Source organism: Iodidimonas muriae (assembly GCF_014647255.1).
In the GTDB taxonomy this organism is placed as follows: Bacteria; Pseudomonadota; Alphaproteobacteria; order Sphingomonadales; family Rhodothalassiaceae; genus Iodidimonas; species Iodidimonas muriae.
Map to the genome: position 1 here is coordinate 1 of NZ_BMOV01000005.1, position 57,671 is coordinate 57,671.

The 57,671-nt window shown below is 55.6% G+C and carries 46 protein-coding genes (1 of these 46 running past the window's edge); 29 read left to right on the plus strand and 17 right to left on the minus strand.

Annotated elements, in window-relative coordinates; all coding sequences use genetic code 11:
- Nucleotides 1–219: 219 nt before the first annotated feature.
- On the plus strand, nucleotides 220–5,106 hold the full coding sequence (locus IEX96_RS07905) for a DEAD/DEAH box helicase (RefSeq protein ID WP_150005782.1): 4,887 nt from the start codon (nucleotides 220–222) through the stop codon (nucleotides 5,104–5,106).
- Nucleotides 5,107–5,186: 80 nt separating this feature from the next.
- Here the strand turns inward: IEX96_RS07905 and IEX96_RS07910 are convergent, their stop codons facing one another.
- From IEX96_RS07910 to IEX96_RS07930, 5 genes are all read right to left on the minus strand, one after another.
- On the minus strand, nucleotides 5,187–7,304 hold the full coding sequence (locus IEX96_RS07910) for a DUF3987 domain-containing protein (protein ID WP_150005781.1): 2,118 nt from the start codon (nucleotides 7,302–7,304) through the stop codon (nucleotides 5,187–5,189).
- Entirely contained in the window at nucleotides 7,294–7,596 is a 303-nt protein-coding gene (locus IEX96_RS07915) for a hypothetical protein (protein ID WP_150005780.1), read from the minus strand. Before IEX96_RS07915 ends, IEX96_RS07910 begins: the two co-directional genes overlap by 11 nt.
- On the minus strand, nucleotides 7,586–7,828 hold the full coding sequence (locus tag IEX96_RS07920) for a helix-turn-helix transcriptional regulator (RefSeq protein WP_188873747.1): 243 nt from the start codon (nucleotides 7,826–7,828) through the stop codon (nucleotides 7,586–7,588). The genes IEX96_RS07915 and IEX96_RS07920 overlap by 11 nt, the downstream gene beginning before the upstream one ends.
- A gap of 96 nt (nucleotides 7,829–7,924) precedes the next feature.
- Complete coding sequence (locus IEX96_RS07925; RefSeq protein WP_188873748.1) at nucleotides 7,925–8,716, minus strand: hypothetical protein; 792 nt, start codon at nucleotides 8,714–8,716, stop codon at nucleotides 7,925–7,927.
- A 114-nt stretch (nucleotides 8,717–8,830) separates the two neighbouring features.
- Entirely contained in the window at nucleotides 8,831–10,054 is a 1,224-nt protein-coding gene (locus tag IEX96_RS07930; RefSeq protein WP_229773613.1) for a site-specific integrase, read from the minus strand.
- A gap of 92 nt (nucleotides 10,055–10,146) precedes the next feature.
- Here IEX96_RS07930 and IEX96_RS07935 point away from each other — a divergent pair, with 92 nt between their 5' ends.
- The 11 genes from IEX96_RS07935 to IEX96_RS07985 all read left to right on the plus strand — a co-directional run bounded on the left by IEX96_RS07935 (nucleotide 10,147) and on the right by IEX96_RS07985 (nucleotide 24,614).
- Nucleotides 10,147–10,410: a hypothetical protein gene (locus IEX96_RS07935; protein ID WP_188873810.1), complete on the plus strand. Its 264-nt coding sequence runs from the start codon at nucleotides 10,147–10,149 to the stop codon at nucleotides 10,408–10,410.
- Between the two features lie 157 nt (nucleotides 10,411–10,567).
- Nucleotides 10,568–11,017 (plus strand): hypothetical protein, encoded by a 450-nt coding sequence (locus tag IEX96_RS07940; protein ID WP_150005778.1) that lies wholly within the window; start codon nucleotides 10,568–10,570, stop codon nucleotides 11,015–11,017.
- A 30-nt stretch (nucleotides 11,018–11,047) separates the two neighbouring features.
- A protein-coding gene (locus tag IEX96_RS07945; RefSeq protein WP_150005777.1) for an IS5 family transposase occupies nucleotides 11,048–11,802 on the plus strand; the annotation gives its coding sequence in 2 pieces (ribosomal slippage) (nucleotides 11,048–11,366 and nucleotides 11,366–11,802; 756 coding nt in all).
- Nucleotides 11,803–11,845: 43 nt separating this feature from the next.
- Nucleotides 11,846–12,070, plus strand: a complete 225-nt coding sequence (locus IEX96_RS07950; protein ID WP_150005776.1) for a hypothetical protein — start codon at nucleotides 11,846–11,848, stop codon at nucleotides 12,068–12,070.
- Between the two features lie 329 nt (nucleotides 12,071–12,399).
- A complete protein-coding gene (hppD, locus tag IEX96_RS07955; protein WP_150005775.1) occupies nucleotides 12,400–13,488 on the plus strand; it encodes a 4-hydroxyphenylpyruvate dioxygenase in 1,089 nt (362 codons plus the stop codon).
- Between the two features lie 642 nt (nucleotides 13,489–14,130).
- The gene (locus IEX96_RS07960) at nucleotides 14,131–17,127 is read left to right on the plus strand and encodes a TonB-dependent receptor (protein WP_188873749.1); all 2,997 of its coding nucleotides are present in this window, start codon (nucleotides 14,131–14,133) and stop codon (nucleotides 17,125–17,127) included.
- Nucleotides 17,128–17,400: 273 nt separating this feature from the next.
- Complete coding sequence (locus IEX96_RS07965) at nucleotides 17,401–18,825, plus strand: glucoamylase family protein (RefSeq protein ID WP_229773631.1); 1,425 nt, start codon at nucleotides 17,401–17,403, stop codon at nucleotides 18,823–18,825.
- The gene (locus tag IEX96_RS07970) at nucleotides 18,822–21,083 is read left to right on the plus strand and encodes a glycoside hydrolase family 3 N-terminal domain-containing protein (protein WP_150005771.1); all 2,262 of its coding nucleotides are present in this window, start codon (nucleotides 18,822–18,824) and stop codon (nucleotides 21,081–21,083) included. Before IEX96_RS07965 ends, IEX96_RS07970 begins: the two co-directional genes overlap by 4 nt.
- The gene (locus tag IEX96_RS07975) at nucleotides 21,080–21,817 is read left to right on the plus strand and encodes a carboxylesterase family protein (protein ID WP_150005770.1); all 738 of its coding nucleotides are present in this window, start codon (nucleotides 21,080–21,082) and stop codon (nucleotides 21,815–21,817) included. Before IEX96_RS07970 ends, IEX96_RS07975 begins: the two co-directional genes overlap by 4 nt.
- 135 nt (nucleotides 21,818–21,952) lie before the next feature.
- On the plus strand, nucleotides 21,953–23,560 hold the full coding sequence (locus IEX96_RS07980; RefSeq protein ID WP_150005769.1) for a sodium:solute symporter: 1,608 nt from the start codon (nucleotides 21,953–21,955) through the stop codon (nucleotides 23,558–23,560).
- 22 nt (nucleotides 23,561–23,582) lie between these two features.
- On the plus strand, nucleotides 23,583–24,614 hold the full coding sequence (locus IEX96_RS07985) for a LacI family DNA-binding transcriptional regulator (protein ID WP_150005768.1): 1,032 nt from the start codon (nucleotides 23,583–23,585) through the stop codon (nucleotides 24,612–24,614).
- Nucleotides 24,615–24,673: 59 nt separating this feature from the next.
- Here IEX96_RS07985 and IEX96_RS07990 read toward each other — a convergent pair whose 3' ends face one another.
- Genes IEX96_RS07990 through IEX96_RS08020 form a run of 7 tightly spaced genes read right to left on the minus strand, consistent with a single transcriptional unit; the run spans nucleotide 24,674 to nucleotide 33,411 of the window.
- Nucleotides 24,674–25,681 carry an FAD:protein FMN transferase gene (locus tag IEX96_RS07990; RefSeq protein ID WP_150005767.1) on the minus strand — a complete coding sequence of 336 codons (1,008 nt, stop codon included), beginning with the start codon at nucleotides 25,679–25,681 and terminating at the stop codon, nucleotides 24,674–24,676.
- Nucleotides 25,678–26,223: a nitrous oxide reductase accessory protein NosL gene (locus IEX96_RS07995; RefSeq protein WP_229773614.1), complete on the minus strand. Its 546-nt coding sequence runs from the start codon at nucleotides 26,221–26,223 to the stop codon at nucleotides 25,678–25,680. The genes IEX96_RS07990 and IEX96_RS07995 overlap by 4 nt, the downstream gene beginning before the upstream one ends.
- Entirely contained in the window at nucleotides 26,220–27,044 is an 825-nt protein-coding gene (locus IEX96_RS08000; protein WP_188873750.1) for an ABC transporter permease subunit, read from the minus strand. Before IEX96_RS08000 ends, IEX96_RS07995 begins: the two co-directional genes overlap by 4 nt.
- A complete protein-coding gene (locus IEX96_RS08005) occupies nucleotides 27,041–27,958 on the minus strand; it encodes an ABC transporter ATP-binding protein (RefSeq protein ID WP_150005766.1) in 918 nt (305 codons plus the stop codon). The genes IEX96_RS08000 and IEX96_RS08005 overlap by 4 nt, the downstream gene beginning before the upstream one ends.
- A complete protein-coding gene (locus IEX96_RS08010; protein WP_150001081.1) occupies nucleotides 27,955–29,256 on the minus strand; it encodes a nitrous oxide reductase family maturation protein NosD in 1,302 nt (433 codons plus the stop codon). Before IEX96_RS08010 ends, IEX96_RS08005 begins: the two co-directional genes overlap by 4 nt.
- Nucleotides 29,249–31,162, minus strand: coding sequence for a TAT-dependent nitrous-oxide reductase (gene nosZ, locus IEX96_RS08015; RefSeq protein ID WP_188873751.1), 1,914 nt, complete (start codon nucleotides 31,160–31,162; stop codon nucleotides 29,249–29,251). Before nosZ ends, IEX96_RS08010 begins: the two co-directional genes overlap by 8 nt.
- Nucleotides 31,159–33,411: a 4Fe-4S binding protein gene (locus IEX96_RS08020; RefSeq protein WP_373293761.1), complete on the minus strand. Its 2,253-nt coding sequence runs from the start codon at nucleotides 33,409–33,411 to the stop codon at nucleotides 31,159–31,161. The genes nosZ and IEX96_RS08020 overlap by 4 nt, the downstream gene beginning before the upstream one ends.
- A 210-nt stretch (nucleotides 33,412–33,621) precedes the next feature.
- On the opposite strand from IEX96_RS08020, the gene IEX96_RS08025 reads away from it, so the two are divergent.
- Both IEX96_RS08025 and IEX96_RS08030 read left to right on the plus strand, forming a co-directional pair.
- A complete protein-coding gene (locus IEX96_RS08025; RefSeq protein WP_150005765.1) occupies nucleotides 33,622–34,437 on the plus strand; it encodes a ferritin-like domain-containing protein in 816 nt (271 codons plus the stop codon).
- Between the two features lie 219 nt (nucleotides 34,438–34,656).
- Nucleotides 34,657–35,862 carry an NnrS family protein gene (locus IEX96_RS08030; RefSeq protein ID WP_150005764.1) on the plus strand — a complete coding sequence of 402 codons (1,206 nt, stop codon included), beginning with the start codon at nucleotides 34,657–34,659 and terminating at the stop codon, nucleotides 35,860–35,862.
- Between the two features lie 106 nt (nucleotides 35,863–35,968).
- On the opposite strand, the gene IEX96_RS08035 is transcribed toward IEX96_RS08030, so the two are convergent.
- Complete coding sequence (locus IEX96_RS08035; RefSeq protein WP_150005763.1) at nucleotides 35,969–38,269, minus strand: TonB-dependent receptor; 2,301 nt, start codon at nucleotides 38,267–38,269, stop codon at nucleotides 35,969–35,971.
- 252 nt (nucleotides 38,270–38,521) lie between these two features.
- On the opposite strand from IEX96_RS08035, the gene IEX96_RS08040 reads away from it, so the two are divergent.
- The 4 genes from IEX96_RS08040 (at nucleotide 38,522) to IEX96_RS08055 (ending at nucleotide 42,456) form a co-directional block, all read left to right on the plus strand.
- Nucleotides 38,522–39,217, plus strand: coding sequence for a TetR/AcrR family transcriptional regulator (locus IEX96_RS08040; RefSeq protein ID WP_150005762.1), 696 nt, complete (start codon nucleotides 38,522–38,524; stop codon nucleotides 39,215–39,217).
- Complete coding sequence (locus tag IEX96_RS08045) at nucleotides 39,207–39,725, plus strand: RidA family protein (RefSeq protein ID WP_150005761.1); 519 nt, start codon at nucleotides 39,207–39,209, stop codon at nucleotides 39,723–39,725. The genes IEX96_RS08040 and IEX96_RS08045 overlap by 11 nt, the downstream gene beginning before the upstream one ends.
- The gene (locus IEX96_RS08050) at nucleotides 39,722–40,933 is read left to right on the plus strand and encodes a dipeptidase (RefSeq protein ID WP_150005760.1); all 1,212 of its coding nucleotides are present in this window, start codon (nucleotides 39,722–39,724) and stop codon (nucleotides 40,931–40,933) included. Before IEX96_RS08045 ends, IEX96_RS08050 begins: the two co-directional genes overlap by 4 nt.
- A 68-nt stretch (nucleotides 40,934–41,001) precedes the next feature.
- Nucleotides 41,002–42,456: a phospholipase D-like domain-containing protein gene (locus IEX96_RS08055; protein WP_150005759.1), complete on the plus strand. Its 1,455-nt coding sequence runs from the start codon at nucleotides 41,002–41,004 to the stop codon at nucleotides 42,454–42,456.
- Here the strand turns inward: IEX96_RS08055 and IEX96_RS08060 are convergent.
- On the minus strand, nucleotides 42,453–43,052 hold the full coding sequence (locus IEX96_RS08060) for a TetR/AcrR family transcriptional regulator (protein ID WP_150005758.1): 600 nt from the start codon (nucleotides 43,050–43,052) through the stop codon (nucleotides 42,453–42,455). The two genes, IEX96_RS08055 and IEX96_RS08060, sit on opposite strands and share 4 nt — an antisense overlap.
- A gap of 53 nt (nucleotides 43,053–43,105) precedes the next feature.
- On the opposite strand from IEX96_RS08060, the gene IEX96_RS08065 reads away from it, so the two are divergent.
- Nucleotides 43,106–43,756, plus strand: coding sequence for an OsmC family protein (locus IEX96_RS08065; protein ID WP_229773616.1), 651 nt, complete (start codon nucleotides 43,106–43,108; stop codon nucleotides 43,754–43,756).
- A gap of 196 nt (nucleotides 43,757–43,952) precedes the next feature.
- Here the strand turns inward: IEX96_RS08065 and IEX96_RS08070 are convergent, their stop codons facing one another.
- Complete coding sequence (locus IEX96_RS08070; RefSeq protein ID WP_150005757.1) at nucleotides 43,953–44,501, minus strand: exonuclease domain-containing protein; 549 nt, start codon at nucleotides 44,499–44,501, stop codon at nucleotides 43,953–43,955.
- Between the two features lie 226 nt (nucleotides 44,502–44,727).
- Here IEX96_RS08070 and IEX96_RS08075 point away from each other — a divergent pair, with 226 nt between their 5' ends.
- Nucleotides 44,728–45,498 (plus strand): S1/P1 nuclease, encoded by a 771-nt coding sequence (locus tag IEX96_RS08075; RefSeq protein ID WP_150005756.1) that lies wholly within the window; start codon nucleotides 44,728–44,730, stop codon nucleotides 45,496–45,498.
- Nucleotides 45,499–45,590: 92 nt separating this feature from the next.
- Complete coding sequence (locus tag IEX96_RS08080; protein WP_150005755.1) at nucleotides 45,591–47,324, plus strand: thiamine pyrophosphate-requiring protein; 1,734 nt, start codon at nucleotides 45,591–45,593, stop codon at nucleotides 47,322–47,324.
- On the opposite strand, the gene IEX96_RS08085 is transcribed toward IEX96_RS08080, so the two are convergent.
- Nucleotides 47,298–48,923, minus strand: coding sequence for an acetate--CoA ligase (locus IEX96_RS08085; RefSeq protein ID WP_150005754.1), 1,626 nt, complete (start codon nucleotides 48,921–48,923; stop codon nucleotides 47,298–47,300). The genes IEX96_RS08080 and IEX96_RS08085 overlap by 27 nt on opposite strands.
- Nucleotides 48,924–49,031: 108 nt before the next feature.
- Here IEX96_RS08085 and IEX96_RS08090 point away from each other — a divergent pair, with 108 nt between their 5' ends.
- Nucleotides 49,032–49,526 carry a MarR family winged helix-turn-helix transcriptional regulator gene (locus tag IEX96_RS08090; protein ID WP_150005753.1) on the plus strand — a complete coding sequence of 165 codons (495 nt, stop codon included), beginning with the start codon at nucleotides 49,032–49,034 and terminating at the stop codon, nucleotides 49,524–49,526.
- 55 nt (nucleotides 49,527–49,581) lie between these two features.
- Here IEX96_RS08090 and IEX96_RS08095 read toward each other — a convergent pair whose 3' ends face one another.
- A complete protein-coding gene (locus tag IEX96_RS08095; protein ID WP_150005752.1) occupies nucleotides 49,582–50,772 on the minus strand; it encodes an OsmC family protein in 1,191 nt (396 codons plus the stop codon).
- 471 nt (nucleotides 50,773–51,243) lie between these two features.
- Here IEX96_RS08095 and IEX96_RS08100 point away from each other — a divergent pair, with 471 nt between their 5' ends.
- The 7 genes in view from IEX96_RS08100 to IEX96_RS08130 are tightly spaced (at most 53 nt apart) and all read left to right on the plus strand, a layout consistent with a single transcriptional unit that may run on beyond the window.
- Nucleotides 51,244–52,269, plus strand: coding sequence for a 2Fe-2S iron-sulfur cluster-binding protein (locus IEX96_RS08100; RefSeq protein ID WP_150005751.1), 1,026 nt, complete (start codon nucleotides 51,244–51,246; stop codon nucleotides 52,267–52,269).
- A complete protein-coding gene (locus IEX96_RS08105; RefSeq protein WP_188873752.1) occupies nucleotides 52,266–53,195 on the plus strand; it encodes an SDR family NAD(P)-dependent oxidoreductase in 930 nt (309 codons plus the stop codon). Before IEX96_RS08100 ends, IEX96_RS08105 begins: the two co-directional genes overlap by 4 nt.
- Nucleotides 53,196–53,205: 10 nt before the next feature.
- Nucleotides 53,206–53,919 (plus strand): Phenylacetic acid catabolic protein, encoded by a 714-nt coding sequence (locus IEX96_RS08110; RefSeq protein WP_150001100.1) that lies wholly within the window; start codon nucleotides 53,206–53,208, stop codon nucleotides 53,917–53,919.
- Nucleotides 53,920–53,972: 53 nt separating this feature from the next.
- Nucleotides 53,973–55,037: a gentisate 1,2-dioxygenase gene (gene gtdA / locus IEX96_RS08115; RefSeq protein ID WP_150005748.1), complete on the plus strand. Its 1,065-nt coding sequence runs from the start codon at nucleotides 53,973–53,975 to the stop codon at nucleotides 55,035–55,037.
- Nucleotides 55,034–55,633, plus strand: a complete 600-nt coding sequence (locus IEX96_RS08120) for a hypothetical protein (protein WP_150005747.1) — start codon at nucleotides 55,034–55,036, stop codon at nucleotides 55,631–55,633. Before gtdA ends, IEX96_RS08120 begins: the two co-directional genes overlap by 4 nt.
- A gap of 33 nt (nucleotides 55,634–55,666) precedes the next feature.
- The gene (locus tag IEX96_RS08125) at nucleotides 55,667–56,353 is read left to right on the plus strand and encodes a fumarylacetoacetate hydrolase family protein (protein WP_150005746.1); all 687 of its coding nucleotides are present in this window, start codon (nucleotides 55,667–55,669) and stop codon (nucleotides 56,351–56,353) included.
- Between the two features lie 9 nt (nucleotides 56,354–56,362).
- Nucleotides 56,363–57,671 carry the 5' portion of an acetate--CoA ligase family protein gene (locus tag IEX96_RS08130; protein WP_188873753.1) on the plus strand. It continues 89 nt past the right edge of the window, so 1,309 of the gene's 1,398 nt are visible here — the first part of the coding sequence; the start codon lies at nucleotides 56,363–56,365; the stop codon falls past the right edge of the window.

Below are 57,671 nucleotides of genomic sequence, written 5' to 3' on the forward strand. Positions count from 1 at the left end.
CAGTCCGGTAGCTCGTCAGGCTCATAACCTGAAGGTCATAGGTTCAAATCCTATCCCCGCAACCAATCTTTTCAAAGGCTTAGGCATAATCGCCTGAGCCTTTTTGCATTCCACGGAAGCAATACGGAAGCACGAGAATCACAGAAAATTATATTTCTTATAATGAATGGCTGCTGCTAAGTTCCGCTGAGGATGCGCGAATTACGAAACGGGGAAATTATGCAGCATACACTTGATCAGCTTCTTGTTTCCTATAGGAGCTCTGCCCGGTCCGAGCGTGAGAAGGGTGGATATTTTGAGCGGCTGGTCAAAGTCTTCCTTGAGTATGACAGCACCCAAAAGCAATATTTTTCAGAAGTTGTAACCTTTGCAGAATGGGCGAAGGGGCAAGGGTGGAGCGAAGTCGACACAGGAATTGATCTGGTTGCGACTCTTGCGGACGGATCAGGCTATGCCGCTATTCAGTGCAAATTCTATGCACCTGATTACCGCGTTCAGAAGCCTGATCTGGATAGCTTTATTTCGGCGGCATCCAATGACCTGTTTACCCGCCTTATTATTGCGGACACGACCCGCCAAGAGTTTGGGCGGAATGCGAAAGAAACACTCGATAAGCTGTCAAAAGATTGGAACCGGATCAACATTGACGATCTGGAAGCCAGCCGGATTGATTGGTCGCAGTTTCTTAGAACTGGCACCATTAGCCTCGCGCCCAAGAAAGAATTACGAGTTCATCAGCGAGACGCATTGAAAGCTGTCGTTGGTGGGCTTGAAAGTGCTGATCGCGGCAAGATGATCATGGCCTGCGGCACGGGTAAAACCTTCACCGGGTTGCGCATAGCTGAAGAAATGGCAGGCAAGGGCAAGCTGGTGCTGTTCATGGTGCCGTCGCTTGCGCTTATGTCTCAGACGGTGCGCGAATGGAAGAATGACTGCCAAGAAGATTTCACCGCCTATTCAGCATGTTCGGATACTAGGATTGGGCGGTATGGGGACCCGGATAGCCTTGATCTGGATGTGCATGATCTGGCTTTTCCGGCAACCACTGATGCCGCGAAAATTGCGCGGCAGGTAAGCCTTGCCAGTTCAGACAAGATGACGGTTGTTTTTTCAACCTACCATTCGATTGATGTGCTGACCCGTGCACAAAAGAATTACGGCCTGCCTGACTTCGATCTGGTTATTTGCGACGAGGCGCATCGAACCACCGGTGTCACGCTGAAGGATGAGGACGACAGCGCCTTTGTCCGTATTCATAGCAATGATTATGTTGCCGCCAAGAAGCGGCTCTATATGACAGCCACGCCGCGCATCTTTGGGGATGCGGCGAAGCGCAAGGCAGATGATCACGACGCCGAATTGGCCTCAATGGATGATGAGGCGAAATTTGGGGAGGACCTGTTTCATCGCGGATTCGGCTGGGCTGTCGAAAATAATCTGCTGACAGATTACAAGGTGGTTGTGCTGGCCGTTGATGAAGGGCTTGTTTCAACGACGATCCAGAACCGGCTCAAGGATGGTGCGGAGCTTACCTTAGACGATGCTACCAAGATTATCGGCTGTTATAAGGCTTTGACCAAAAGCGATATGAGGGCGGACCTTGAGTTTGATCCGAACTCAATGAAACGGGCGCTTGCTTTTTGCCACAGCATTGCCAAGTCAAAAATCATCAGGGATGAATTTACCAAAGTCGTTGAGGAATATAGAAAAAGCGACCTCATTGACGATGAGAACCTTTTATATACTGAAGTTCAGCATGTAGATGGCAGCTATAGTGCCACAGCCCGTGAGGAATTGCTGAATTGGCTGAAGGCCGATACCGATGAGAATACCTGTCGCATCCTGACCAATGCCAAGGTGTTGTCTGAAGGGGTGGATGTGCCCGCCCTTGATGCCATCATGTTCATGCATCCTCGCAAGAGCCAGATTGATGTGGTGCAATCCGTTGGCCGGGTGATGCGTAGGGCCGAGGGCAAAAAGCTTGGTTATGTGATTTTGCCGGTTGCCATCCCGCCCAATACCAAGCCTGAAGAAGCCCTGAACGATAACGAGCGGTATAAGGTCGTTTGGCAAATTCTGAACGCGCTGCGCGCCCATGATGAACGGCTGGATGCACGCATCAACCAAGCCAGACTGGGCGAGGATATTAGTGACAAAGTGGTGTTGGGGCACATTTCTTCGGAAACCGAACTTAAAGAGCTAACCGCCGTTGTGGAGGATTTTTCCACAACCAGAACCAGAGCGGAAAAAACAGGGTCCGGCATTGGAAAATATGGCCCGGATCGAAGGCCAGTCGGCGACGATGAAAAGGGGCAAAGTGAGCTCCAGTTCGAAGAGTTTACCCGCGCTATCATGGCTAAGATTGTCGAGAAGTGCGGCACCCGTGAATATTGGGATACATGGGCAAAAGACATTGCCAAGATCGCCCAAACCCATATCACACGCATCACCACGATTGTTGCCAATCCGGGGGCAGAGCGGGATGCGTTCCTTGCCTTTCTTGAGGAACTACAAGACGACCTGAATCCCGAGATCAGCGAGGCCGAAGCGATCGAGATGCTGGCCCAGCATCTGATCACCAAGCCGGTCTTTGATGCCCTGTTCAAGGGCAGCACGTTTACCAAGGAGAACCCGGTTTCGCGCGCCATGGAAATTGTGCTGGGGCAGTTGCACGAGCACAATCTGGCCAAGGAATCCGAAAGCCTTGCCAAGTTCTATGCCAGTGTGGAGCGACGCGCCGAAGGGGTGGTTACGGCGCAGGGCCGCCAGTCGTTGATCACCGAGCTTTATGACCGGTTTTTCCGCAATGCCTTCCCGGTGCTGACCCAGCGCCTTGGTATTGTTTATACACCGGTTGAGGTGGTGGATTTCATAATCCACTCGGTGAACGACGTGCTGAAAGCCCAGTTCGGGCAAAACTTAGGGTCCAAGGGCGTTCATATTCTTGATCCCTTCACCGGCACTGGCACTTTTATCACCCGGCTTTTGCAATCGGGCCTGATTGCACCCGAGGAATTGGAGCACAAATACAAGAACGAGATTCACGCCAACGAGATTGTTCTGCTGGCTTATTATATAGCGGCCATCAATATCGAAACCGTTTATCACGAGCTGGTTCAGGGCGAATTGCGTGAGGATACGCCCTATCATCCTTATACCGGCATTCTGCTAACCGATACTTTCCAGATGTACGAGCAGGAGCGCGACATGATCGCCAATCTGCTGCCCGATAATTCCGAACGCCGGACCAAGCAAAAAGCGCTGGATATTCGGGTGATCATCGGGAATCCACCTTATTCGGCGGGGCAGGGCAGTGCGAATGATAATGCGGCGAATATTGCATACCCGGGTTTGGATGCAAAAATTCGCAATACCTACGCTAAGCATTCAACGGCGACGCTTAAGAACGCGCTTTATGACAGCTACATCCGGGCCATCCGCTGGGCCAGTGACCGCATCGGCAAGGCCGGTGTTATGGCCTATGTTACCAATGCAGGCTGGGTCGATGGTAATGCCACAGACGGTTTGCGCAAATGCCTCGCCGAAGAATTCAGCGATCTTTATGTGTTCCATTTGAGGGGCAATGCCCGCACTGCTGGCGAGCAACGCCGCAAGGAGAAAGGGAACGTTTTCGGCGAAGGTACTCGCACGCCAGTTGCGATCTACGTCTTCGTCAAAAACCCTGACGCAAGCGAGCATGGCCGCATCCATTTCCATGATATTGGCGATTATTTGGATCGGAACCAGAAGCTGGCGATCATCCGGGATTTTCGTTCCATTGATGGCATCACAGCGGTCAAGGGCTGGAAGCGGATCACGCCGGACGAGAATAATGACTGGCTTGATCAGGTGGATCGCAGCTTTGACCGCTTCATGCTTATGGGTGCCAAACGCTACAGGGGTGAGCCGCTTATCTTTAAAGACTTCTCTAATGGTCTCAAAACTCAGCGAGATGCATGGGCTTACAATTTTTCGTCTATGAAGCTTAAGGTCAATATGAGTCGAATGATGGAGGCTTACAATGAAGCTGTCGATAAGCTTGGTGGGCGATCCATCGACGATATAAAAAAAGCTGCCAATTATGACGCCAAGCGTATTTCTTGGAGCGACCACCTTTTCAATGGAGTGAAGCGAGCTGTCCGCGCAACAAGTGAAAGCGGGGGCGTGGTGCAATCTCTCTATCGTCCCTTTGAACGCTCATGGGCATTCTATTCAGCTCTGTTCAATGATCGGCGGGGCCAAATGCCGCGCATCTTCCCGAATGCGGCGGCGGAAAACCTCGTGATCCAGGTCTGCGGTATTGGTGGGAAAGGGTTCTCAGCCCTCATGTCAAACACGTTGCCTGATATTCAGGCGATGTTTAACGGCCAGTGTTTTCCGCTCTACCTGTATGAGGAAAAACAACCGGATGATCGCCAGTACACGCTGGAAGGCGAAGACACGTCTCTAACCCGCCGTGATGCCATTACCGATGAGGGGCTGGCGCATTTCAATGCTGCCTATCCCGGTGAAAAGATCAGCAAGGAAGATCTGTTCTATTATATCTATGGCTTGCTGCATTCGCCCGACTATCGGGAACGGTTCAAGAACAATCTCGCCAAGGCGTTGCCTCGCATTCCGGCGGTGAAAACCTTTGCCGATTTCGTCGCCTTCCGCGATGCGGGCCGCGCGCTGGGTGATCTGCATGCGAATTTCGAGACTGTTGAACCATATATGGTCACCTTCAAGGAAGGCGATCACCGCCTGATCCCCGAGGCAGACGCTGATCCGGTGAAGTTCTACCGCGTTAAAAAGATGAAATTTGGTGGCAAGGGGAAAGATAAGGACAAGACCACCGTTATCTATAATGAAAACATCACCATGCAGAACATCCCGCTGGAAGCCTATGACTATGTGGTGAACGGCAAGCCCGCGCTGGAATGGGTGATGGACCGCCAAGTGGTCAAAACAGATAAGGCCAGCGGTATCGTCAACGATGCCAACGACTATGCCAATGAAACTGTCGGTGATCCCAAATATCCGCTGTTACTGTTTCAAAGGGTTATCACCGTTTCGCTGGAAACCATGCGGATCGTGGGCAATCTGCCATCGCTCGATATTGATTGATGCCAATAGTGCCAATAGTGCCAATAGCATCACCGTTTAGGTTCTAATGGCGCTATTGGCGCTATTGGCACCGGGGCTGTTCATGGTCTTAAGGCCGGATTGACAAGGAAGCGCTTGCTTTCCCGGCCCGCTGTTTCGCCTTGGCGGGCAAAGGCCGGTTTCAGCCAGTGATAGCCGCTTAAGGTCAGGCAGGCATCCATCACGGCTTTTGCAGTTTCGTTCTTAAGAAAGGTCCGCCGCAAATCGCGCACGCTAAGGCTTTTGGGCTTTTCCGCCTCGATATGGCGGGCGATCCTTAAGGCGATGGGATCAATGCTTTGCCCGTCCGCCTCGCCAAAGGCCCGTTGCGCCATGGGCCAGAAATAGTCTTCCAAAAGCCTTAAGGCGCGTTGCATGGCCGAGGCGCTGATTTCTGTGGGTTCCGCCGGCCCCTTAAGGGGATCGGCAGCCCAATCCAGCATGCTTAAGGTCAGCGCCAGCCTTAAGGCGCGTCCCTCGATCTTGCCCCACCAGCCCGCAAGGCGGCCCATGGGGGCACGATCCGCCACCGCTTCCCACCATGGATTGAAGATCGCCTGCGCCTCTTGTGCCATCTTTAAGGTGATGGGAGCGGGCTTGCCTTGATCGTCGATGCCCATCTTAAGGCCCTCAAGCCGCCTTAAGGCCGTTTCCAATATCTCATGGCAGGGCTTCCCCTTCGGCACCCGACGCTTAACGGGATCGGGGCAGACATACAGAAAGCGGGCGTTCAGGCCATCATCATCACCGCTCAAGAGAAGTTTCTTCAGACGGTCGGGCTGGATACCGCCAAGGATAGAGGTGCCAAGATAAGGAATGAAAATGGGTTTCTCGCCGTTCTTCACCCGGTCGATGCTATAGGTGCCGCCTTCATACGCTTCCAGCCAGAAGGCGCGGTCGCCGCCGCGTGTGCCGTTATAGCGGTCGAAGTTGGATAACCAGCCCGCCAGTTCATCACGATAGATAAGAAGCCCGCGCGGATTGGCCGGAAGCGCCCGGCATAGGGCTTCGATGGTGGCATCCGTTACCATCAGCCGCTTGTGTTCGGGGGCTTGGGGCTCCATGGCATCTTCAGGCAGGCGGGGGGCAGGCTGGCCCTTTGCCACAGCGTCCTTGCAGGCTTTTGCCCAAGCCTCATGTTTGAGGAAGGCTTCTTGCTTGGTGGTTTCATAATCGCGCAAATCTTGTTGTAAGGCGTCGCCATATTCGGCCTCGATGGCCTTCACGGTTTGCATGATCGGGCGCATGGCCGGGCTTTTACCTGCCGAGGGTGCGCCTACCAGCGCAAACCACAGGATCGGTGATTGGGTCCATTGACCAAAGGCAAAGATGGTGCGGCTGTTGCCAATCAGGCTTGCGGATACGGCGAACAAAGAAGCGGCCACATAATCCATTGGGGCCGAGGTGGCCTCGCTGGTGGCCTCCACCCAATGCGCCAATGCCGGGGGCAGGCTATCGAGCGGGAAGGCTGGGGCCGGAAGCGCCGGGTCGAGAAAGTGGCGATCCGGTTGCGGCCAGTCATCATTGGCAGCGCTTGCCTTATGGGGAAGCTCATAGGGTGCGGCATGGCGGGCCAGGGCGCGCACATATGCCGCTGTCCAGCCATCGGCCACAGCATCCGCTGCATCCCATTTGGCTGGAAGCCCAGCTTTGAACGCCATGGAAGCGCCTATGGTGTCCAAGGCGGCCTTGATGCCTTCAAGGGAGGGTGTGATCAAGGATACCCGCGCACCCTGTTCCAAAAGCTTTGCCGCCACAGACTGGGCATAGGCCATGCCCGCTTGGTCATGGTCTGGCCAGATCACGACGGAACGGCCCGCCAATAGCGACCAATCGGTTTTATGAGCGGCATTGCTGCCGCCCATGCTGGTGGTGGCAACCAAGCCCAGCCCCAAAAGGGCGTCGGCGGCCTTTTCGCCTTCGGTGACAATCAAAAGATCATCGGCGCTGCCATGAATGCGGTCTGCCTGATAAGGCAAGCGGCGGGGCGGCATTTGCCATTGGTCCGTTACCGGATCATAAGGCTGAAAGCTCTTGCCGCCATCGGCCAGATCGAACCGGTATATGTAACCATAAGGTTGGCCCTCGCTGTCCTTATATACGTATAGGTAAGAGGGCGTCCCCAAACGCGGATGAGCCTTAGGTAAGCTATAAGGAGCCTTATGTAACTTAACGGTCATTGCTGATCCCCGCTTGCTGCTCGATGAGCCCTAAGGCTTGGCTTTGCTTAAGGCCGTATACATAGGCGTATAAGCTGATCACATCGCCGCCGCCGTCGCCGGTGGCATAGTCACGCCAAGCGCCGGTCATAAGATTGACCTTGAAGCTCCCTCGCTTGCGGTCGGCCCGTGTTGGGTTGAGAGCCACCCAATAGCGGCCTTCGCGCCGTCCGCTGGGCAACAGGCGGGAGATGAGGCTGAACAAGAGCGGTTGCACAAATTGGCTCACGGTCTGAAAGCGATCAGTTGTCATTGGCCACCTCCGAGGTAGAGGCGACCAGCTTGCTTTCGATCCACTGATCCAGATCAAGGCGGCGATAGCGGATGGAACGGCCAGAGATTTTGACAAATCGCGGCCCGCCACCGCGCACCCGCCAATTGCGCAAGGCGCGCACCGAATGGCGGATATAATCGGCGGCCTCATATTCGTTGATCAGTTGATAGAGATAATCGCGGCGTGCTGCGGCAATAGATTGGTCCGGCATAAAGTGACTCCATATTGGCTTTCCCAACGCTTGATTGCGCTGTGGTGCTTATGGAATTGCCCTTATCCCGGACCTCAAAACAGGGTCACAAATCCACTAATTATGATTTGTGGAATTGAGTTTTTGTATCGTTCGCCGGATGGTTTCGTCAGACAGGCCGTTGCGGCCTTCTCGGGGGATATCCGGGTTGTTGTCCAGAATGTACTCCCGGACATGGTAAGCAATAAGACTGTTGCCATCGGATGGCGTAAACGTCCCTTGCTGCACGAGGGTTTTATAGGCCGCAACGATCAAGGCCATTTTGCTGTCTGGTCCAGATCGCCTTGTTTTTTTCAGTCTATGATCGGCGGCGACAATCTCACTATGCTCTATTTTTTCTGGGAATTGCGTTTTGATCCAAGGTCGCGGAATGAGCTTTACAGTTTCCATTTTAAGGCTGCCGAGGTGAACATCATCGTTAGAAAAGCTGTGATTGCCCCGCCAATAATCCGCGGGAACTTCAACGGGGTAATCTTCCGGGCGTCGTGGTTTGACAAAGCCGAGTGCTATAAGCTCCCCTGAATGAACATAGTTCAGGATGCGTTTTTTTAGGCGCTCATCCATTTCCTGATATTTGTCTGCGTGTTTGCGATCTGAAACTGGAAATGTGTTGGTAAACTTTCCCGTATCTTGGTTGAACTGGATATGGTTCTGCGCTTTTGCTTGCATAATGGTTCGCCACCATCGACCAGATTCATAGATTTTGGCTTTCCTAAGTCGCAAATACTGTTTCCGAATGGGTTCGCGGACCAATTGATAATGTGCGTGTGACTTGAGCGCGCCACGTAACCATGCATCCATGCGCTGTTCAGGGGTTAGTCGTCTTCCAAGGCTAAAATCATAAGGCATTATAGTCTCGCTTCGGTATTCTTCGAAGGCTGTACCAGTAAATCCGGTCTGGGCCTTCGGTATAAGGATGAGTGAACTTCGGTATAGGAGTGAGAAGGCTTCGGTTTTTTCGGTTCAGGTGACTGGGCGATACCGAAGCGGATGCTGTTTTGAGCCGTTTGTCTTCGGTTTCATCTGTTCGGGTTGATTGGTCATGCCTGCAAGGGCTTGGCTCACCCGTTCGGCGGCTTCCAACATGGGAGCATCGGCTAGATGGGCATAGCGCATGGTGGTTTGCGCCTGAGAGTGGCCCAAGAGCTTGCCGGTCATGTGCAGGCTTTCGCCGCTTGAGGCGGCATAAGAGGCAAAGGTGTGTCGCAGGTCATGGATGCGCACATCGTCAAGACCAGCCGCTTTGCGGACCCGCCGCCAAGGCTTTTGAAAGTCGGTCAAGTAACCGCCAGCCTTTGCGCCCGCAATGATGTGGGGATTGCCTTCAAGCCTGGGGAGGCGCGCCAGAACCTCAAGGGCTGCGGTTCCAAGATAGATGCGCTTCTTGCCGGTCTTGCTGTCCGGCAGTTCCATCATATTGCCGCGCACATAGTCCCATTTGGCTGTCTGGATTTCTCCCAAGCGCGCGCCGGTGAACAGTAACAGTTTGATGCCAGCGACGAAGAACATATTTTCCAGCCCTGCCGCCTGCCGTTCGTCCAGCGTGGCCAGAAGGGCGGCAATCTCATCGCGGGTTAAATAGCGTTCCTTCTTTTCTTCAGGATATTTCTTCACATGGCGGCAGGGATTGCTGCCATCGGGCCGCAAGCCCCATTCTTCCGCCTTGTTGAACAGGGCAGACAAAACCCCAAGGGTGCGGTTGGCCTGATAGGGGATGGCGTTATGTTGGGCATGAAGGGTGGAGATATGCTTGCGGACCACCTCAATGGCCTTCATGCGCCCGATGGCAGGCTTGATGAATAGCTCGATATTGCGGCGATATTCCTTGATGGTTGATGGCTTGCAGTGGCGTTCCACATGGGTGTCCATGAAGCGGTCGCATAGATCGGCAACGGTAGGGGATTGCACAAAGTCTTGGCGTTCGGCGGACGGGTCATCGCCATGGGTGACGCTCATCAGCTTGTCGCGGGCCAGTTTGCGCGCTTCATCGGGGGTCAAGACGCCATGTTGGCCAAGGGTGAGCTTGCGGGTGCGTTTGGCGGCATTGCGATATTGGATGATGTAGCTCTTAATGCCGGAGGCATAAACACGTAGGCCAAAGCCTTTCACCTCGGCATCCCACAACAAATAATCCTTGTCATGAATTGTGGCGGCATCGACGATGCGTTTGGTCAGTTTGATAGTCACCTGTTCCCTTTCCCACGGAAGCAATACGGAAGCACGCGGTAGCGAAATGCGTGAGATCAGGGAGTAATGAGGCGTAGATGAATGATTAATGAATGCCTGTAATATCAGTGACTTATAGAGACAAAGCGCCATTGGCGGAAACACAGCGCAAGGCCCTGATGCTATCTCATAACCTGAAGGTCATAGGTTCAAATCCTATCCCCGCAACCAATCAAAGCAAAGCCGCTAAGTCAATGACTCAGCGGCTTTTTGCTGTCCAAAATATAAAAGCAAAACTCGGCAATAACCGCCTGAGCCTTTCGTCCTCCCTCGGAAGCATTACGGAAGCACGAGAATCACAAAACAAACGGCAATAAACCCGTGTGCCGCACGGATAAAAACCTTGACCATAAAGGCTGTCGAGATCCGCGCATATAGGCCAAGGCCCGGGAGTGGCCTCTCTCCCTTAGATCAATTATAATTAAAATAAATCAGGCAATCAGGGGGGGGCAGGGATGAGTTTCAGGGAAAGGCGTGAAATTCCGCTGGCAGGCGCTGCGACGTTGGGCCGCCCATGGGGTGCCGGTGTGGTTCACGCTTTTCGGCCTCATGGCTTTTATTTTCCTACCGTATTATGGGCTTCCTTTGTTGCTGTCAGTCGATCCTGTCGAGCGTCTTAGACTTTCCGGTGCCATCTTGCAAATCGCCGGCATTGGGAGCGTGGCTATTGGATTGCACAAGACGCGCGTAAATCTTTTCGCCAGGCCTGGTCTATGGAAGACCTTCATGGCGTGGTTCGCCAAGTTGGTACCGTTTTTTCGGGGCAGAACGGTACACCACTTAGACGCGGATGGTATTGCCTTTGGCTATACATTGCCTATTCCAACTTTAGGAACGCGTATAAAGGGCGCATCCCTTGAAGAGCGGGTCGTTTATCTAGGCTCAGGACCTATTAAATTGCTTGCGCTCGGCATGAGCGGTTGATTCAATGACAGCGTCAAGGAGGCGCTGTCGATGGATGTACCATTTTTGCTCAGTAAGGCGCAGATGCGCAGGATTGAGCCGTTTTTCCCGCTGTCGCATGGCATTCCGAGGGTCGACGACCGGCGGGTTGTCTCGGGTATCGTCTATGTCATCAAGCATGGCCTTATGTGGCGCGATGCCCCGAAGGGCTATGGGCCGCACAAGACGATCTACAATCGGTTCATTCGCTGGAGCCGTCTTGGGGTGTTCAACCGCATCTTCGCCGAGTTGGCAGGCAAGGCCGGTGAGCCCGACCGGATCATGATCGATGCCACGCACCTCAAGGCCCACCGGACCGCTGCCAGCCTGTTAAAAGGGGGGCTCTTCCCCGACGTATCGGGCGCACCAAGGGCGGGCTGAACTCCAAGCTCCACGCCGTCCGCGATGGCGAGGGGCGGCCGATCATGATGCTGCTCACCGAAGGCCAGATGAGCGACCACAAGGGTGCTCTTCTGTTGTTTCCCAGCCTTCCCAGGGCCAAGGAACTGCTCGCCGACAAGGGCTACGACAGCGACTGGTTTCGTGAGGCGCTGATCGACCAGGGCATCACCCCATGCATCCCGCCTCGCTCGAACCGCAAGGTCCAGCATCCCTATGATGCGCAGCTCTACAAGCAGCGCCACAAGATCGAGAATGTCTTCGGCAGGATCAAGGACTGGCGACGCGTCGCAACCCGCTATGACCGGTGCGCACACACATTCATGTCCGCAATCTCCATCGCCGCAACCATGTGCTACTGGTTGTGATCAATGAGTCCTGAGCCTAGAGAGAACTCTTGCTGACCTACAAGTGCAGCAACGTACCGACATTAAAGAGATAAGAAACGAGCTGCAGACCGGCCTGAAAGAGGAAAAGGACGTGCGCAGAAATGATGACCAGAAGCTTGTCCAGAAGCTTGAAGACGCTGTGATAGGCGGAATTCATATCGAACTGGCGGGTTTGGCTTTTCTTACAGTCGGCGTTCAGCTTGGCACGATTCCGGATCAGGTTGCGCCTCTGCTTGGGCTGCAGTGAAGCTAAGGCCGTTATCGCGTTTTTCTGTATTAATCCGGTTTCGGGGTGAGGGCTGGTTTCCCCATGATGCTTGCAAATATCGTTCAAAACGACCAATTCATTTAATGAATGGTCCCCGTGCGTGACGGGGGGGGCATCGGGTTTTGGTCCGTCTGTCTGGATATGTCGATTTTCTTTGGACAGGGTGGTATCCCATGTGACAAGGACACAAGCTCGTGGTCTTCAATGCGTGATGTGCGGCATATTTTTTCTGCCACCCGATGGTTTCGACCAAAAGAGAGCGGTAGAACCCGCGGCGACATCTGAATATCTTAATCGTGGAGCTCCAAATGGCTGATTTGTTTGAAAACCCCGCTGGTCTTGATGGTTTCGAATTCATCGAGTTTTCTGCGCCGGAAAAGGGTATGCTGGAACCGGTTTTTGAAACCATGGGGTTCGTCAAGATCGCCCGCCACCGCTCGAAAGATGTGGAACTTTGGCGTCAGGGCGGCATTAATCTGATCACCAATTACGAGCCGAAATCTGCCGCTTGGTATTTTGCCCGCGAACATGGGCCGAGCGCGTGCGGCATGGGCTTCCGGGTGCGGGATGCGCGGGCGGCCTATCGGCATTTGCTCGATCAAGGCGCCGAGCCGGTTCATGTCGAGACCGGCCCAATGGAGCTGCGTATTCCCGGTATTCGCGGCATTGGCAGTTCGATCATCTATCTGATCGACCGCTATGGCGAAGAGGAAGACGATCTCAATATTTACGATATCGATTTCAACTATCTGCCCGGCGTTGACCGCTATCCCGAAGGCTGTGGCTTCCAGCTTATCGATCACCTGACCCACAATGTTTATGGCGGCCGCATGGCCTATTGGGCCGATTATTATGAAAAGCTTTTCAATTTTCAGGAAATCCGCTTCTTCGACATTAAAGGCGAATATACGGGCCTTACTTCTAAGGCGCTGACGGCACCGGACGGCAAGATCCGTATTCCGCTTAATGAAGAAGGCGAGGGCGGCAAGGGGCAGATCGAAGAATTCCTGCGCGCCTATAATGGCGAGGGTATCCAGCATATCGCACTTATTTGCGATGATCTTGTTGCGTGCTGGGACCGTTTGAAAGAGAAGGGTGTGCCCTTCATGACCGCACCGCCGGACACTTATTACAAAATGCTGGACGAGCGCTTGCCGGGACATGGCGAGCCTGTGGAGGAGCTTCAAAAGCGCGGCATTTTGCTTGACGGGACAACCGAAGGCGGTGAACCGCGTTTGCTGTTGCAAATCTTCGCAGAACCACGGATCGGGCCTGTTTTCTTTGAATTCATCCAGCGCAAAGGGGATTACAAGGAAGGCTTCGGGGAAGGCAATTTCAAAGCCCTGTTCGAAAGCATCGAACGGGATCAGGTGGAGCGTGGTGTGCTGAAGGTCTAGAAGACCAGCCAGAGGATAATAACGGGGCGGCCGCTTTTGGACGCGGTCGAGCCAATTTGTCAAGAAAAGAGAGCGGCGAGCCGAATTCAGATTGTTGGTTCGTCGCAATTTGTTCTTGATCGTGCGCTCCAAACCCATGCGGGAGCAAAGCATTCACAATGCGCGGGAAAATCCCACCCCACGCCCCCCATAGCGCAATGGTGACGCCTTGAGGCCGTTCTTATGAAGGCCGTCGCTTTGTTGAATGTCCCTCCAGCAAGATAAAACGATTTGGATATATCGTTGCCTGATATGACGAGTTGGCTAGAGCCTTTTTCAGCTTTCTAGCGCTTGTCGCTATAATCAAATGGCCGGAATGACTGTCACCATGGCTTGGCCTTGCCGCCTGCCATAAACCGTCATCTATGCTCGCACGTACCTGCCTTCCTCCCTCCCCTAAGATGGGGCATTGCCTACATGGCAATAATCGTTTTGGTTCAATAAAATTTCTTTGCAAGAAGATACACATTTCTTTCGATATTGGAAATTAAATGGCATTGACAACGTTATCATTTACGATTTACTGTTTAAGACAACGCTGTCAAAAAGCCCATGAATGGCTGATGCTCATACACAGCATTTTTCGATGCTAGGGGAGGTAAGATGACATTATGTGTTTCCGCGCGGTCTTTTAGATCCACATTGCGCACGCTGAAATATTCAACGGCATTAACAGCCTGCTTGTTGGCGGCTGTTCCGGCCATGGCTCAGGTTACGACCGGAACGATCCGCGGCCATGTGGCGGGTGTCGGTGCCGGCACCGTTGTCGAAGCGGTCAATCCGGATACGGGGTTTTCACGGAAAGTCAAAACCCGTGAGGATGGAAGCTATGCGCTGACTGGGCTGCGTCCCGGCACCTACAGAATTACCGCCACAGGTCCGGACGGTGTTTATGAAGAAGTGGTTCGCATTCAGGTGGCTCAATCCCTTGTGGTGGATATGGACCAGTTGACCAGCGATATTGAAGAAATCGTCGTGGTCGGCAAGGTGCGCCCGGGGATGGAGCTGCGCACGTCCGAGATCGGTACTAATGTTACCACAGAGCAGATCGACATGCTGCCCCAAGGCAGCCGGAATTTTCTCAATTTCGCCCGTCTCGCCCCGGGTGTTCGCGTGTCGCGTGATGAATTCCGTCAGCAATTCTCTGGCGGAGCAGCAAATGCACAGGGCGATAGTCTGGCTGCCGGGCAAACCAATGTGTTTATCGATGGGGTGTCCTTGAAAAGCAATGTCCAGCAAGGCGGTATTGCGGGGCAAGATGGTAGCCGGGGCAACCCCTTCAGCCAGCTTGCGGTTCAGGAATTCAAGGTTCTGACGCAGAATTTCAAGGCCGAGTTTGAGCAGGCGTCTTCTTCAGTGATCACCGCAGTGACCAAATCGGGCAGCAATGAATTTGAAGCGGAAGCTTTTGGTTTGTTCGCCCGCAAGAATTTTACCGAGCGGAATTTTTTCGACAAGCGTGATGATCGCCCCAAACCGGATTTTTCCCGCAATCAGTTTGGCGCTTCAGTCAGTGGTCCGATCATCAAAGACAAGCTGTTTTTCTTTTTGTCTTATGAGGGGAATTTTCAGGATCGATCCGAAACGGTGGTTCCTGGTGTGGTGACACCCGAACAGCAGGCGTTGCTTGGGTTCGACCCTCAGGAATTCGCAGGCACCCGGACCAGCCCATTCCGTGAACATTTGGGTTTTGCCAAACTGACTTGGGATATTTCGCAAAGCCAATATGCGGAAGTGGCTGTTAATGTCAGTCGTGAATCGGATATTCGCGATTTTGGCGGACAGAACAGTTTGGAACGTGCCAATAATATAAAAAATCCGGTCACCAGCGTTCGTGCCAAGCATGAATTTAGTGGCGACTTCTTCCTTAACGAATTGACTTTTGATTGGCGTAAATCGACATTCAATCCGACGCCCCTGAATCAGGAAGATCCCGCCCTTAATTTCCGCAATGTTATCAATCTTGGCGGGCAGTCTTTCCGGCAAGAGGTGCAAGACGTCGCCTTTACCTTGCGCGACAATGTGACTTTCAGCGATATCAGCTGGCACGGCAATCATGTGGTCAAGGCCGGTATCCGGGTGGCGCGGGTCGAAGCCGATGTGGAATTCGGGGCCTTCATCAATCCGCAGTTCGATTTTTTCGATCAACCTGCTGATGACCTTGATTTTTCCTTCCCTGCAGAAGCGCGACTTGGTGTTGGTGACCCCAATATCAGCGTAGGAAATACGCAGTTTGGGGTATTCCTCCAAGATGATTGGGAGGCCACTGACAAGCTGATATTCAATATCGGTATCCGCTGGGATTACGAAGGGAATATGAACAACAAGAACTTCGTAACGCCTGATGATGTTGCGGAGACGATGCGGCTTTTACAAGAGATGAGAGACGCGGATACGGCGGACGCGCTGGCCCAGGGTTTTTCAGTGGCCCCCGATGCCTTTGACTTCCGGGCCGACGATTTCATTTCCACGGGCAATAACCGCTCCCCTTTCATGAAGGCGATTCAGCCGCGATTGGGGGTGTCTTATGATGTGTTTGGAGATGAAAGCACGGTGGTCTTTGCCGGTTGGGGGCGCAGCTTTGACCGTACGCTGTTCCGTGTGGCGGCAGAAGAAAGCATTCTCAACAATTTCGCGCAGCGGGTTTTCCTGTTTTCACGCGATGGTTCTTTGCGTAACGGACAGGAAACCATCGCCATCGACCGGCTTGATGGATTTACCCGGGAAGCCTTGCTGACTTTGGTGGAGGAAGGCAATGATCCAGGCCGCGAAGTGCGGGCGGTCGATAACGACCTGAAGCCGCCGCGTTCCGACCAGTTCAATCTGGGTGTGCGCCAGCAGGTGCCAATGTTTGAAACGGTGTTTAATTTTTCGGCGACATATAGCCATATTCGCGGGAAGAACGACATTGCCTTTTTGCCGGTCAACCGTTCCAATTTCGACCGTGATGACGACGGGCGGTTGGACGTGATCAATACCCCACGGGATTTCGGTCCGTTCAACAATGTGATCGTTGGTGTGAATGGCCGCAAAACCCGGTTCAATGCGCTGTTCCTGACTTTGGATAAGCCCTATTCGGCAGAAGAGGGCTGGGGCTTTAATGTCGCTTACACCCTGAGTTTCGCCAAGCAACGGGGCAATACCTTCAATTTTGATTGGATCAATCCCTTTACGGCTCCGTTCAGGCCCAATGCCGCCGATGAGCGCCACCGTATCGTCATCAACGGTATTGTCGATCTTCCTTGGGGGCTGAAACTGTCTACCCTGACCGAGTTGGGGTCGGGCCAACCCTTCCAGGTGACCGACTTGTCGCAGGGCTTTGGCCGGCGCGCGGTGATCGGAAATCTCGGCGATCATCCTGGACTCTTCGCCTTCAAGCAGGTGGATTTGCGTGTGCAAAAGGACTTCGAGGGCGATTTCTTCGGCGGATTGGAAAAGCTAAGCGTGTTTGTGGAAGCCATCAATCTGTTTAACAGCAACAATTTCGGCGGGCGGGATGGCTTCATTCCCTTCCAGGGAGAAAATCCGAATTTCGGATTGCCATTCAGCTTGGCAGGGCCTGCGCGGACCATTCAGTTCGGCATCAAGGCAAAGCTGTAAAATATGGCCTCGTCATGGGCAGTGGCTGGCAAGATGTCCCGTCGCTGCCCATCCATGGCGGGGGCATCTTGTTTCCATTGATATGAGGAAAAGGGGTCAGGTGTGTTTGGGCAGTTGAGTGCGTGTGGTGCAAGGCGGATCTATGGACGATCCCGGCGCGGAGTGTCGGATTTTTGCGGAACGTCTGGTTCTAAACGCTGCCCATTGTCGAGCATGCTTGACATGGCATGGAGAAAAATACGGGGTGTCTTCGGGGCCTTTTTGATTTTGACTATGCTGTTGGGCAGTTGGCAAACCGCTTTCGCCGATATGTATAAGCTGTCGGCGGAAGATGAAGCCTTTCTCGATCAGGTTCAGGAGAGGACTTTTCGCTGGTTTTGGGAGGCGACGCCCGCAAAGACCGGCCTGACGCCGGACCGCTGGCCCTCCAATATAAGTTCCAGTGTGGCGGCCATCGGCTTTGCGCTGAGTGCCTATCCTATTGGTGCGGAACGCGGCTGGGTTGGCCGTGAGGCGGCGCGACACCGTACGCTCGAGACGTTACGGTTTCTCACCGAGGCACCGCAGGGGCCATCGGCCACCGGAGTCGCCGGATATAAGGGGTTTTTCTATCACTTCCTTGATATGGAAAGCGGCACGCGTTTTCGCGATTCCGAACTGTCCAGTGTCGATACCGCTTTATTGCTTGGAGGGGTGTTGTTGGCGCAGGCTTATTTCGATGGGGATGAAGCGGAAGAAGCCGAGATCCGTGATCTGGCCCAGACGCTTTATGAACGGGTGGACTGGACGTGGATGCAGAAGCGATCGCCGCTGATTTCCATGGGATGGGAGCCCGGGAAAGGTTTCATCAAAGCAGACTGGCGCGGTTATAATGAAGGAATGCTGGTCTATTTGCTTGCTATGGGATCGCCCACTTATCCCGTTGATCCTTCAGCGTGGAAAGTCTGGACAGATACCTATGACAAAAGCTGGAACCGGTCTTTGGACGCGAAGGACGCCGGCCCCCATCAGGCGCATTTGAGTTTCGCCCCGATGTTCGGGCATCAATACAGCCATGTGTGGGTGGATTTTCGCGGAATCAAAGATGCGGAAATGCGCGCTCGTGGCCTTGATTATTTCGAGAATAGCCGTCGTGCCACCTATAGCCAGCGAGCCTATGCCATTGCCAATCCTTCGGGATGGGATGGCTATGGTGCCGATATCTGGGGTCTGACCGCCAGCGATGGCCCCGGCATCTTCAAGGCCCGTGTCAATGGTGATATGCGGCAATTCCATGCCTATTGGGCGCGGGGATATGCACCGGGGGATGTGCGCGACGACGGCACACTTGTGCCCACAGCCGCGGGCGGCTCGGTTCCTTTTGCTCCGGAGATCACGATTCCAGCCTTGAAGGCCATGGTCGATCGATATGGCGACCATCTGTTCACCGATTATGGCTTTCGGGATGCTTTTAATCCGACACTCAAGGATGAGGCTCTTTTGGAAGAGGGCGCAACTCTGTCACGGGGGGACATCGTCCCCGGTGTGGGGTGGTTCGATGATGATTATCTGGGCATCGATCAAGGCCCCATCCTGCTCATGATCGAAAATTACCGGTCCGGCATGATTTGGGACTTGATGAAGAAAAATTCACATCTGATCCGCGGCCTGTGCCTTGCCGGGTTTGATGGCGGATGGATCAAGGGGAAATGTTCATGAGTATTTTTCAAAGCAAGTCCGTGAAAAAGGCTGCGCTTTTATGTGTTTTGACCACGGTTTTAGCGGTTCCGGCATGGGGTAGCGAAAGCAAGGCGATCGCTCGCAATGCCGATGAAGCCGCCCTCGTCGAAGATCTGTTGGCGCGCATGACGCTTGAAGAAAAGCTGGGTCAGTTGGCCCAGCCCCGTGGCCGTTGGGGCGATACTGGCCCTGAAGTGCAACAGGGCGGTGAAGAGGATGTAAGAGCAGGACGGGTGGGCTCTTATCTTGGTGTTTATGGCGCGGATTATACACGCCGTTTGCAAGAAATCGCCGTTGATGAGTCGCGGCTTGGTATCCCCTTGCTGTTCGCCCATGACGTGATCCATGGATTTCGCACCATTTTCCCGGTGCCGCTTGGCGAAGCGGCGAGCTTTGATCATGAGGCCGTTGAACGCGCCGCGCGTATTGCCGCCGAGGAGGCAACGGCCTATGGGCTGCACTGGACTTATGCACCGATGGTCGATATCGCGCGGGACCCGCGTTGGGGACGTATTGTAGAAGGAGCAGGGGAAAGTCCTTATCTGGGGTCGGAAATGGCGGTGGCCCGGGTGCGTGGTTTTCAGGGGCAGGCACTGGACGCGCCTGATACCATGCTCGCTACGGCCAAGCATTTTGTCGCCTATGGTGGAGCCGAGGGTGGGCGGGATTATAACACTGTCGATATTTCCGAACGCACCTTACACGAGATTTATCTGCCACCATTTCAGGCAGCGGTGGATGCTGGTGTTCAATCGGTGATGGCCGCTTTCAATGAAGTCGGCGGTATCCCCATGCATGCCCATGGTGATCTGATCAATGGCACGCTTCGCAAAGAATGGGGCTTCGATGGCATTTTGGTCAGCGATTATACCGGCGTTGCGGAACTGATCCCCCATGGCGTGGCAGCGAACCGGGAAGAGGCCGGTATTCTGGCGCTGGAAGCCGGGGTCGATATCGACATGGTGAGCAACATTTATACCGGAGAAATGTTGAAAGCGGTGGAGGTTGGAAAGTTGGATGAGGCGGTGGTGGATGAGGCGGTGCGGCGGGTGCTGCGCGCCAAAGTTCGTCTTGGCTTGTTCGACGATCCTTACCGCTATAGCGACAAGGCCCGTGAGAAAGCGCACACCCTCAAGCCGGAATACCGGGCGGCGGCGCGCGATTTGGCCCGGAAATCTTTGGTCCTGCTGAAAAACGAAGGTGATGTTCTGCCGCTTAGCAAGCAAACAGGGACGATTGCGGTGATCGGGCCGCTGGCGGACAACCGGCGGGTAATGTTGGGTGGATGGGCCGCCGCTGGGCAGGAAGGGGATGCGATCACGCCGCTTGAAGGTATCCGGGCTGCCGTGTCCTCCGACACAAAGGTGCTATATGCCAAAGGCGCAGAGATCGATAGCGAAGACCGGTCGGGCTTTGATGAGGCGGTGGACGTAGCCCGTAAGGCCGATGTTGTTTTGCTGTTCCTTGGTGAACACCATGATATGAGCGCCGAGGCGAATAATCGTACGTCTCTGGACCTTCCCGGTGTTCAAAAGGAATTGGCGCAAGCGGTTCATGCTTCTGGCAAGCCGGTGGTCGCGGTGCTGTTCAGTGGTCGTCCGCTGGCTGTTACCTGGCTGTCAGAGGAAATTCCTGCCCTTGTGGAAGCTTGGTTCCCCGGTATTGAAGCCGGCCATGCCATCGCCGATACTTTGTTTGGTGATTATAATCCGGCGGGGCGCTTGCCTGTGTCTTTTCCACGCAATGTGGGGCAGATCCCCATTTATCATAACCACAAGAACACCGGACGCCCGCCCAGCCAGACGGAAAAATACACATCGAAATATCTCGATGTTCCGTGGACGCCTCTTTACCCCTTCGGGCACGGGCTGAGTTACACGACGTTTGGATATGATGGGCTGAGCCTCGACAAGCAGGCAATTGCCCCTGATGGATCTGTGGAGGTGACTGTTACCGTGACCAACAATGGTGCGCGGGCCGGCGAGGAAGTGGTGCAGCTTTATCTGCGGGATGATGTGGCCAGCGTCACCCGTCCGGTGAAAGAATTGCGGGGGTTCGAACGAATCCATTTGGCACCGGGCGAGAGCCGCAAAGTGCAATTCCACCTGGATTTTGATGATTTGGCCTTCTACGGGAAAGACATGCGCCGGGTGGTGGAGCCGGGCACCTTCACAGTCTTTGTGGGCGGCAACTCTGTCGATCTTCTAGAGACGCAATTCAAGGTGGTAACGCCATGAAACGGTCTGGCATTGGAGGCATGGCGTTTGCCGGGCTTATGGCATTTTCTCTTTGCTCTGCCGTGGCAGCATGGGCTGCGGGCCCTTCCTTTAGCGAAGGGCAGCATGCTTATGAATATGGGGCCGGGGATATCGGCCAAATATTGGTGTCGGTGCCTGCAGGCGCGCTGGATGGCGGCAAGAACTTTCCCCTTCTCGTTTTTCTGCATGGTTCGGGAGAGCGAGGGGAGGATATTACAAGGGTGAAGGTCCAAGGGCCGCCCAAACTTGTCGAAGAGCGGCCGGATTTTCCGTTTATCGTCGTGTCCCCCCAATTGGCGGCCGATGCCCGTTGGAAGAGTGCCCAGATACTGGATCTTGTGGACTGGCTGGCGGAAAAGCTGCCCGTGGATGAAGACCGGCTTTATCTGACCGGACTCAGTCTTGGAGGCACCGGCACATGGCGTACGGCCATCGCTGATCCAAAGCGCTTTGCGGCCATTGCCCCCATTGCTGGTCGTTCTGTGGAAGACACCTATTGTGTTTTGGCATCCTTGCCCGTTTGGGCCTTTCATGGGGCGCGTGATGATATCGTCGATCCCGGGAATACGGTGGATATGGTGGCGGCCATCGAAGCCTGCGGCGGACGTCCGGGCTTTACGCTTTATCCAGATGCAAACCATAATTCCTGGACACGGACCTATGAGAGCGAGGGGCTTTATCAATGGCTTCTCAGCCACCGGAAGCGCCGCTGATATGGTGGGCGTAAGAAAGATAGATAGCGCTGCCCGTTTTGGGACAGGAGGGCCGGCAAAGCCCTTCTGGTTATAAATTCAAATGGCGGGTGAGAAGAGCTTTGTTGTTTTATAAAGGGTTGTAAGGGGGCGCACATGGAATTTCTGGATTGGGTGGTGGTGGCCGGCTATTTCGTGCTGGTGTTTGGCGTGGCAATTTTTGCCGGAATCCGGGAGAAAAAAGCCGATAGCAAGGATTTCTTTCTGGCTGGTCGCAATGTTGGGTGGTTTGTTATCGGCGGGTCCTTATTTGCCTCTAATATCGGCTCGGAACATCTGGTTGGCCTTGCGGGGACCGGTGCGGCAAGCGGTGTGGCTGTCGCCCAGTTCGAGATTTTGGCAGGCCTGATTTTGCTGCTTTTAGGCTGGCTTTTTGTCCCGTTCTATCTGCGCTCCGGTGTGTTCACCATGCCGGAATTTCTGGAAAAGCGCTATTCCGAAGGCCCGCGTCTCTATCTCGCCATCATCTCGATCATCGGTTATGTGCTGACCAAAATCTCGGTCACCATCGCCGCTGGCGGCATCGTGTTCGAGGCCCTGATGGGGATCGATTTCTGGACGGGTGCGCTGATCGTGGTCGTCGCCACAGGAGTTTACACCATCTGGGGTGGATTGAGGGCGGTGCTTTATACCGATGTGCTCCAGATGTTCGTTCTGCTTTTTGGTGCGGTCAGCGTTACCTGGCTAGGGCTGTCCGCTGTTGGTGGCTGGGGGGCGTTGCGTGTGGAAGCCGGTGAGACGGTCTTTAGCCTGTGGCGGCCTTTATCGGATCCGGATTTTCCTTGGACAGGCATCTTGTTTGGGGCACCGATTCTGGGTGTATGGTATTGGTGTACCGATCAGTATATCGTGCAAAGAGTGTTGTCGGCCCACGGCATTGAAGACGCGCGTCGCGGGACTATTTTTGCAGCCTATTTGAAGCAACTGCCGCTGTTTCTGTTTGTGGTTCCCGGCATTATCGCTGCCGTGTTGGCCGCACGCGGGGCGATTACCCTGGATAATTCCGATGCGGCCCTTCCCACCCTTGTGGCGGCATTGTTGCCGGTTGGCCTGAAGGGATTGGTGGTTGCCGGGCTTTTGGCGGCGCTGATGAGTTCTTTGTCGTCGGTGTTCAATTCCTGTTCGACCATCGTGACCATGGATATTTTCAAGAGGTTTCGTCCCCATGCGGAAGAAAGCCAACTGGTTCTGGTGGGGCGGCTTTCCACCGGCGCTCTGGTTATCCTCGGATTGCTGTGGATTCCGTTCATCAGCCGGATTTCCGGGCAGATCTATACCTATCTGCAAAGCATCCAGGCTTATATTTCCCCCCCTATCGCTGCGGTGTTCCTTGTCGGGATTCTCTGGTCTCGGGCCAATGCGCGGGGGGCGGCCTGGGCATTGTTCGTCGGGTTCGTTTTAGGGGTCGGACGGCTTGTATTGGAATTGTCAAAGGCGCATCTTGACGGGATCTGGCTTGTGGCAGCCACTGCCAATTTTCTGCATGTGGCGATCGTGCTCTTTCTTTTATGTGTTGCTGTCCTTGTTGGCGTTAGTCTTCTTCTCCCTGAGCAGAGCGTTCGTAAGTCCGGACTTACCTTTGCTACGGTTTTCGGCTCGCAAGATGCCACTGGCAGGCTGCTATCGGGGAATATCAAGCGGGATATCGGGCTAAGTGTCGGGGTGCTCGCCGTGGTGGCGATGCTGTGGATCTATTTCTCATGATCGAAGAAAGGATGTTTCGACCATGACCGAAGGTCGTCAGGCCACCATAAAAGATGTGGCGAAAGGCGCTGGTGTTTCCATCAAGACCGTCTCGCGGGTGCTTAATGATGAGCCGAATGTGCGCCCTGCAACCCGAGAAAGAGTACTCGCGGCAGCGAAGGGACTTGATTATTTTCCCAATCCGGCGGCGCGTCGCTTGGCAGGCCGGCGGTCTTATTTGATTGCCCTTGCCTATGATAATCCCAGCCCCAGCTATCTTGCCGATGTGATTGAAGGGATTATGGAAGTGTGCCGGTCCGATGGCTATTTCCTTGCTCTTCATGGTTGCGATTTTACGGCACCGAGCTTGGCGCGCGAAATGGTCAATGCGGTGCGGGAAAGCCGTGTGGATGGGCTTGTTCTTACCCCTCCTGTGGGCGATGTGGCCGGATTGTGCGAAACGCTGTCCGATGCAGGCATCCATTATGTGCGGCTGGCCCCTTCCGGCCCGACAAAGGGGTTAGGGGTGTCGATCAATGACAGGCAAGCCGCATTCGATATGACGGAATATCTATTGGAGCTTGGCCACCGGCGCATCGGCTTCGTTCAGGGCCACCCCCGGCATGGAACAAGTCGTCTGCGCGAAGAAGGCTATCGGGCGGCGCTGGAACGCTATGGTCTGGAGGTTGAACCCGCTCTTTTGTCTCAGGGTTGGTACACGCTGGAATCCGGTATCGAAGCGGCGCGGGCGCTTTTGCGTGCCGATGCGCGCCCGACGGCCATCTTTGCCAGCAATGATGATATGGCGGCGGGGGTGATCCAGGAGGCGCTTCGGCGTGGTCTTCGGGTGCCAGAGGATCTTTCTGTCGCCGGGTTTGACGATGTTCCCATTGCCCGCATGTTGTCGCCGCGCCTGACCACCATTCGCCAACCGGTACAGGCCATGGGAAAACGCGCCACGGAATTGCTTTTTGAAAATCTTTCTTCCGGTGAACATGTTTCGACGCAGGCGGATCGGGTGGAACTCCTCGATTATCGTATGCTGGTACGCCCCAGTACCGCTGCCCCGCGTTGAGAACCTGTCATCGGTGCTATCGGTCTGTGATATTTGATAATTGCCCGATAGGTAGGGGGCTAGGCCAAGTGTTTGAGGCCCTCTACGGGGTCGCTTTGATACACCGCCAGATGATCTATTTGTGCGGCTTTTTTTATAATATCTTTGTTTTTCATCAGTGAAAAGGCGGTGGACCACGCATCGGCGGTTGCCGCTTGATCGGCCACCACGGTTATGCTGCGGGCGGCGGGGAGGGTGGCCCCCGTATGCGGGTTCAAAAGATGGCTGACCCGTCTGGCGGCATCAAATATCAGGCCATATCCGCCGGATGTGGCGACAGCACGGTCCACACATTCGATATGGCCGCTGATACGCGCGGGGGCTTGGGGATCGGCCACACCCACGGCCCATGCCCGTCCATCTTCGCGCAGGCCCATCGCACGGGTTTCACCCAAATCCAGAAGCACCCGGTCAATGCCATTGCGTTTGAGCAAATCGGCGACGCGATCGGTGATATAGCCTTGGGCGATGCCATTGAGCGTGATGGCCATCCCCGGTTTATCAAAGCTGATACAGGCAGGGTCAATGCGCACGGCGCGCCAATTGATGAGCGGCAGAATATCGTCCACAGGCGGTGGGGTTTCGGCATCGGGATGGGCGCTATAATAGCGGTGATAGCGCTGCCAAAGCGGTTGCACCGTTATATCGAACAGACCGTTCGTTGCATGGCTGATGCTTTTGGCACGTTGCAACAGCTCCACTAGTTCCAAAGGAGGGGCACTTAAATGCCCTTCTCTGTTCAGCTTTGAAAGGGCCGATTCATGGCGATACAGGCTGAAAACAGCTTCCAGCCGTTCGATTTCCTGCACCGCCAGATGGATGATGTGCCGGGCCGTGGCGGCATCAGGATGAATCAGTTGCATAGAGGCGCGCGCCCCCAAAGCAACACCGCTCCATTGATGGCGTTGGGTTTTGGCATGGGCCATGAACGGCAACAGAGTGACCCCGGCACAAAATCCCATAATGCCGATAAACCGGCGTCTTGTAAGGGGGCTGGTGGGCTTGGTCATGCGGTTATGTGGCATCATGATCCTCGCTTCCTTTTTTCCGGGCTCATATCCGGTTCCCCCAGCACAGCGCTTTGTGGAATGTCTTTAAAACTATAGAGCGTGCCATTATGGGCGGCCTGAAACTGCTCGGCGGCCGCTTTGTCACTGAAGGGCACCAATTCCGGCCCGCCCATGCCGCCGCTTTGATCGCTGCCCACCACATAAACGGCATCCATGGCCGCCACCCATGCGCCGGGTGGTGGCTGGTCCCAATTGGCGGCCAGCCCCATATCATTGACATAGATGGCACGGATTGCTTTGGATTCTTCGGGCAATAAGGTGAAGGTTATGGTGTCGCGCACCGAACTGAACCAAAGCGGATCATCGCGGCCTTTCAAGAAGATTTGCCCCTTGGGGCCGGAATGGTTGATCACCAGCATCCCGCAATAATAGCCCATGGCGTCGCCATCCGGTTCTTGCGGTGCAGGGATTGGTGCGTTTTCCGTGTTTTGGTTGCAGCCAGAAAGCACGAGCATGACCACCACTCCCCACCCCATCAAAATCGCGCGGGAAAGACTCATGCCTGCCTCCTTTTGAAAAGCGCCACAGCGGCCCCAAGCGGCAGCAAAATCCACATGATCAGGGCTGCATAAAGGCTCCAAAGGGGAAGCCCTGCCTCGATGGGGGCGCTCATGGCCGAGGCCACGGCCGTTGCTTCATGGGCGGTGAGGTTGATCAGCCGGTATATATCGGCGGGATTCATCAAAAGCAGAAGATCAAGGCTTCCGGCACTGATAGTCTGGCCTTGATCGGCCACCAAAAGGCCCAAAAGCGCGGCATCATAAAGCAGGACCAGCACCAGCCACAGCGCCACAGCAACGCCCGCTGCGGTGGCGCGTTCGCGCACGATGATGCTTACCAGACTGCCCAGCGCCACAAACACCGCCCCAAGCAATACCGATGTCCCGATCAACAGCGCAAAGGCGGGCCAGGCCCCGGCATCGGCCCCTTCGCCGACATAGAGCACAGCCGCCGCCGCGCCATAGCCCAGCGCCGTGGCAAGGGCCAGCATCAGGACATGGCCAAGGAATTTGCCCAGCACCACCTGCCAGCGTGCCACCGGATAGGCCAGCAGCAAGAGCAAGGTGCCGCGTTCTGCTTCTCCGACAATGGCATCGAATGACAAAAGCAGCGCGATGAGCGGCACCAAAAAGATGGTCAGACTGGCAAGGCTCACAACCACCACTGTAATGGGGGAGGCACCAACCGTGCCCGTGGGGGCGCTGCCCAGTAAAACGAGGCTTAATGCCAAAGCGGCCAGAACCAGCGTGGTGGCCACGACCCAGCGATTGCGCAGGCCAATACGCAATTCCCAGCCGGTGATGGTCAAAAGCGGCGTCATGCGGGCACCTCGCTCATCAGATGATGGTAAAGCGCTTCAAGCCCCGGTTCTTCGACATGCAGATCTTCGATCATATCGCGTAGGGCGGCCAGTTCCAACAAGAGGTCCAATTTATGAGTCTGGGCCACCGCCAGATCCAGCCGGTCCGCGCTACGGTGCAAGAGGGATATGTCGCTATGCAAGGACGTTAAGATCTTTTCGGTGCTGCATGGGGCCACCTTCAGGCGGATACGCGTTGGCAATCTTGCGTTTTTACGCAGACTGGCCAGATCGCCCGCGGCGATGATACGGCCTTGATGCAGCAAAATGGCGCGGTCCACATGGGGCTCGATTTCAGCCAGTGCATGGGTGGAAACCAGTATCGTGGCCCCTGAAGCCCGCAGCCGGTCGATTGTGGCATACACTTGCGCCCGCGAGGCAGGGTCAAGCCCGGATGTGGGTTCATCCAGCAACAAGATGTCCGGCGTGCCGATCAGCGCTTGGGCAAGAGCCAGCCTTTGCCGCATGCCTTTGGAATAGGTGCCGACCCGCCGGTGCGTCGCCTCGGCCAATCCAACTTGGTGCAACAAGGCTTTATTGGCCGAGTGCGGAGCGCGCTTCAGTCGGGCGTAAAATCCCAGCAATTCCTCGCCCGTCATGGCGCTGTGAAAGGCCACACTTTCCGGTAAAAATCCCAGGCGGCGGCGAAGCTGTGCCCCTTTGCGGCCCGCGGGATCTTTTTCCAGAACGCGCACCGTGCCGCCATTGGGCCGGATCAGGCCAAGCACCAGCTTCATCAATGTTGTTTTGCCCGCACCATTATGGCCCACCAGTGCCACGGCTTCGCCGGCGCCCAGTGTCAAAGTGGCGTTTTCAAGGGCGGTCAGTTTTCCATAGCGCTTGGTCACGCCGTCAAGAGTGACAATGGTGTTCATGATCCCTCTTCTGAAATGGGCGATTGCATCAGGGGGGCGGTGTCGATCACTCCGCCGGGATAAAGCGCGGGCAGTTTCGATTGGGCAAAGCGCAAAACGTCGATGGCGGGGCTGTTCAACAAAAGCCGGGCTTGCGGATAGCGCCATAGAATATCGTCAACGATGTCGTTGGGCCGGTAAGGACGGTCGGCAAGGCCGTCGCCATTCAGGTCGAAAGCGGCATTGTCGCTCCAATAATTGCCGCGCCCTTCAAAGGTCCATTCCACCCGCCGCGTGCCCACATATTTCACCTGCGTCTGATTGCCGATAAAGGCATTGTCATACACATCATTGCGTTCCGACCCGGCAGTGAAGTGAATACCGATGGGGCAGCCTTTGAACAGATTCTCGGCAATTTGGTTCTTATGGGCATTATAGACGAACAGGCATTTGCCTTGGCTGTCGCGCACCTGATTGCCGGTGATCTTCGTGTTGTTCACGTAGTTCAGAAGGAGGCCATGATCGCGGTCGCCCTGACTGATATTGTCGCGCACCTCCAGCCTGTCAGAATACATCAAGGCCCAGGCCACATGATTGTCCTGTGACCAGTTGCCGATGATCCGGCTGTCATGGGTGTACATATAATGGATGGCAAAGCGCAGATCCCGGAAGCGGTTGTTTTGAAAGACATTACGCTTGCTGGTATTGACGAAAATACCATCGCGACCATAGCGGATGTCATTGCCGGTCACTTTGGCCCCTGGCGCATTCCAGATAGAGACGCCATTGCCTGCTTCCGCCGTGCGCAGATCGCGCCGCCCGTGAATGATATTGTTTTCCACCTGTGATCCATCGGCCCCATGCAGATACACCCCGAACAGATTGTTCTGAAGGCGGTTATTGAGGATCAAGGCGCGTTTGGCGGTTTGTTTTACAAGAACGGCGGAATCCATTTTTGGCACATCAATGCCAGAGCCGGTGATGACCAGCCCTTCGATGCGCACATCCGGCGCGATGAGGGTGAAAACACTGCCAAGGCCAGTGCCATTTACCACCGCACCTTCCTCGCCGATCAAGGAAAGGGGCCGGTCGATCACCACCGGTCCTTGATAGGTGCCACGCCGAAGACGCAGCACATCGCCTGCTGTTGCGGCATTGATTGTCGCTTGCAAATCCGCCCCCGGGGCCACGGCATGATCGGCAGCCCGAGCCGATAAGGCCGAAAGCAGGATCAGTCCGAAGGCCAGCCCTTGCCACAAAGCCGGACGACCCCGGCCTTTAGGCGGCGTATATTGCAAGCGGCGGATCACTTTAGGCATTTCGCGGTTCAACCAGCATCCGCCCTTTCATTTCCATATGCAGGGCATGGCAGAACCATTGGCAATAATACCAATGCACGCCGGGTCTGTCGGCAATGAAGGTGATGGAGGCGGTGGCTTGAGGCGCCACTTCCATGGCGACACCGTGATTGGTCAGAGTGAAGCCGTGGGTCAGATCCTCCACATCATCCAAATTGGTAATATAGATCGTCACCTCATCGCCTTGTTTGACCGTGAATTTCTCCAGACTGAAAGCGGGGGCCACAGAAAACATATAGACCCGCACCTTATTGCCGTCTCGAATGACGTCCGCCGCATATTCCAGTTCGACACCATCGGCCTCGGCCTGTTTTTTTGCATCGTCGAACAAGGGGTCGTCGCGGTCCCACCGATGCACCGGGTTTATCTTGGAGCGGTGGACGATGGTGGCATCATGGGGTTCGGCAAAGCTGGGGCCATCATGGACCAGCTTCATGCTGTCGCCGGAAATGTCGATCAACTGATCACATTCCGGTTTCAAGGGCCCCACATTCAGGAACCGGTCCTTTGAAAATTTATTGAGCGAGATCAGCCATTTGCCGTCCGCCTCTTTGGTTTGCCCCATGGAGGTGTGGTTATGGCCCGGCTGATAATGCACATCCAGTTTTTGCACGATCGGGTCCACATCTTCGCCATTGAACAGGCGTATGGCCTTGTCGATGTTCCATTTACAGAGTTGGCTGTCGATGAAAAGCGTTGTGTAGGCATTGCCGCGACCATCAAAGGCTGTGTGAAGCGGGCCAAGGCCAAGCTCCGGCTCTGCCACCACCACATCGCGCGGTTTGATCTTGTCAGAGAACAGATCGTCGAAGCGGCGCACATCAAAGACCGTTACCGTGGGGGACAGTTTGCCATTGGCAACCACATGAATACCATCGGGGGCGGTGTTGATGCCGTGCGGGCTGTTGGGAACCGGCACATAGCGTGTATAGCGCGAGCCATGCCGCCCATCGATCACCGGCACGCCATGATGTCTGGTGAAATCGCCGTTCTTCACGGCTTCTTCGATGCGGGCGATATTGAAAATGACCACCCAATCCTGCTCTGCCGATGTCATTTCGGCCAGATTGGTGCCGCCTTCGGAATTATAGCAGGTGGAAAAGCAGTATTTGCCTTGATAATCGGCATCCACATTATCCAGATTGCCATCCACCATCACCTGCCAGGCGATTTCCATGCTGTCGCCGTCTATGGCGGTGAAAATGCCATGATATTTATCCGGTTCATCCAGAATTGTGCCGTCATTGGGCAGCGGCAAGCGGTCTTCCCCATTGGCGAAGACATAGCCGGTTTTTGGGTATTTCTGGACCCGCAGGCCGTGCACTGCTTCCATATTCGGGATCTCGATGATCTTGTCGCATTTCATCACATCACAACGAACGCGGGCGACGCGGGAATTGGCCTTGTCGTTCATGAACACATAGCGACCATCATAGGTGCCTTCGGTGAAGGACATATGCGGATGATGCAGATCGCCATTCAGATAGACCCCGCCGCGGCTGTCTAGAAAGCTGCGGGTTTCCGGCAGCAAGCCTTCGGTAAGAATTTTGCGGCTTTCATTGGTGGAACCCCAGCCGGTGGCACTACAGCGGTTGAACACCGGAATACGCATCAGTTCACGCATGGACGGAAGGCCGACAATACGCAATTCCCCTGCTTGTCCGCTGGAGAAGAACACATAATATTCGTCCAGATCGCCCGGCCCCACATGCTCTTTGGCCGTGGCGGCCTGGCTTGATCGTGGTGACAGAGCAGCGCCACCTGTGAAGCCGCCCGCTCCCGCAAGCCCGGCAATGGTCGCCACCGAAGCGGTGCCGCCGAGGATATCGCGGCGGCTTGGTCCGCTTTTGTCTTTCATGTCTGTCATGCCTTTTCTCCCTGTGATGAGGCATTGCGTGGCGCGACACCGCCTTTGGTGCCGACCGGTGAGGAAGGGTTCATGCTGGGGGACGCCATTGCTGCCCGCTTTTCGCGCTTCAGGCGCTTTTGGATCATCACCGGGCATTTGTGATCGTGGTGATAAAGCACCTGACAGTGCAGGCAGGAGATACATTCATTGGGATTGATGTGGCCTTCGGGATGGATTGCGCCTACCGGACATTCAACGGCACAGCGCATGCACGGATTGCCGCATTCCCGATAGCGTTTGAGCCAATCAAACATCCGCAAGCGCCCCGGAATGGCCAGTGCGGCCCCCAATGGGCACAAATAGCGGCAGAAGAAACGTTCGATGAACAGGCCCGCTACAAGCAAGGCCACCGCAAACAGGACAAACCACCAATCGCGCAGGAAATGCAGGATGATCGCGGTCTTGAACGGCTCCACTTCGGCCAGCTTTTCCGCCAGTCCCAAAGAGGTGAGCGACACACCGAACAGCACAAGGAAAATGACATATTTCAAAGGCCAGAGCCGTTCATGCAGGCCCCATGGCACCGTGATCTGCGGGACGTGCAACAAGCGGGCGGCTTTGTTGGTCAGTTCCTGTAAGGCCCCGAAGGGGCATAGCCAGCCGCAAAAAGGGCCGCGCCCCCAAAACAGCAAGGCGGCCGCCACTGAAAACCACAAAATGAAGATCAAGGGATCGATCAGAAAATAGGACCATTGGAAATCGGTGCGCAGAGCATTGGCAAAGGCCAGCACATTAACCACCGAGAGTTGCGCATGGGCAACCCAGCCCAGCCAGAACAGCGTCACCAGAAGATAAGCAAGGCGTATGCGATTGAACAATTTCTCCCGCTTCACCAAAATATCCTGAAAGAAGAAAATCCCTGTCAGCACGCCCAGCATTATGACCAGCACAGAGATCGAGGCGATCTTGCTGCGCCAGATCCGTTGCCAGAGCGGTGCGTTCGGCCCATTCCCGAAATTGGCGATGTCTGTCATGGCCGGCGCGGATATGGCCTCTTCCGGGTTTTTTGTATCTGCACTGGGGGCCGCCTTCACAACCGCAGGGGTCTTTGGTGCGGGGGGCACTGCCTTGGAATAGAGGGCGGGCAGGCGGTAATCGAGGGCGAAGCTGGTAAAGGCCTTGTCCAGAGCGCCGATGGCCCGCTGCACCAAAAGCTGTAAACTGAAGGTTTCGGCTGGCTGGAACTGCACCCCGGTGGGGATGCGGAACAAGGCTATTTCCTTGAAAGACGGCGCATCGGCTGCCGCCAGATCGGCGATGCGCTCATGCTGTTTGTCACGGAAACGGATGGTTTCGGCCCCTTGGGTCAGCTCGATCCGGTCAAAAATGCCGCCGCGCACATAGCCTGAGCCTTTGAACGAATACCGCCCGTCGCCCATGATCAAGATGGCGGCCTGATCGGTGCCCAGCTGGCTTTGCAACCGTTCGAACCCGGTATCGCCTAACAGGGTGCGGCCAATGGCAGGGTGCGATACCAGCGCCACATAAAGATCGACAAATCCGTCATCGGGGGCACCCGGCTCGGGGCGTTTCATGGCTTTTGGATCGCCGGACAGGGCGAAGGCCTCATTCACATCGCCCACCGTTATATGCAGGCGCCGCACCGCTCCATTGCCCAGCAATGTTTCCCAGTTGCTCACTGCGCCGCCTTGGGGATCGACCATGCGGGTGGGGCCGGCTGTTTCTATCGTGCCGCCACTTAACAGATGCGCCACACGGCCCGCCGAACGCAGGATGCTGTCGCCGATCACCAGCACCGTGACGGTGGCACCGGAAACGATGTCCACCTGTGGCGGGGCTTCGCCATTTTTGGCGGCCTGCATGGGGTTGAAGCCGATCAGATCCATCACTGAAGCGTCAATACGCGCTTGCGGGATGCCGATCAGAACGATGGGTTCGTGATGCTCTACCAGTTTCAGGCCAATGATGGTGCCATCTACATCAAGGCCGACCAGTGTGTGGATGGGTTTGCCGGAATAGCCCGCGGTATTCACGATGTCTGAGGTCAGATAAACATAACCGATAATTTCTTCGCCCTTAAGAGCCGGTGCAATCGGGGCGATCTCCAGCAACGCACCGAAATGATTGGCACCGGGCACGATATCTGCCGCTTGTACTTGATCCAGAAACCGGCCCAATTGCGCGCTTTGTTGCGCCAAGACAGGCGGGGCGAAAAGCACGGACAAGAGGAGAGACAACGCCGTCATTATGGAAAAACGGCCACACATCCAGAGAGTTAAGCGCCGTAAACGCACGTTGAGAACTCCTTAAACTGATCTGTGCAGAGGTCTGACTATAGGGTCGGGATCGTGCCACCTTTTGCTTTGGATCAAATTACAGATAACATGTGAGAAATTATAATCTAGGATTATATTGTGTTTTAATGCAACCTCAGATCACACAGAGGAAATGGTCTCATGTCTTTGTTGAGCCAAGACCCGCAGATGACCCCCGGCACAATGGCAGAATTGATTGCCATCGCCACCCGGATCGAGCATGAATCCGTGCGCCGCTATCAGTGGCTTGCAACAGAAATGCGCCAGCGCCATGAGCACGAGACAGCCGCGGCTTTCGATAAACTGGCTTTAGAAGAACAGCATCATGTGGCCGCGGTGGCGGAATGGGCGCAGGCTTTCGGTGACGTGCCTTCGGGCGATCATGAGATCCATTGGCACCTGCCCAAAGAACTGGCGAAAAACTGGGAAGGCGCGGCGGGCAGTGCGCTGCTTACGCCCTACCGCGCCTTTGCCATCGCCGTCGAGAATGAAGAGCGCGCCTTTGCCTTTTATACATATCTCGCGGCATCGACGCCCGATGCTGAGATTGCCAAACAGGCGGAAATGCTGGCCAAGGAAGAACTGCACCATGCGGCCTTGTTGCGCACATGGCGACGTGCAGCATGGCACCAAAATGAAAGAGGCGCCCACAAGGATTCGGGGTCATCTTCAAAGATTGAAACGCTGCCAGAGCTGGAGGCTGCCATCGCACAGCATGAAGCCGAAATCGCTGCTTGTGGCGTCGATTTCGAGGAAGATGTGCGCACTGGTGACGATCCCGCCCCGCTTTTAAAAACACAAGGGGCTCTGGAGAAGTTCTGCACTTTGCTGGAAACTGTGCTGATCACTACACCGGATGAAACAGCCCGGGAAAAGGCAGAACAGGCCCTTCACAGCGCCATCGCCCGCCTTGCCACCCTGCATCACCGCATCGACCGGGTGAAAGAAGATCAATAAGATGGCTGCCGATGCATAAGGACAATCTGGCTGATCTTTTTATAGCGGGCACCGTGTCCTCAGGCATGGGCAAAAGCCCGCCAATGGTACGATATGCCTAGTCGTTCCATTCCTTTGCTTCATAATAGGTATTTACAATACATATTAAAGTGAATTAGAGTGGGCTATGGGCAATCAAGGGATGGTCAGAAGGCGTCCGTCGGGAAGGGATCGTTGGAAATGGCTGGAACCGCAGAGACTGTAAAGCCCGCAGGCATTCCCCGTTATCGGCCTTTTGATGGCCCGTTGCTGTTTCAGCAGGGCTTTCGTCCGTTCTTTTTTGGCGCGGGCCTTTGGTCGTTATTGTCTTTGTTTCTTTGGCTCATGGTGGTGCAAGGGGCGGTTTCTTTGTCTTTGGGGGCCAATCCGTTGGCATGGCATGCCCATGAAATGATTTTCGGATTTACCGGTGCCGTGATTGCCGGATTTTTGCTGACAGCCATCCCCAACTGGACGGGCCGCATGCCGTTGCAGGGCGTGTCTTTGATGGTTTTGTTCGGCACATGGCTTTTGGGGCGGCTCGCCATGGGGATGTCGGCTTTTCTTAGTCCTGCGCTCGTGGCGGTGCTGGATCTGTCTTTCTTGTTGCTGCTGATTGCTGTTGTGTTGCGTGAAATTCTGGCGGGGCGGAATTGGCGCAATCTCCCCATGCCGGTCGCGCTGGCCGCTTTGTTTATTGCCAATCTTTTGACCCATCTCGACCTGATGGGCCTGGCTGTGACCGGGCGTATGGGTGAACGGCTTGGCATTGCCACGATTCTGTTTCTTATCGGCTTGGTGGGTGGGCGCATCATTCCCAGTTTTACCCGGAACTGGCTGTCAAAACGTGGCGAAAAGCGATTGCCCGCAAGCCTTGGCCGCTTTGATAAGGCCAGCCTTTTTTTTATGCTTGTTGCCCTTATTGCGTGGGTATCCCTGCCCGATAGCCAGATCGCGGGCATATGTTTGCTGATTGCAGGGGGGGTGAGCTTTTTGCGCCTTGGCCGGTGGCAGGGCCATCTAACCTTATCAGAGCCGTTGATCTGGAGCCTGCATCTGGGTTTTTTCTGGCTCCCCTTGGGGCTGTGTCTTTTGGGATTGAGCGTTTTTCTGCCGCAAATCCTGCCGTCGATGGCTGGCCTTCATGCCCTGACCGCCGGAGCCGTTGGCTCCATGACATTGGCGGTGATGACCCGGGCCACTTTGGGCCATACCGGGCGGAAACTGACAGCCGACCGCTGGACGACCATACTTTATATCTTGATTGCAGCAGCGGCGGCGGCGCGGGTGGGGGCATCGCTCGCGCCCACATCCTATAGCGCTTTGCTGTGGGTATCTGGCCTTTTATGGGTGGCGGCCTTCGGACTTTTCAGCGCCCATTATGGCCGTATGCTGCTCTTTAAATAACCAAAGCCCCGGATTTTTCCGATATATGGCCGGGATTTTTGGGGGCGCTGCCATCGCGGGTGCGACAGCAGCGCTTGTCTGTATCCATCTGGCGACAGAATCCTGTTTAGAACCGGCTGCGCAAGGTGACGCCCCAGCTTCGTGGTGCCCGCGATAAGGCAAGCCCGCCAAAGGCTTCAAAGCCGGTGGCCGGGCCCAGCCCTGCGGCTCCGGCGGCGAAATCGAAGCGACGTCCCGGATTGGTAATGAACACACCATTGGCCGCCGACTCTTCGTCTGTCAGATTGTCCACCCAGAATATGAGCGCATGCTGCCCCATTTCAAATCCGGCGCGCAGATTGAGAAGGATGGCGTCGGCGGTGAAGGCGTCGCCAGTCTGTACCGCATTTTGCTTGGACTGATAGGCAATGTCCGCACGCCCCATGATGTCGATTTCGCCCATCAAAGGCCGCCGATATTGCACCGTTCCATTGGCCATATAGCTGGGGGCATATTGAAGCTGTGTCCCTGCCAATTGGGTATCGGTGATGCCCGCAAGCAACAAGGTGGTGAAGTCGAAATCATCATATTCCGCATCGGTATAAGCAAAGCCGCCCCGGATATCGAGGCCGGGTAGTGGGCGGGCCGCGACTTCCAGTTCGATGCCTTTGGACGTGGTTTTGCCCGCATTGATATTGAGAACGGCAAAGGTTTGCCCCAAAGCCCGGACGATCTGGTCGTTCCATTTGATCAAAAAGCCGTTGAGATTGGCGGTTAGCCGTCCACCGAACCACGAGGTTTTCGAGCCCAGTTCATAATGCCAGCTGCGTTCGGGATCGAAGCTGCGTTCTTCGGGCAGGATCTGCCCGGCGGCGGTTACCACATTGAAGCCCCCCACCTTCACAGCCCGGGCGGCGCTGAAATACAACAGGTTCTCATCGGTCAGGTGATAGTCCAGCGATAGCCGGGGCGTGAAATTGTCGAAAGACAGGGAATCCACGAATGGTGGATTGGAAATCCCGGCAATGGGGTCGGTATCCACCGCCGTCACGTCTTTTTCTTCATGGGTGTAGCGTCCGGCAAAGGAAAAGGTGAGCGCCGAAGTGATATCCAGATCCACCTGCCCAAAGGCTGCAATGCTGTCGGTTTCTTCTTCAGTATCGCTGATCAGGCTTTGAAATGGCCCCAAAACAGCCAGCATCAGCGGACCTGCATCGCCGACAAAGCGATCATCAATGCGCGTATCTGCATCCAGATGGTAATAATATCCACCAAGCATCCAGCGAAACCGACCGTCGCCGGAGGAAGACAAACGGATCTCCTGGCTGAACTCTTCTTGATCCACATCGGTGGTTTCAAAATGAATCTGGCGGGCCTGATAATCGTCATCAATGGCGGTATGCAGATCAAGGCTGTTGAAGCCGGTGATTGCCGTTAATGTATAAGGGCCCACGTCCCAATCCATGGTGAAGGATGTGGTCAGATTTTCCCGGTCTGTCTCTCCCGGTGTAACGGCAAAACCGCTTTCAAAACCGGGCATTTTTCCTACAAATAGCTGGTTGGTGGGCGGGGCGGGAAAGGGAAGCGGATTGAAAAGCTGGGCATTATTGGTGACAAACTGCAAGGGCTCGTCGCCGTCATTGGTGTTTTCAAAGGCGATGCGGGCGGTGATGCCGAATGTATCGGTGAGAAAGGCTTCCAACGTGCCGTGATAAACCTCGGTATTGCGGCTATCCAGACCAGATCCGGTCAGATCGTTTTTGAAATACCCGTCCCGTTCATGATGCACCGCTCCGGCGCTGAAAAAGACCTTGTCCCGGATCAGCGGTCCGGAAATCGATCCCTTGAAATCCCGGCGCTCATCGCTGCCCAATGTGCCTTCAAAAAAGCCTTCGAAATTGTTGCTGGGATCTTTGGTAATGTAATTGACTGCGCCGCCAAAGGTGTTGCGACCGTAAAGGGCGCTTTGCGGCCCTTTGGCAATTTCTACACGGGCCACATTCTCGATCAGAGCTTCCATGGTTGCTCGCGAGGATTGATAAACGCCATCGACGAAGAACCCCACATTCGGCTCGCCAATGGTGGTCATCATGCCCCGGATCACCGGCGTTTGCCCGCTGCCGCCGAACAAGGGCGCCATGTTAAAACCCGGCGTCAAGAGCGCGATATCTTCGATGCGCTCAATCCCGGCGTCTTCCAGATCTTTTTCGGTAAAAGCGGTGATCGCCATGGGCACGTCTTGCAGGCTTTCTTCCCGCTTTCGGGTGGTGACGATGATTTCTTCCAAAACCCGCCCATCGCTGCTGCGCCCGCTCTGCTGTGTAGTTTGAGGCGCTTCTTGCGCTGTGGCTGCTGCACTGCCCAAGGATAGCGCCATCGCCCATAAGCATGCCCCGTTTCGTCCATGCTTCCTTCTTTTCGTCATCATCTGTTCCCTCCCTGATGTGGCAGAAACCACAAAAAAATCATAAGGTTTTGGGTGTCCTTATCGAATCTGAACGTCGTGCAGCGCCCCTCGAATAATGACGCGGATCCAGAGTCGGGATGCCAGATTCTTGATTGCCTGGCAGTTATGGACATTATAATTACGTTACATTAATGTAATTTATTCGTCCATTGTTATTGCCATCCCGATTGATCATGTCGGTCTGGCCAAACCAAGGGTGTGTGGAAAACCGGAATGGCGGAAGAAACGAGCGGATTACCGATATCGCAGAGTGCAGAGCCGGGAAGGGCTGAAGCAGAACGCAGTTCGGGCCGTCCGCGCGATTTGGCATTGGATCAAAGGCTTTTGGGGGCGGCCCTGGACCTGCTGGCCGAACAGGGGTTCGACGGGGTCAGTTTGGAAGCGGTGGCGCGCCGGGCACAGTCTTCGCGGCCCGCTATCTATCGGCGATGGCCATCAAAAGACGATCTGATGCTGGATATTGTGGGCGCGGTGTTTCGGCGTATGGATCAGGAGTTGCCATCGCTTAAGGATATGCACGGCGATATTCACACACAAATCACCCTGATTTTGGAAGCCGCTATAAGGTTTTTGCAAGATCCCAAAATGCGCCGGGCAACAATAGCGATTGTCGGGGCCATGCATCAGCACCCCGATTTCAAGGCTTTGCAGCGCTTGGTGCGTAGCCGCAGGGGGTCGGCTCTGCGTACTATGCTGGAAGCGGCCGTTGCGCGCGGTGAACTTGCTCAGGATCTTGATGTGGAATTGGCGCTCGATCTGTTGATGGGTCCGGTTTTTTATCGCGGGCTGGTGTTGGATCTACCGCTTGAACCCAAGGTGGCGGCCCAATTGGTGACGGCGGCTCTCTCTCAAACCAGACCCGCCGTGCCGTCTTGTTATTCCTCAAAGGAGACCGATGATGACCGCTGAGAGATCTGTGTTTTACCGTTTGCGTTCGGCTGGTATCGCTGTGGCCTTTCTCGTTTTCGGCGGGGCTGCTTTTTTGCCGTTTTTTACGCCATCTGCTTTGGCGGGGCCGACCTATTTCGCCCATCCTGATGGCTTGCCGTTTTCCGAGGCGGTCCGGGTTGGAGATATTCTTTATCTTTCTGGCCAAATCGGTGCGAAGCCGGGTGCGCTCACATTGGTTCCCGGCGGTATATCGGCCCAAGCCCGGCAGGCCATGGAGAATATGGGAGCGACGCTCAAGCGGCACGGGCTTTCCTATGACGATCTATTCAAGTGCACCGTTATGTTGGCAGATATGGGCCAATGGGCGGCTTTCAATTCGGTTTATGTCACGTATTTCAAGCCGGACCGTCTGCCGGCACGCAGTGCCTTCGGGACATCCGGTCTGGCTTTGGGCGGGGCGCTGGAAATCGAATGTTGGGCTTATGCTGGTGATGATGTCGCGCGTGAGGGAAAGGATGTGAAATGAGCCGGTATTTAGTGAATCGTCGCCATATGCTGGGCGGTATGGGCGTGCTGGCCTCGGCAGGGTTGATGGGGGCTCTGGGAGCGCGATGGGCCCAAGCCCATATCCAAAATCAGGCCCAAGTTCCGGCCCAAGATCAGGCGCAGGATGTATTTTCTGCCAGAGCGCGGGAAGACTTTTCAAAAATCATGAGCGCGGAACAGCGTGCCGAAGGCCGTCGTTTCCTGAAAAACCATCCCAGTATCGATACGCATGCCCATCCGGGGCGGTTCTTTCTCGACGGTATTGATGCGCAAAATCCGGCAGTGAAAGTGCTCGGTCCGGCCAATGTTTCCGGCGTGGTCGATGATATTAAAACGGGGAATGTTACCGCAGCGGTGTTTAGTTGTGTGGCCGACTTGCCCTTGTTGTCCGTGGGACCGCAAGGCATTCGGGCCGCGCGTGATTTCAGACCCGGCGAAGCCTATGGTGAATATCGTCGCCAGATCGGTATTTTGCACGCCATCTGCGAACGCGGGCTTTTGTCATGCGAACGCACAGCGCAGGGCGTGGAAGCGGCGCATCGGGGAGAGAAATCCGTTTGTCTGTTCGGTGTGGAAGGAGGGGACTTTATCGAAGATGCCCCCGAACGGGTTTTCGCTGCCGCCAAGGATAGGGTGAGAACCATTGGTCTTGTGCATTATCACGTCAATCAACTTGGTGATAACCAGACCGAGACGCCGGTTCATAACGGCCTGACTGATTTGGGGCGTATTGCGGTCAAGGCGATGAATGAAGCGGGTATTTTGATCGACCTTGCCCATGCCAGCGAAGCCACAAGCCGTGATTGTCTCGAGGTTTCTTCCCGCCCGGTGATGTTGTCCCATACGTCTTTGCAAACCGAAAACGTCCGTCACCCGCGCATGATCACGTCAGACCATGCCCGCTTGGTGGCCCAACATGGTGGCGCTATCGGTGTGGCTCCTTGGGGCCTGGGGCAGCAAAATCTGTCGGATTATATCGATGCTATTTTGGCGATGATCGAAGTGGTCGGCGCAGATCATGTGATGATCGGGACAGATATGGACGCTACTTATAAACCGGTTTTCGATAATTACGCCGATTGGGATGTGCTTCCGGCGGCCTTGTTGGCAAGGGGGGTGCCCCGGTTAGATGTGGCCAAGGTGATGGGTGGCAATTTCTTGCGGCTGTTGGCGCAAGTGGAAATTTGATCCCGGATTTTTCCGGGCCATTTTGCCTTGTCAGGCGTTGATGGAGGTGTAGTCATTGGGAGATGCTGATGCCTTCGCCAACCCTGATTTCGGACCGCAATTGCTGGCGTATTGAAACGGCGGATCGTGCGGCGGTGATCATCGATGCGGAGGATTATTTTCGCGCCGCGCGCCGCGCCATGATGAACGCCCGAAAGCGCATCATGCTGCTGGGTTGGGATTTCGATGCGCGAGTGCATCTTTATGACCATGAACAAGACGATGACGGCCCATTGGCGGTGGGGGCCTATCTTCATTGGCTGGTGCAGCGTCGCCCAGAGCTTCATATCCACGTGCTGCGCTGGGATATGGGGGCGCTGACCTCTCTGTTTCGGGGCACCACTTTGTTTGAGGCTTTCCGATGGTGGCGGCATCCGCGTCTGCACTGGATGCTGGATGGCAATCATCCGGCGGGAGCTGCGCAGCACCAGAAAATCCTGAGCATAGATGGGGAGATGGCATTTTGCGGCGGCATTGATATCACCAATGGTCGCTGGGATAGCCGCCAGCATGCCGATGAAGCGCCGCGCCGTTTGCAACCCGATAATATGGATGCCGGACCATGGCACGATATCACAACAGCCCTGGAAGGGCCGGTTGCGCGGGCTCTGGACGATTTTTGCCGGATGCGCTGGGAAAAAGCTGGCGGCAAAGCGCTTGCCCCGGTGACATCCGGGGTGTCTTGCTGGCCGATGGGTCTGGATGCGTCCTTTCAGAAGGTGGCAATTGCCATCGCACGTACGCAAGCAAGGATGCCCGATCAGGCGGGGATTTTCGAGATCGAGGCGCTTTATGTGGATCTGATCGCCAATGCGCAGCATTTTATTTATGCGGAAAGCCAGTATTTTACCTCATACAAAATTGCAAAAGCCATCGCCCGGCGCTTATCGGAGCCGGATGGTCCGGAAATCGTGGTGGTTATGCCGGAAACATCGGAAGGCTGGCTGGAATCTAAAGTGATGGATACAGCCCGCGCCCGGCTTGTTTCCATCTTGCGCCGCCATGACAAATACCGGCGGTTTCGTCTGTTTCATGCGCTGAGCGAGGGCGGACACCCCATATATATTCATGCCAAGATCATGATTGTTGATGACCGAATTTTACGCGTGGGGTCATCGAATATGAACAACCGTTCTTTGGGGCTGGATACGGAATGTGATCTGGCCCTTGATGCGGACCATGCAAAAACGCCCGCCGCCACGGCCGGACTATGCAAGGCCATTGCCCATATCCGCAATGATCTGCTGGCCGAGCATCTGGGCTGCCATATTGAGCAGATCGGGGCGACGCTCAAAGGCTGCGGATCGTTGATCGGCACCATCGAGACGATACGGAACGAGGGCCGCACCTTGAGAGATTACCGTTTGCCGGATTTGAATATGGCGGAAAATTGGCTTTCGGAAAGGGAAATTCTCGATCCTGAACGCCCCCGGGATTTGTTCGAGGCCCCCCGTAAGCGCAGGCTGTTTCGCTTCAGGCGTTAAGTGGGCGTTTGGTCGGCAGGGTTTTTCGCACATAAAAGGCCGTTGCCATTAGCCGAGGAAAACACCTGGTCAAACAGGCTGGTGTCATTCATCGCACGGGCGACGATCATCAACCCCTCAACTCGCGCAATCAGGGACAGTGCTTCTGCACGCGGGTTGCACGGCGTGCCGGAGCGCTCTTTCAGACGCGCATAAACTTTTTCCAACCATGCGACATTCAGTTCAAAGAAGCGCCGGGTTTCGTTCACAACCTCCGGCGGGAGCGATTCACTCTCTGCCGCCAGCATTCCAAACAGACAGACGCGGTTCTTCTTTTCCAGTGTGTCGCGGAAGGCTGAAACATAATCGGCGATCATCTGCCCCGGTTCAATCGAAGGATCTGCCGGGTCCGGTAAGTCTTCCAGAAAGCGTTCGCGATAGTCTCGCGCAACGGCCGCTCCCAGCTCCTCCTTCGTTCGAAAGTGGTAATGCACCCCCGCGGTTCTGACACCAACGGCCTCCGCCAGATGACGAAAGCTAAAGGCATTGAAGCCACGCTCGCAGATATAACTTTCGGCAAGCACCATGATCTTTTGTGCCGTTACGCCCACCGTCATTGTGACTCTCCCTATGCTCGGAAATCAATAAAACTGACTGATCGATCAGTCAGATGTTGACATTCATTTTAATGGGTCACATTATCACCACTTACTTACTGGTCAGTCAATATGTTCCGGACAGCGCATCAACCCTTATTGCGGAGATCAAGCAGATGAGCCACATCATGAACGGCATCGATACCCAAGCCATGCAGAACCTTGCCTCGGAAATTGCCGCCGCGCCGGAGAAGGGGGCGGCCCTTTTTGGCGTACGCACAACTTGGTGTGGAAAATGCCGGTCCGAGTCACGCCCAACCACAATGCGGCTGGGTGGTGTCTCCCACGACCGCAAAGGGATGGCGGTTGTCGATGAGCCGCAAGAGCTTCTGGGGGATGACACCGGATTAAACCCTATGGAAATGCTCATGACGGCACTCAATGGCTGCATGACTGTCGGATATGTGGCTGGTGCCGCTGCACGCGGCATTACGCTCACCAAACTTGAGATCAAAACCGAAGGCGAGTTGGACCTGCGCGGATTTTTTGGCCTCGACCCTCTCGTTAAGCCCGGCTTCGACACATTGCGCTATTCCGTACATATTTCCGGTGACGGTACGCCCGAGCAGTTTGAGGAAATCCATCAATCGGTGATGCGCCTATCACCGAACCGCTTCAACGTTTCCATGCCGGTGCGGCTTGAAGCCACATTGTGTGTCGAGTGACGATACGCACCAGAACGACGATACACAGACGATACTCAGCAGAACAGAGTGTTCCAGCATGGCGCGCGGCGGACGTCTTGTTGAACCGGATCCGCACAATGGGCGATGCCGCGCGCATCCTGGCATGCTTTGGGCTCGCTCGTTCGACATAGCCTGAAATCTTGCGACCGGATCGGATGAGGACGCCCTGACAGGATCATCGGGTGGCCACCGGAACCCGGTAAGAGGGCGGGTTAAGCCTTGCCCGTTCTATGGGGAAATCTTCCTCAATGGCTTTGGTGATGATCCGGGCGCAGGCACGGGCGTCGGACAAGGCATCATGATGTTGAAGCGCAATATTGAAATGTGAACATACGGCGGGAAGTGTTGTGGGATAGATGCCCCATGCCTGCCGGGCCAGTTGCACTGTGCATAATGCGCCAAGGGATGGGGGCGTGTGTCCGGCCTTCCCCATACAGGTCAAAAGCACTTTTCTGTCGAAGGCGGCATTATGTGCAGCAATAAAATCGGCCCCCGTAAAATGCCCGGTGATCGTGGGTAAAAGCTCTTTGAATGTGGGGGCGTCGCACACATGCTGCCATGTGAGGCCGTGGATATGTGTGAAGTGAAAGGTCTGTCTTGGTGGGCGGATCAAATAGGCTTTTTCCTCGCAGATTCGACCATTTTCAATCTGCACGACACCAAGCGCACAGGCGCTGTCTGCTCCCGTATCGGCGGTTTCAAAATCAAGCACGACAATTTTCATAGTCTATCCCCGGATGCCCTTGGCGCATTGGTTTTTGAGTGGATTTATGAGTGTGGGCTTTTCCAATCTTTGCATCCTAAGTGAAAAAGACATTTTTTCTTCGGAGAAAAAGACTGGCACGGCTTTGGTTTTGATGCGTGCCGATATTCTTGCCGCTCCATCGGGCTTTGCCTTCCTTTGGAACTGCATTATCAATGAAGACAGGGTTTTATAAAGGGAGATCACGATGCGCTTGTTGTCTGTGTTGACGGTTTGTGTGGCTATGGCTGGGCCGGCCTATGGCTGGGGGCCGATCGGTCATCGGACCACCGGAGCCATTGCCGAAAACCATCTTAATGAAAAGGCGCAGGCGGCCGTCCGCGATCTTTTGGGGCCGGAAACATTGGCGGAAGCCGCCACCTGGCCCGATGATATGCGCTCCAATCCCGATCCTTTCTGGCAGAAAACCGCCAACCCTTGGCATTATGTGACTGTCCCGCACGGTAAAAGTTACGAAGCTGTCGGGGCTCCGGATCGGGGGGATGCCATCACCGCTTTGGAGCAGTTTTCCCGCACTGTAACCGATGAAAGTGCGCCTTTGGCCGATCGGCAATTGGCCTTGCGGTTTATCGTGCACATCATTGGCGATTTGCATCAGCCTTTGCATGTGGGCAATGGCACGGATCGCGGCGGCAATGATGTGAAGCTGAAATGGTTTGGCAAAGACAGCAATCTGCATTCTGTGTGGGACAGTGGCCTTATCGATTTTGAAAAGCTGTCTTATTCCGAATTGTCGGCGTGGCTGGATTCCAAAATTACCCCCGAACAGGTGGCCCAATGGTCCAACGCCGATCCCGACATATGGATGGTGGAAAGTGCGGCTTTGCGGGACCGGATCTACCCCGAATCGGGAGATTTGAGCTGGACCTATCGTTATGAAAATGTGCCCCATGTGAAAAAACGGTTGTCTATGGGGGGGATTCGTATTGCCAGCTATCTGAACGCCCTTTTCCAATAAAAGAAGGCGCGTTCCCTTCTGCGACAAAAAGTCCTTGCGACGATCTTATTGTTAGGTCACCATACAGTCTCTTTTTGCAACAGGGGACAATAATGCGCAATGGCAATGACCAGAAACCGATGACACTGGCTGCACAAACCGTCGCGGAAGCGATGTTGGGGCTGATGAAGGCGCGGGGGATTGATTATCTGTTTGCCAATGCTGGCACGGATTTTCCCGCCATCATTGAAGCTTATGCCCGTGTATCGCAATCGGGTCTGGCATTGCCCACACCGATCATCGTGCCCCATGAAAATGCAGCGGTGTCTATGGCCCATGGCTATTATCTGGGCAGCGGACGGATGCAGGCCGCCATGGTGCATGTGACGGTGGGGCTGGCCAATAGCCTTTGTGCCTTGCTGAATGCCAAGCGCGAAAATGTGCCGATCTTTTTTGGCGCAGGCCGCACCCCTATCACCGAAAGCGGCGATGCCTCCAGCCGCGATGTGTCGATCCATTGGGGGCAGGAAATGTTCGATCAGGCGGGCATGCTGCGCGAAGCGGTGGTCTGGGATTATGAGTTGCGCACCGGCTGCCAGATCGAAACGGTGGTGGATCGGGCGATGGCCCTGGCGCAAGGTGATCCGGGCGGGCCGATCTATCTGGGGATGCCGCGCGAAACATTGGGCGCTCCTTTGAACGGCTTGCAAACCACCGGGAAAACCCGCATCGCTCCGGCGCGGGAAACGGGTGTGGATCAGGCGGCGATTGAAGAAGTTGCAGCAATCCTTTCGGATGCGAAACGACCATTGATTGTCACCAGCCGTTCCGGACGGGAGCCGGCAGCGGTAAAGGCTTTGGCCGACTTTGCCGAAGCGGCTGCCATTCCGGTGATCGAATATCGCGCCAATTATCTTAACCTGCCGTCCGAGCATCCGATGCAGGCGGGTTTTGATTTCGGGCCTGATTTTGCCGATGTGGATGCCATTCTGGTGCTGGAGACGCCAGCCCCCTGGCTTCCGGCTCGCCATGATTGGCCGCAGCATGCTCCGGTGATCCAGATGGGTGCCGATCCCTTGGCTGCCGATATTCCCATTCGCGGTTTTCCTGCGGATATTACCATCAAATGCCGTCCCTCGCAGGCTTTGCCGGCGCTGCAAAAAGCCTTTGAACGGGCAACGGCCACACGGAAATCAGAGGTGGCGGCCCGCCGCTCTGCCCTTACTAAGGCCCATGAAGCCGCCCGCGCAAAACGCCGCACGGCACTTTTGGGGGGCGATCAAGCACCCGCCACCATGTCTCCGGCTTGGGTCAGTGCCTGTTTGGATCGGGTGAAGGGGCCGGATGCCATCATCGTCAATGAAATCGGCTGTATCCGTCCGGTGATGCAGTTCTCCACGCCCGGCACTTTTTTCGGCCCCAGCAATGCGGGCGGTCTGGGCTGGGGGCTGCCTGCCTCGATGGGGGTAAAGCTGGCGCAGCCGGACCGTTTGGTGGTCTGCACCCTGGGGGATGGCAGCTATATGTTCGCCAATCCGGTGGCCTGTCATCAGGCGGCGGCAGCGCATAAGATTGCCACCCTGACCATCGTGTTCAACAATCGCCGCTGGAATGCAGTGAAAACTGCCACGGCTTCGGTTTATCCCACAGGCCATGCCATGCGGGCCAATCAGATGCCCATGACGGCGTTGGACCCGTCTCCTGCCTTTCACGATATTGTCCGCGCTTGCGGTGGCTATGGGGAAGAGGTCAGCGATCCTTTGGAGCTTCCCAAGGCTTTGGAGCGGGCATTGGCTCAGGTGGCGGCGGGCACTCCGGCGTTATTGAATGTCCTGACCGAACATTGATCGCAGCGCCGCCCTTCGGATCTTGCCCGATGCGGTGCGGGGCAAGGCTTTGACAAAAACAAGGCGGCGCGGCGCTTTATAAGGGGCGATGCGCTGCTTGATATGGGCGATCAGGGCCTCGCCGAGGGTGGTTTGTTCTTCGGCATCAAGAGGGCGTTGCACCTCGATGACGGCGGCAATGATCTGGCCGCGGTCGGGATCGGGCAGGCCGATGACGGCGCAATCTCCCACCTGTGGGTGGGTGGCGAGAACCTGCTCTACCTCGATGGCGGAAAGGGTATAGCCCGATGATAGAATCAGATCATCATAGCGGCCCTTGAACCAGACATCCCCCGCCGCATTCATGCGGCACAGATCACCGCTAAGCGTCCAGCCATCCTGCACAGCCTGCGCCTGATTTTCCGGATCGAGATAACAGGCCCCTGTCGGGCCGCGCACCAAAAGTCGTCCGGTTTCGCCCGGTGCCAGTTGGGCGCCCGTGTCGTCAATGATTTTAAGCATATATCCCGGCACCGCCCGCCCGATGCTGCCCGGTGCATAAGTGCCTTCTCCGGTGGTGATATAAGGCCCTAGCATTTCGGTGGACCCCAAAACATCAATGATGGCAAGCCCGGTGCGGGCCATCCATTCTTGTGCCAGATCCGGCGATAAAGGTTCCCCCGCGGAAAAGCAGCGGCGCAGGCGGCCCAAGGGAATGTCCCGGCCCAAAGCCAGCATCCGGCGGTAGGCGGTGGGAACGGTTACCAATATGCTTGGGTCAAGCTGCGCCATCTGGTCCAAAAGCGCATCGGGATGGTTTTCTTCCTGAAGGGCGATGCTGGCCCCTGCGGCCAATGGGCAGGCAAATAACAGTCCAAGGCCATAAGCAAAGGCGAGAGATGGGCTGCCAATCACCAGATCGTCGGGCTGTGCGCCATAAATATGCGCCCCGAAGCTACCGGTAACCGCGCACAGGGCTTTGTGGGAATGGACGACCGCTTTTGCCCGTCCGGTGGTGCCGCTGGTAAACAGGATCAACGCCGGATCATCGGCCGAACACAGAACCGTCTGGTCCTGTGGTCCGCATCGGGAAAGCCTGTGCAAAAGGCTGTCATCGGCTTGGCACAGGGCAGGGCTGTGGCCTGTAAGGGTGGCGGCACGCGCAAGGGCATCTGCTCTGTCCGGCGTACAAAATGCGACATTGGGGCGCGCGGTTTTCAAGATATGGGACAATTCTTCATGGCCAAGGGCCGGCGCACTGGGAAGGGCCACACCGCCGGCAAGCATCGTTCCCAGCAAGGCCACTATGAGGAGTGGGCTGTTGGGGGCGCGGATCAAAACGCGATTGCCCGGCACAAGCCCATAATCGGTTGTTAAAAGCCGGGCGAAACGCATGGCCTGATCGGCAAGTTCGGTCGCCGTCCACCGAATCGGGCCGCCGAAATAGATAGCCTGCGCGCCCGCCTTTTTCATCGCACGCTCAACTAAAAATTGAGCAGCGTTCAATCGGGCTGGAAAGCACAGTTCTGGCAGGGTATAGAGCAGATCAGGCTGCAATGATGGCGCAGGCAGGCGGTCGAGCAAGAACGGGTCCTGAAATGCGGACGGGGGCACGGTCATGGGCTTCTCTGTCTTGTTGCCTTACAATTACGATATGGGCTTGGCGGCGATGTCACAAGTCCAAAGCACGGTGGAGCGGAAAGGCTTGCCAAAGGGGAGATAGGGGTGATGACAGTTTCGGCCAATCCACAGGCGAAGGAGGCTAATTTGCAGGCCAAGAAACGTCGCACAAAAACGCAAAAGGTTGATTTTTCCAGCCTGGATGACCTGTTTGGTTTTCGACTGCGGTTGGCGCAAGTGCGGTTGTTCCAGCATTTCCGCGAGTCTTTGGCGAGCTTTGAGGTGACGCCGGGGCAAGCCGGCTTGCTGATCCTGATCCGCGACAATCCCGGCATTAGCCAATCGGGCCTTGCCCGCGCCGTCGAGGTGGAGCGGGCCACATTGGGCCAAACCATCGAGGGGCTTTTGAAGCGCCAGATTGTAACGCGCCATCGCCGGGAAGGAGATCGGCGCGCCTATTCTTTGGAATTGTCGGAGTCAGGCAAAGCCTTTGTGGATCGCCTGATCCCCGCCATTCGCGCCCATGAGGCCGATGTGTCCCGGCGTTTGACGGCCAGCGAATTCGAGCGCTTGCGGAGCCTGTTGGAAAAATTCCTCGGCTAAGGCACGCCAAATCCCACGGCTGTGCGGGCTGGTTCACAGGGGGTGAATGAACAGCTCAGGCCGGTTCATTGATCCGGATTTTTGCCTTGAGCGCGGTGCGGCAGGCCGCATGCAAGAAGCAGGTTTGCTCGCCCATATCCACAAGATTCTGGATGGCATCATCGGGTTCACTGGAATCGATATGCACATGGGTGCGCACGGTTTCCGCGCTGGCTGGTGTCATGGAGCCAGAGGATGCGCCGGGCAGGCTGAAAGCGGTATCCTGCACAAGACTATAATGATCCAGATTCTGCTTCATGATATGGGCGAAGCGCCCGATTTGCGTCATATAGCAAAAGGCCAGACCTGCGGACAGATATGCAAGGCCCGAAGGGGCGCGCCCTGTGCCACCCAAGCCGGGGGCGCTGTCTCCCAAAAAGCGGAACACGCTGCCAATGGGCTTGAACAATTGCACTTTGTTTTCCAGCAAGCCGTCTTCGCGGCGATGGGCTATTCCGCGAATATGTAATTGCCGTTTTTGTTCGGACTGAAGGCTGGAGCCTGCCCCGCCCTCTACGCCGAACACGGATTGGGCGCTGTCCAGCTTGGTGATGATGTCTTCTGCGGCTGTCACCGACATATCACGCTGGATACGGTCGAAACTGTCGCCGGGGCGTGCAAGGCTGTCCCCGTCCACCGCTTTCACGCGGTTCAGGGGCAGTGTTTTCCCATTATGCTTCAGGGTAAATTCCGATGTGAAGACATCGCGCATCAGGGCAAAAGCGGGAGATCCTGCGATGGCGGCCACCACCAGATCCATCAGGGCTGGCCGGTCCAGATCCGTTTTTGCGGAGATGTCGACGACGGGCGATAAGGCACCACCGGTCATGGTGCCTTTCAGTGCCGAGCCTTCCATCGAATAAAATGTATCAAGGGTGAGGGTGAATTCACCAAGCTTCACGCCGCGGGCTGCAGCCAATGCCTCGATTTCGCAATAAAGCGAGAATGTCAGCCCTGTGTTGAAATGGGCCAGCGGAAAGGGAGCCAGATCCGTTCCATTGAGATAAGGCCCTTCATCGCAGGCAAGGCTCCATACCGTCTTTGACAGACTGTCCCAAACCAAAGCCTGTTTTTGCATCCCGTCCATGGCGCGGGACAGACACCGGATCGCGATTTGGCCTTTGCCCGGCGTGATCCCGGAAAAACGGTCGTCAATGCCTGTTGCCGGGAAGGCAAGGGGAAGATTGGAGGCTTCGATTGATGTCATGACGGCTCTCTTTCAAAGGGGTCTTTTGGTGCCTGTCCTTGGAAATATAGCGAAAACAAGAAGGCGATTTTTGTCATTATACCTTACAATTAAGAAAGGCCAAGAAAATTCCTGATTACAGGAAAAGCACAAAGACGCGTGGCCATAATCATGGGGTGAGGTGCGCGGATAAGACATTGATATCTTAATGCGGTCACGCTGGCATTGGGGAGAAAGTGGATGGAGTCACATATTTGTGAACTGGAGGGAGGGTTGGTGCAGAGGTTTTCGATAAGATCATGAATATGAAGGATTATTTTTAATACTTGCGAAGGATGTTTGAATTAAATTTGTTTGGAAGCCATACAATTACTTGACGATTGTCAGGGTAGGTGACAATCTAATCGCAGGTTTTGTCCCGTACCGCACAGGATGGTCTTGGACCTTCTGTTGGCGGGCGGTTATCGGGGCGAAAGAAGAATGGGGCGTTGGATGACCTATCGGGTTTCAATCAAAGGTGATGATACGGCTTTGTCGGTGGAGATGGGGCGCACCATTCTTGATGCCGCCTTGGCTCAGGGCGGTCCTTTTCCCCATAGTTGTCGTGCGGGGAATTGCGGCACCTGCAAATGCCGCTTGCTTTCGGGCGAGGTGGAAATGTCGCCCTATTCCGAATTTGCGCTGACCGATGCGGAAAAAGACCGCGGCTTTATTCTGGCGTGCCGCGCCGTACCGTGGAGCGATTGCGCCATTGAATTGGCGCAAGAAGATGATCAGGTGGTGCATCCTTCGCGGGATATGGCTTGCCATGTGGTCTCCATCAAACCGTTGACCCATGATATTCTGGCTTTGGAACTGGCAATTCCGCCCGGCGCACCTTTCCGTTTTACGGCTGGCCAGTTTGCGGATGTGGCCTTGCCCGGCCTGCCAGCCAGAAGCTGGTCCATGGCCAATCAACCCGATGCGGAACATCTGGTTTTTTATGTGCGTGTGATACCGGGTGGACGGGCCAGCACCTATCTGGCCAATCACTTGAAACCGGGCGATCCTGTGCGGGTGAAGGGGCCGGGTGGAACGGCTTATCTGCGGGAAGGGCGGAAAGGGCCGATTTTGGCTATCGCTGGCGGGTCTGGTTTGTCGCCGGTTCAATCCATCGTTGATCGCGCCGCCGCATTGGGCTGGGCTGATCCGGTGCATGTCTATTTCGGGGTGCGTGATGCGCGGGATTTGTATCTCGGCGATCATTTCGAAGCGCTTTGTGCCCGGAACGACCAGTTTCATTATACGCCGGTTCTTTCCGAACCATCGGGAGACACGCCCTATCGCACCGGCATGGTGACCGATGCTGTGGCGCAGGATTTTCCGACTTTGGAAGGCTTTGCCGCCTATCTGGCGGGGCCGCCGCCCATGGTGGAGGCGGCTGAACGCCTGTTGCCATCCTTGGGGATTGCCCCGTCCGATATTCATGCAGACGCTTTTTACACCAGCGCCGACCAACAACAGGAGCCAAAGCCATGACCGACCTGCTTTTAGCGGGCAAAGTCGCCATTATCACCGGGGCCGGGCGCGGCATAGGGCGTGCGGTGGCCGAACGTTTTGCATCGCTTGGGGCGAAATTGGTGCTTGCCGATAATGGGGCCTCTATTGATGGAAAGGCCCATGAACCGGGGGTGGCTCAGGCGCTTGCGGAAAAGATCGGCCCTGCGGCCGTGGCCTTTGAACAGGATATGGCAAGCCCTGATGCGGCAGCCGACGCTGTGGCGCTGGCGAAAGAGCAGTTCGGCGGTGTCGATATTTTGGTGAACAATGCCGCGATCCTGCGTGATGCCATGGTGTGGAAAGGTGATCCGGCAGATTTCGATGCCGTGATCCGCAATAATTTATCGTCGGCATGGTATCTGGCCAATGCAGCCACCCCTTTGATGCGGGCGCAAGCCAAGGAAGGGCGCACGGGCGGGCGCATTTTGTCGATGGTTTCGTCGGCAGGGTTTTACGGAAATTACGGCGTATCGTCTTATGCCGGGGCGAAGGCCGGGCTGTTGGGCCTTAGCCGCGTTTGGGCGCTGGAACTGGCGCGGGCGGGCATCACCGCCAATGCCATCATGCCCTTTGCCGCCACCCGCGTTACCGAAAGTCTGCCGCCCGCAACTGATTTGCTGAAAGACTATAAAGCCCGCGCGTTGAAATTGCCGGCAAAACCGGTGGCGGTGGCCGCCGCCTGGCTGGCATCCGAATTGGGGCAGAACGTTACCGGTCAATTGATCGGTGTACGGGGGCGCGATGTGTTTTTGATGAGCCAGCCGCGTCCCATAGCCCATGCCATTGCCGAGGGCACGGGTTGGGATGAACCGTCTTTGGCTCACGCCACGCAAAGTCTGTTCAACGACCATTATGTGGATCTGCAATCCGACCTAGAGGCTTTCAATATCGATCCCCTTGCATAAGGAGGGTGCCATGAGCACAACCGAAATGACCGCAGTTAAAACCATTGAAGATTTTGACGCCCAACCCGAAGAATATAAGACCGCCATTAAAAAACTGGTGCGCAGCCATGCCATCAACGAGCTTTATGGCGCACAGGTATTTGATGAGCCGGCCATCAGCCTTGCCCCCACGCCCTATGCCAAATGGCTGACTTGCCGCGTGGCCATGGAAGAATATGGCCATCATGTGCGGTTCAAGGAATTGGGGCTGCGCCTTGGCATTGCCGAGAAAGACCTGCTTCCCGGTGGAGACAAAAAGCCTTTGTCGATCTTTGAGTATCCGCTGAAATCCTGGGCAGAATTCTGTGTCATCAAGCTGCTTGCGGATCTGGCAGAGATTTTACAGGTGGAAGATTTGTTGCATTGCACCTTCCATCCTTTGCGCAATCTGGCCCGTGCCACCATGCCGGAGGAAAAATTCCATGCGGATTTTGGTAAGGAATTCACATCGGAAATGATCCGCACACCGGAAGGAAAAGCCGCTATCCAGCAGGCAATTAACGACTATTTCCCTATTCTTCCGGGCTTTTTCGGACGGTCAAAATCGAAAAACAACGAAATGTTCCGCAAATGGGGCATCAAGCTGCGCACCAATGAAGATATGCGTGCAGATTATCTTTCACGCGCCCAAGAGCTTGTGGATGAATTGGGGCTGACCTTACCGGATGTCCCGGATGCGGCCTAAGCGGCTTTAAGGCGCAAAATGTCGTTTGAATAGGGTCATGGGGAGCATAGGTGATGACGATATCGGATGCGGGCAATGATCTGGAAGCGGCGCGGTCGGCATTTTATCACCGGCTGAAAGACCGCAATATGTCGGCCTTGTGGACGGTGCTGCACGATCTGGTGCCGCGGGCTCCGCGCCGGGACCAGATGGCGGCTTCATGGGCCTATGCCGATATCCGCCGCACATTGATGGAGGCGGGAGAGCTGATCACCGCCAAGGAAGCCGAGCGTCGTGCCTTGATTCTGGAAAACCCCGCATGGCCGGGTGAATCGCGCATCACGCCAACCCTTTATGCGGCTATCCAGCTTGTGCTGCCCGGCGATGTGGCGCCCGCCCACAGGCATACCCAATCGGCCTTGCGCTTTGTTTTGGAAGGCTCCGGTGCGTTCACGGCGGTCAATGGCGAACGCACCTTCATGGAGCGTGGGGATTTCGTCATTACCCCCAATTGGGCATGGCACGATCATGGGAATGATAGTGACGTACCCATGATTTGGCTGGATGGCCTTGATATTCCCTTGGTATCGTTCATGAATGTGGGCTTCTCCGAACCCGGAGAGGCGGATCGCCAAGCGGTGACAAAGCCCGCACAAGATGCTCCGGCGCGTTTTGGCAGCGGGCTTTTGCCTGTGGATTATGAGGCAAGCGCCTATTCCACCTCGCCCATTTTCAACTATCCCTATGCCCGTAGCCGGGCCGCTTTGGAGCAATTGCGCGTGGCGGATGTTTATGATGCCTGCCATGGCATCAAGCAGAAATATGTGCATCCCGCCACCGGCGATTTTGCCATGCCCACCATCGCTACATTTTTGCAACTTCTGCCGAGAGACTTTGACACCCATCCTTATCGCAGCACGGACAGCACGGTGTTCGTGGTGGTGGAAGGACGGGGTCATTCGATGATCGGTGACCAGCGTTTTGATTGGGGTCCCAATGATCTGTTTGTGCTGCCCACATGGACAAAGGTAACCCATCATCCGGCTGAAGATGCGGTGCTGTTCAGCTATTCCGATCGGGGTATCCAGCAAAAACTGGGGCTGTGGCGTGAAGACCGCTTTGAAGAGCTGCGAACATGACGGACAATTCCCATAGCAATGCGCCCCAAGATGCGGCTGCGGCTATCGCGCGGTTGATCGAGGATATAGACAGCGCTTCATGGTTTGCGGCTGTAGGGGAACCCGCCACCGATGACGAGCAGAAAGAAGCCCGCAGCTATGTGGACGGGCTGGGATTCAGCGCCGCCCGGATACAATGGCAAAGCGATTGGGCGGCAGCACGGGCGGCGATCCGGCGCACCGATTGGGCGCAAGACTGGTGGCAAAAAGAGCATCAGTTGCAAACGGATCTCTATCAGCAAGCCGCCGACCATTTGGGAGAAACGGTGCTGTTGCATCTGTTGTCCGATGTGACCGATGCGGCCACCCGGTTGCTGCATGGTCCGGCAGCGGTGGCGGCGGCGCGGGGCGGTGTTGCAGATCAGGGCTTGATCCGGGCGGCGGCAGGATCGGCATCGCAAAGCTGCTATCAAATGGCCTTGTGCCGATTGCAAAAGCCCTTGGCCACGGGGCCTTCCCCGCCGCCAACAGACCATCCATTTCTGTGCAAATTCCGGCTGTTTGAAGCGGGCCGTTGGCCGCTTTCCATGGCCGTGAACACGCTCTTTGTTTTTTGATCTGTCCCTTCGTAAATCCGGTAAAGGTACGCCATGTCTTATGTTTTTCCCCCGGCCCCTACGCCCAGTGTTGAAGTTTTAGGCACTCTGGAGCGCTTCCCCGTACACCGCATTTATTGCGTTGGCCGCAATTATGCCGCCCATGCCCGCGAAATGGGTATGGACCCCAACCGCGATTTGCCTTTCTTTTTCACCAAACCGGCGGATGCGGTGGTGCCCAATGGCGCATCGGTGCCTTATCCGCCGAAAACGGCCAATTTCCATCATGAAATCGAATTGGTGGTGGCGATCGGCAAGGCTGGCGAGAATATCCCGGTCGAACAGGCATTGGATCATATTTTCGGCTATGCCGTGGGCAATGACCTGACCCGCCGTGACCTTCAGCTTGAAGCCCGTGAAAAAGGACGCCCATGGGATACGGGCAAAGCCTTTGATAAATCCGCGCCTATTTCCGCCATTCGTCGGGTATCGGAAATTGGGCACCCCGAGACAGGGCGGATCTGGATTTCGGTGAATGATACCATCAAGCAAGATGCCGATATTTCCCATTTGATCTGGAATGTGGCGGAAACGGTGTCGATCCTTTCGGGCCTGTTCAAATTACAGCCCGGCGATCTGATTTTCACAGGGACGCCCGCAGGGGTTGGCCCCGTGCAATCGGGGGATGTGATGACCGGTGGAATCGATGGCGTGGGTGAATTGTCCACCCGTATTTTATAAGGGGGCGGCATGTCCGCACAGTCCAATCCTTCCGACCTGACGCCGTTTTTTGCGCCCCGATCCGTTGCGGTGGTGGGGGCCAGCGCCCGCCCCACAAGTTCCGGCGGGGCGGTGCTGCATATGATGCAGAAAGCGGGATATACGGGAAAGCTGGTCCCGGTGAACCCCAAGGGCGGCACGTTATTGGGTATCGAGGCTTTGCCGTCTTTACGGGCACTGGATGCGCCGGTGGATCTGGTGGTGATCGCCATTCGTCCCGATTTCATTGTGGATGCCGTGCGTGAAGCCGCAGACACAGGCCACCGGCATATCCTGATCTTGCCCGGCGGCTTCCAGGAAGCCGGTGAAGAGGGGCAGGCGCGCCAAGCTGCCCTTGATGATCTGGCGCGGGAAAAGGGCCTGATCATTGCCGGGCCGAATTGTGGCGGCATTATCCATCTGGGTAAGGAAAGCCGTTTGGCGGCCACATTCTTTCGGGATCTGCCGCCCGGTGGCCCCCTTGCCTTCGTGTCGCAATCGGGGGCTTTGGCGGAAGAGGTCATCGCCCATGCGCAAATACAGAACATCCCCATTGGTACTGTGGTTTCCGTGGGAAATTCCATGCATCTGGGGGTGGAAGACCATCTGGTTCATCTGGGGAAAGATCCAGATATCTCGGCTATCTTGCTGTATTTGGAATCGGCGCGGGATATGGAAGCCTTGGCCGAAACCGCGCAAAAACTCTCCAAAACCAAGCCCATCATTGCGCTGATTCCGGGACGGACGGAAAATGGGCTGGCTGCGGCCCGTGCGCATACCGGTGCCAGCGCCGACAGCGATGCGGCCATCGAGGATTTGTGCCGCAAGGCTGGCATCGTGCGGGCGCGATCCTTACGTGATTTGCACCTTGCCGCCAAAGGGCTGGGCTTTTTCCCCAAGGGCTTTGGCAAACGCGCCCTGATCCTGTCCAATTCCGGTGGGCCGGGGGTTCTGGCGGCAGACGAAGCCACCCTTGGCGGACTGGATCTGGTGGATTTGCCTGCTGCTTTGGCAGCCCGTCTCAAGGCCGATTTGCCGCCGGAAGCCTCGGTGCGCAATCCTTTGGATTTATTGGCCGATGCCCGTGAAGATCGCTTTGGCTTTAGCCTTGAAGCGGCTTTGGATCATGCCGATGCTTTTGATGTGATCTTGATGATTCATGTGGTGCCGTTCATGGTTGATGCGACGCCGGTGATCGAGCGATTATCGGCCCTCGCCAAAACAGCCAAACGGCCATTGCTGCATTCCATGATGGGCACATTGGAGCATGGCCGGGCGTGGTTTGATGCAATGGAGGCTG

Excerpts from the sequence above, each read along its gene's own strand:
- IEX96_RS07905 (WP_150005782.1), top strand. The coding sequence starts at position 220 with ATGCAGCATACACTTGATCAGCTTCTTGTTTCCTATAGGAGCTCTGCC.
- IEX96_RS07910 (WP_150005781.1), bottom strand. The coding sequence starts at position 7,304 with ATGACCGTTAAGTTACATAAGGCTCCTTATAGCTTACCTAAGGCTCAT.
- IEX96_RS07915 (WP_150005780.1), bottom strand. The coding sequence starts at position 7,596 with ATGACAACTGATCGCTTTCAGACCGTGAGCCAATTTGTGCAACCGCTC.
- IEX96_RS07920 (WP_188873747.1), bottom strand. The coding sequence starts at position 7,828 with ATGCCGGACCAATCTATTGCCGCAGCACGCCGCGATTATCTCTATCAA.
- IEX96_RS07925 (WP_188873748.1), bottom strand. The coding sequence starts at position 8,716 with ATGCCTTATGATTTTAGCCTTGGAAGACGACTAACCCCTGAACAGCGC.
- IEX96_RS07935 (WP_188873810.1), top strand. The coding sequence starts at position 10,147 with ATGCCTGTAATATCAGTGACTTATAGAGACAAAGCGCCATTGGCGGAA.
- hppD (WP_150005775.1), top strand. The coding sequence starts at position 12,400 with ATGGCTGATTTGTTTGAAAACCCCGCTGGTCTTGATGGTTTCGAATTC.
- IEX96_RS07960 (WP_188873749.1), top strand. The coding sequence starts at position 14,131 with ATGACATTATGTGTTTCCGCGCGGTCTTTTAGATCCACATTGCGCACG.
- IEX96_RS07965 (WP_229773631.1), top strand. The coding sequence starts at position 17,401 with ATGCTGTTGGGCAGTTGGCAAACCGCTTTCGCCGATATGTATAAGCTG.
- IEX96_RS07970 (WP_150005771.1), top strand. The coding sequence starts at position 18,822 with ATGAGTATTTTTCAAAGCAAGTCCGTGAAAAAGGCTGCGCTTTTATGT.
- IEX96_RS07975 (WP_150005770.1), top strand. The coding sequence starts at position 21,080 with ATGAAACGGTCTGGCATTGGAGGCATGGCGTTTGCCGGGCTTATGGCA.
- IEX96_RS07980 (WP_150005769.1), top strand. The coding sequence starts at position 21,953 with ATGGAATTTCTGGATTGGGTGGTGGTGGCCGGCTATTTCGTGCTGGTG.
- IEX96_RS07985 (WP_150005768.1), top strand. The coding sequence starts at position 23,583 with ATGACCGAAGGTCGTCAGGCCACCATAAAAGATGTGGCGAAAGGCGCT.
- IEX96_RS07990 (WP_150005767.1), bottom strand. The coding sequence starts at position 25,681 with ATGATGCCACATAACCGCATGACCAAGCCCACCAGCCCCCTTACAAGA.
- IEX96_RS07995 (WP_229773614.1), bottom strand. The coding sequence starts at position 26,223 with ATGAGTCTTTCCCGCGCGATTTTGATGGGGTGGGGAGTGGTGGTCATG.
- IEX96_RS08000 (WP_188873750.1), bottom strand. The coding sequence starts at position 27,044 with ATGACGCCGCTTTTGACCATCACCGGCTGGGAATTGCGTATTGGCCTG.
- IEX96_RS08005 (WP_150005766.1), bottom strand. The coding sequence starts at position 27,958 with ATGAACACCATTGTCACTCTTGACGGCGTGACCAAGCGCTATGGAAAA.
- IEX96_RS08010 (WP_150001081.1), bottom strand. The coding sequence starts at position 29,256 with ATGCCTAAAGTGATCCGCCGCTTGCAATATACGCCGCCTAAAGGCCGG.
- nosZ (WP_188873751.1), bottom strand. The coding sequence starts at position 31,162 with ATGACAGACATGAAAGACAAAAGCGGACCAAGCCGCCGCGATATCCTC.
- IEX96_RS08020 (WP_373293761.1), bottom strand. The coding sequence starts at position 33,411 with ATGACGGCGTTGTCTCTCCTCTTGTCCGTGCTTTTCGCCCCGCCTGTC.
- IEX96_RS08025 (WP_150005765.1), top strand. The coding sequence starts at position 33,622 with ATGTCTTTGTTGAGCCAAGACCCGCAGATGACCCCCGGCACAATGGCA.
- IEX96_RS08030 (WP_150005764.1), top strand. The coding sequence starts at position 34,657 with ATGGCTGGAACCGCAGAGACTGTAAAGCCCGCAGGCATTCCCCGTTAT.
- IEX96_RS08035 (WP_150005763.1), bottom strand. The coding sequence starts at position 38,269 with ATGATGACGAAAAGAAGGAAGCATGGACGAAACGGGGCATGCTTATGG.
- IEX96_RS08040 (WP_150005762.1), top strand. The coding sequence starts at position 38,522 with ATGGCGGAAGAAACGAGCGGATTACCGATATCGCAGAGTGCAGAGCCG.
- IEX96_RS08045 (WP_150005761.1), top strand. The coding sequence starts at position 39,207 with ATGACCGCTGAGAGATCTGTGTTTTACCGTTTGCGTTCGGCTGGTATC.
- IEX96_RS08050 (WP_150005760.1), top strand. The coding sequence starts at position 39,722 with ATGAGCCGGTATTTAGTGAATCGTCGCCATATGCTGGGCGGTATGGGC.
- IEX96_RS08055 (WP_150005759.1), top strand. The coding sequence starts at position 41,002 with ATGCCTTCGCCAACCCTGATTTCGGACCGCAATTGCTGGCGTATTGAA.
- IEX96_RS08060 (WP_150005758.1), bottom strand. The coding sequence starts at position 43,052 with ATGACGGTGGGCGTAACGGCACAAAAGATCATGGTGCTTGCCGAAAGT.
- IEX96_RS08065 (WP_229773616.1), top strand. The coding sequence starts at position 43,106 with ATGTTGACATTCATTTTAATGGGTCACATTATCACCACTTACTTACTG.
- IEX96_RS08070 (WP_150005757.1), bottom strand. The coding sequence starts at position 44,501 with ATGAAAATTGTCGTGCTTGATTTTGAAACCGCCGATACGGGAGCAGAC.
- IEX96_RS08075 (WP_150005756.1), top strand. The coding sequence starts at position 44,728 with ATGCGCTTGTTGTCTGTGTTGACGGTTTGTGTGGCTATGGCTGGGCCG.
- IEX96_RS08080 (WP_150005755.1), top strand. The coding sequence starts at position 45,591 with ATGCGCAATGGCAATGACCAGAAACCGATGACACTGGCTGCACAAACC.
- IEX96_RS08085 (WP_150005754.1), bottom strand. The coding sequence starts at position 48,923 with ATGACCGTGCCCCCGTCCGCATTTCAGGACCCGTTCTTGCTCGACCGC.
- IEX96_RS08090 (WP_150005753.1), top strand. The coding sequence starts at position 49,032 with ATGACAGTTTCGGCCAATCCACAGGCGAAGGAGGCTAATTTGCAGGCC.
- IEX96_RS08095 (WP_150005752.1), bottom strand. The coding sequence starts at position 50,772 with ATGACATCAATCGAAGCCTCCAATCTTCCCCTTGCCTTCCCGGCAACA.
- IEX96_RS08100 (WP_150005751.1), top strand. The coding sequence starts at position 51,244 with ATGACCTATCGGGTTTCAATCAAAGGTGATGATACGGCTTTGTCGGTG.
- IEX96_RS08105 (WP_188873752.1), top strand. The coding sequence starts at position 52,266 with ATGACCGACCTGCTTTTAGCGGGCAAAGTCGCCATTATCACCGGGGCC.
- IEX96_RS08110 (WP_150001100.1), top strand. The coding sequence starts at position 53,206 with ATGAGCACAACCGAAATGACCGCAGTTAAAACCATTGAAGATTTTGAC.
- gtdA (WP_150005748.1), top strand. The coding sequence starts at position 53,973 with ATGACGATATCGGATGCGGGCAATGATCTGGAAGCGGCGCGGTCGGCA.
- IEX96_RS08120 (WP_150005747.1), top strand. The coding sequence starts at position 55,034 with ATGACGGACAATTCCCATAGCAATGCGCCCCAAGATGCGGCTGCGGCT.
- IEX96_RS08125 (WP_150005746.1), top strand. The coding sequence starts at position 55,667 with ATGTCTTATGTTTTTCCCCCGGCCCCTACGCCCAGTGTTGAAGTTTTA.